We start from the raw sequence: 57,671 nt of genomic DNA on the forward strand, positions 1-57,671 counted from the left end.
GGATTTATCGGTTGTTGAGCGCATGGTTGTCAGTAGAGAAAATGAGATCAAAGCGCTTGCCTCTTTAGAGCGCCCTTCAATTCGTTTTAAAGTAAATGCACTGTTCGCACAAAAAGAGATTTTTCAAGAAGCTCGCGTCATGTTAAGACTTGCAGATGATCTTTTCTTGTATCAACTCTCTAAACGACTCTTTGCAAAAGGGGTTCATTTCCTTTTTAAAGCTTCTCCTAAAGAGTGTCAAAGTCTGTACAGCGTTGATTATGAACAAACTTTGAAAGCGCTAGAGCCATTAGTGGTAAGTGTCCTTGAAAATGGGACTATTTTAATTGTTCAAGGTAAAAGTTATGCTTCTGAGGCGCTCAAAGGAAGTTTGAAAAAATTTGATGAACCTTCCCATGCAGCATTGGCTTCTATTTTACAAGAGCATAAGCTTTTTGATACAGCGTTGAGCTGTTTTTATTTTAGTCGAACTCATAATGATCGTGTCATGCACTATTCCAAAGAAAATGGCATGCTTAATCTTGTGGAAATTTTACTGCCAAGTTCATTTGCTGAGCTTTTTGCAGAAATTGAGAGAAGTAGTCCTAGTGCTGAGCGTCTTGTTGCCAGTTATAAGGAACAGTTTCCTGAACTGTACGAAAAAATAATTCATACAGTTATTCCAAACACATTACCAAAGAGTATTTATTCCCTTTGGAAAATTGTAGCAATCGTACTAGGCATTAGTGATAATTTTGATCGCGCTGCTGAACAACTCATTGAAAATGCCGAAGATTTTGGTGGTCAAAAAGGTCCACGTATTGACTATTATTTGGAAAAAGAGGATGCACTTAGTTCTGATTTGAATTATGTTAGGTTGCTCCGCAGTGGTATGAGTTACAAACTCGCTGGAACGGACACAATAACATTGAGTTTTGGTTGTATGGAAAGTCTCTCTTTTTTCCTCTCCGATATGGCTGATTCTCACAAAGATAATCTTACTTCAAGTAAAATTGCTTTGTGTGGTTCACTGTTTGGCTATAAACGTTTTACAGAGATGCTTTCAAAAAACATCAAGCCAAATCATACGATCTGCTTGAATAAAGAATTGCCGATTGATCAGTAAATCTCGTCTGATTTATCATATAGAAGGTATTGTCCAAGGGGTTGGTTTTCGCCCCTTTGTCTATACACTTGCCTTACGCTTTCATTTAAAAGGTTTTGTGCTTAACAATTCTAAAGGTGTCATCATTGAGATAGAAGGATTTGAAGAGAGCCTTGATTCGTTTGAACAGGCTTTGTTTAAAGAACTTCCTCCACTTGCGCGCATTGATTTCTGGCAAAAAAATAGGCTTACATGTAAAAATGATACACGCTTCGAAATTCGACAAAGTGATGAAGCAAGTACAAAATCTTCTCTTGTATTACCCGATATGTCCATTTGTGATGATTGTCTGAAAGAATTGTATGATCCAAACAACAGACGCTATCACTACTTTTTCATCAACTGTACACATTGTGGACCTCGCTATTCCATTATCAAAACTGTTCCATATGATCGTCCATACACTTCAATGCAACCCTTTGTAATGTGTGAAGCGTGCCAAAGTGAATACACAAATCCTCTTGATCGCCGCTATCACGCGCAACCTATCAGCTGTCCAACATGCGGACCAACACTCTCTTTGTGTTCCATTAATGGAGAACTATTGGCGACAAATGAAGCGGCGATTGTTAAATTAGCGGATTTGATTAATGTTGGGCATATTGTAGCACTCAAAGGCATGGGAGGTTTTCATCTCATTTGTGATGCCACAAGCGACAGGGTGTTAGCGAGCTTGAGAGAGCGTAAACACAGACCTTCCAAACCGTTTGCTGTTATGTTTAAAACTATAGAAGCGATCAAAGAAGAGTGTATTTTAAGTGCTCAAGAAGAAGAGGGTATTTGCTCTCTGCTTCGCCCGATTGTTCTTGTAAAGCGCAATGTTAAGGCTTCTAAAATCAGTGGACTCATTGCCCCTCGCATCGATCGTCTTGGTGTTTTCTTACCTTATACACCTTTACATGTAATGCTTTTTGAGTACCTCAAAAACCCTATCGTGGCAACCAGTGCCAATCGCTCTGGTGAGCCCATTATTAGCGAAGTAACTGTTTTAAAACAAAAGCTTCATGACGTTGTGGAGTATTATCTGGATTATAACCGTGAAATAGTCAACTCCAGTGATGACAGTGTTTTACAATACCTTGGTGATAAAACGCTTTTGATGCGCTCTTCTCGTGGTATTGCTCCAAAGAGCTTTCGAGTTGATTCATCGGATGAGCGGAAAATCTTAGCCGTAGGCGCACATCAAAAAAACGCGATTGCTATCTATCTTAATCACCAAATTATTGTGAGTCCTTATATTGGTGATTTGGATAATATTGCCTCGAATGATCTATTTGAAAAGATGATAGAGCGTTTTTCACGATTTTATGATTTTACACCCGATCTGATCGTCGGCGATTTGCATCCAAATTATGTATCAACACAGTGGGTAAAAAGACAAAATATTCCTTTTGTTCAGGTGCAGCATCACTATGCACATATTCTCTCTGCTATGTGTGAACATAAACTGAGCGGAAAAGTGTTAGGCATCGCATGGGATGGTACGGGGTATGGTGATGATGGTACGATTTGGGGTGGTGAGTTTTTAGTGTGTGATCCTAGTGGTTATGAACGTGTATGTTTTTTTGAACCTTTTCCTCTTTTGGGTGCAGATGCGAGCATTAAAGAGATTAAACGCATTTTAGCTTCGCTTCTGTGGGATGTATTGGGTGACGAGGCTGATGCATTGTTATTAGACTATTTTGATGAAAAGGCACTCAAACGTCTCAAACAAATTTACACCAAAAAGATTAATTCACCCCTATGCTCATCAGTAGGAAGACTCTTTGATGCCGTTGCCGTTTTGTGTGGAATGGAAGGAAATGTAAGTTATGATGGAGAAAGTGGCTTGCTTATTGAAGCTCTGTATGATCCTGCCATTACAGATCGCTATACATTTGAAATAGACGATAAAATGATTCGTTATAAACCTATGTTTGCTCAAATGCTTCACGATAAAGAACCACACCTGATTGCTTCTAAATTTATCAATACATTGGTCGAAATGGCTCTTACCATAAGTCATCGTTACACTTATCCAATCGTTCTTGGAGGTGGAGTGTTTCAAAATCGCACACTCATGGAACAAATACTTCAAAATGTCACACAACCTCTCTATTTTCCGTTACAATTAGCAATCAATGATGGCGGAATTTGTGTTGGACAGATCTACAAATCACTTCAAAAGTAATATTAATATTTTTATCTTTAAATAAATAAAGAATAGTATGATTAAAATGTAGTTGAAGTATATAAAAAGGATACACCATGGATAAAATTATTCGTTTTAGTGTTTCACTTCCAGAAAAACTTTTAGAAGAGCTTGACAAAAAAGTTGATGCTCAAGGTTATGCTTCACGTAGTGAATTTACCAGAGACCTAATTCGCGAGAAAATCGTAAAAGATGATTGGCAAGACGATAACAGCGATGTTATAGGTGTTTTGACAATGATCTATACGCATCATCAAAATGAGCTCGTGCAGAAGATTTTGGAAATTCAACATGATGCAAAAATACATATTATGTGTAATACTCATGTACATGTAAGCCATGAAAATTGTCTCGAAACCATTATGGTGACGGGAAAAGTTTCTGAAGTGAAAGACTTTGCACAGAAGATTGCAGGGCTTAAAGGGGTTAAATTCTCCAAACTTGTTGAAGCATCCATTCCCGCTTCATAATCTTTACATGTAAAGATTTTTCTTCCATAGCGTCTCTAAAATGAGGCGCTGTTTTTCTTGAGTATAATTAAATTTAAACTCCGCTTCTTTTAGATAATAGATAAAATTCTCTTTACTCACACCTTTAAAGTGATCCATCCAGCTCTCTAAAAATTTCCAAAAGCGTGTTAAGACGTTGTCAAAACTCTCGTAGTGCGCAACTTTATGCTGGTTAAGATAGCGTGCATAGGTCTCTTTTTCGATGGAATTTTCATCTAAATTTTTCAGGTGTGCAAATTGATCTGGGAGTAAGAGGGTGTGAATAGAGTCGCCGTACACCATACCTAAAATACCGATAGCATCGAAAAGATATTTATTTTTTCCTCTTTTACATGTAGGAAGGTAATAGTATTCGTCATACTGTGAAAACGTCTGTGTTTGTTCTGCATAAAGAGCTTCACAGTGACTTATCAGTAAAAGACGTAGTTTTTGATATTTTTTTGCGATGGTAAGATAATTCAATCCTAAAAGTGTAGCACATTCATACGCACTGTTATTATCGATAAAACACTCCAAAATAGTCATCTCTTGTGCATATTTTACATAGCTAAATGTTCGTTTACATGTAACGCATCGGCATTGCGTTTTAGAGACGAAATAAAGTGCTTTGTTCCCGCAAAAAATGCACTGCTTTTGATCTGTTTTCATGAGTGTATTTTTCCTAAAAATAACTAAGAAACATCTTTTTTTATCTCTTGTTTAAAGACTTCTACTATAATAGAGAAAAAATAGAGACAAGGACTTAAAAATGTGTAAAGATTGCGGTTGTTCAATTACTCCTACTCAATGGTCAGCAGCACATGCGCACGAACACGATCATGATGGTCACACGCATAGTCATTCGCATGATCATGATCACCATGAGCACAAAAATCATGATGAAATTCATGCCAATCCTCAATTAAATGACAAAAAAACCATTGCTGTCATTACGAAGATTTTGGATGCGAACGACACACAAGCATCGCACAATAGAGCGCATTTTGAAGAGCATGGTGTTTTGGCGATCAATCTAATGAGCAGTCCCGGCAGTGGAAAAACAACACTTTTGGAAGCAACGATTGATACAAAAGAGATCAAACTAGCAGTTATAGAAGGCGATCTTGAGACCAATCAAGATGCCGATCGTATCACTGCAAAGGGGGCATTGGCTCATCAAATCACCACAGGTCAAGCGTGTCATTTGGATGCGTTTATGGTGCACGAAGGGCTTCATCATTTACCGATTGATGGGCTTGATGTTGTGTTTATCGAAAACGTGGGCAATTTGGTGTGTCCTGCTAGTTACGATGTCGGAAGTCACCTTAATGTCGTACTTCTTTCCGTTCCAGAAGGCGATGATAAACCAGCTAAATACCCAGTGATGTTTCGAAGTGCCGATCTGTTCTTAATCACAAAGTGCGATCTGTTGCCATATTTTGATTTTAATGTTGAAAAAGCAATTCGTGAGGCTCGAAAGCTCAATCCAAAAGTCGATGTCATCGAGATAGACAGTAAGTCTGGTAAAGGGATTGATCAGTGGATCAATTACTTAAAAATGAAAAAAGCATTGAGGTAATCATGTGTTTATCTATACCTTCTAAAGTCATCGAAATTGATGAAAATAATTATGCAACCGTCGATACCATGGGTGTTAAGCGTAAGGTAACGCTTGATTTGATCAGTGAGCCTGTTAATATTGGTGATTATGTCCTTATTCACGTAGGATTTGCCATGAATAAGATCAGTAAAGAACACGCCGAAGATAGCATTGCGGCTTATAATGAGATCGCTGAAGCGATGCGCGATGGTGAGATCAGTGATGAAGAAGGAAACAGTAATTATGTTTGAAGTGGATCTCATTGAGGGATTTCGCGACCCTGAGCATATGAAAGCCTTGGCGGCACTCATTAAAAAAGAGTGCAAATCCAAAATCAATATTATGGAAGTGTGTGGCGGTCATACACATACGATTATGAAGTTTGGACTTTCTCAAATTTTACCTGATTTGATCGAATTTGTACATGGCCCTGGATGTCCAGTGTGCATTATGCCTAAAGAGCGGATTGATCATGCCATAGCATTAGCAAGTATGCCCAATACCATTTTAGCCACGCTTGGCGATATGATACGCGTCCCAGGCAGTAAAACCTCTTTACAAAAACTTCGCGCCGAGGGTAAAGATATACGTTCACTTTATTCGCCGTTGGATGTCATTAAAATTGCGCAGGAAAATCCTGATAAAAACGTGGTTTTTTTCGCCATTGGTTTTGAAACCACAACGCCGATGAGTGCGGTTTTGATGCAACAAGCCATCGCCCATAAACTGACCAATGTCTTTTTTCACATCAACCATGTCACCGTGCCTGAAGCCGTAGAGGCGATTATGGGAGATGGAAATGCCCTTATTGATGCGTTTCTTGGACCTTCGCATGTGAGTGTCATCACAGGGTATAAAATCTATGAGCCGATCGCTGAAAAATACCACACGCCAATCGTAGTTGCAGGGTTTGAACCCACCGATGTGATGGAGTCGGTTTTGCGCATTGTGCGCCAAGTGAATGAGGGCACAAGTGTTGTTGACAATGAATATGCCAGAGCCGTTTCACGCGAAGGCAATCTCAAAGCGCAAGAGCTTATCAATACTTATTTTGAAAAACGTGATCACTTTAGATGGCGTGGTATTGGTGATATCCCCAAAAGTGCGTTGAAGCTTAAAGCAGAATATGCTGCTTTTGACGCTGAGATTGTGTTTGATGCAGTGTTGCCTAAAACAGAACTTAATGACCATAAAATGTGCATTTGCGGTGATATTCTCAAAGGTAGAGCTAAACCGTTTGACTGTAAGGTCTTTGGTAAAGCCTGTACCCCAACGAATCCAATGGGTTCATGCATGGTTTCGAGTGAAGGGGCGTGTTCGGCGTACTTTAAATATGGAAAATTAAACCTCAAAGGAGTAAGGGCGTGAGCAAAAAGATACTTCTCTCTCACGGAGGTGGCGGTGAAGAGACCCAAAACCTTATTAAAGAGCTATTTTTTAAACATTTTGATAACGAAATTTTATTGCGTATGGAAGATGCTGCAAGCCTTGTGATGAATGACCATAAAATTGCATTTACAACTGACTCTTTTGTTGTTTCACCGCTTTTTTTTAAGGGTGGAAATATTGGTAAGCTTGCGATTGCGGGAACGGTGAATGATCTTTCGATGATGGGGGCAAAGCCTCGTTATATGACCTGTTCTTTTATGATTGAAGAGGGGTTTTTATATTCTCACCTTGAAGAGATTGTTATCACGATGCGTGATGAGATGGCAAAAAGCGGTGTTAAAATTGTTGCTGGTGATACCAAAGTAGTACCAAAAGGTGGGGTTGATGGACTTTTCATTAACACAGCTGGTATTGGTGAGATCATGTATGAAAATATTTCTGCCCATAACTTAGAAGAGGGTGATTGTATCATCGTTTCTAATGAAATTGGCAATCACGGTGCCTGTATCTTAGCAACCCGCGAAGAGATAGAGCTGGAGAGTGATCTTCAAACCGATTGTGCAAGTTTATGGAAACCTGTTGAAGCGCTTATTGATGCAGGTGTGAAGATTCATGCGCTCAGGGATGCGACGAGAGGAGGGCTCAGTGCGGTTTTGAATGAATGGGCTGAAACTTCAAAGGTGTGCATCGAAGTCGATGAGGCAAAAATTCCTGTGGCGCAAGAGGTCAAAGGTGTTTGTGAGCTTCTCGGTTTTGAACCGTATGAATTTGCCAATGAAGGAACCATGGTGATTTGTTTGCCTCAAAGTGAAGCAGTAAAAGCACTTGAGATCCTCAAAAAGTTCCCTGAAACAGCAAAATGTGCCGTGATAGGAAAGGTGAGCAACACCTTTACATGTAAAGTTGTTTTACATACGCCTTGGGGGTCAGAGCGCTTTTTAGAACCACCTAAAGGTGAGTTACTTCCGAGGATTTGCTAATGCATGAGTTTTCCATCGTTAACGCCCTTTTAGAGATGTGCGAAAAAAACGCAAAAGAGCATAATGCGACAAAAATCACTAAAGTTGAAATTAAAATAGGAAAACTCAGTGGTGTTGAACCCTATTTATTGCAAACGGCATTTGATACCTTTAAAGAAGAGACCATTTGTGCTGAGGCAGAATTTATCGTTCATCTGCAAGAAATTGTCATTCATTGTGAGAATTGTCACAATGAAGTAACGCTCACACACAATGAATTTGTTTGCCCTACTTGTAACAGCACTGATTTACGCGTCATCGATGGAGAAGAGATGTACCTCATGCATCTTGAAATGGAGTAAAGAGAGGCTAAGAGTGCATAATGTATAATCAATGATACTATATTATGTTTCTACACGAAAACTTTACTAAGGATGCCAATGCTAAATGAGTTACGACATGCAACCCTTGAAGATTTGCCTGAGATCATTAAGATCTATAACGAGGCAATCAAAGATGGTATTTCTACTGCGGATAGCAAAACGGTGAGCGTAGAAGACAAGATAGAGTGGTTTAAGGCTCACGATGCCTTACACCCAATCTTAGTTAAAGAGTATCATGGTCGTATTATTGCGTGGATCAGTTTACAACCTTTTTATGCCAACTTGTTGGCTTATGCACACAGTGCTCGCATCAATATCTATATTGATAAAAATTTTCAAGGTAAAAAGCTTGGACAACAATTTTTATGTGAAGCGATTGAACAAGCTAAAAGCTATGAAATTAAAACACTTTTAGCGCTTATTTTTTCTGAAAATACACCTAGTTTGAAGCTTTTCAAAAAATTAGGGTTTAAAGAATGGGGTAATCTCAATCGTATCGCTACGATTGAAGGAATGGATAAAGACCTTTTAATACTTGGACATCGTATTCAAGAATAGTGACGATGAAAAAAGAAGTTTCGATTATCTTTGATATGGATGGTACTTTGATTGACTCTAGTGCCGCAATGACCCACAGTGTCAATTATGTGCGTAATACGCTAGGGCTTGCTCCTATTGCCAAAGAGTATTTGGAGTATTATATTAACCAACCTGATCAGCATCTACCAAAGATTTTTTACAATACAGATGAATACGATCCCGCACATCGCGCTTTGTTCAAAGAACATTACATGCACTTTTCACCCAGTATGATTTCACTCTATCCTGATGTCGAAGAGCTATTGCATGTTCTGAGTGAAAAAGCCTACTTGAGTATTGCTACGAATGCAAGTGATTTTTTTGCACGCCATATGCTTCAAGAACTCAACATCATTGATTATTTTTCGAGTATTGTGGGTGCCAATAATGTGGCTGAGCCAAAACCAAGTCCATTGATGGTGTACCATTTGATGGAGGAGTTAGGAAGTGCCCCTTCCAAGACTATTTTAGTGGGGGACAGCATCAAAGACGAACTTGCTGCCTCAAATGCTGGAATTCGTTTTATTTTTGCGCTATGGGGTTATGGTACAAGCGAAACAGCAAAGCTTCGTGCTCATACTATTCATGACCTTTTAAAACTTCTTAACACGTTTATTTAAAAAGCTCCAATGGCAATTCAAGTGTTCGTTGGAGGATATGCACAGGTGTTTTAATCGTATCCATGATTAAATGTGTTTCAATCTTCGGATCTGTTGTTTGTCCTGTCACATTGACATTGGTTGCAATTCTTTTATCTTCTCCCAATATAATACCTCCCACTAAAGGAATCATATCAATGGCAGAGCTAAAGGATTTAAGTGTCTTGATTTGTAATTGAAGATCCAATGAGCTAGTGTTTAAATCGACCGTACCTGCACCTACAATATCTGCATTCGATCCACGAAGTTGAAGCTCTTTAACGTGTAATGCCTCTTTGGTTTGATTATATTCTATATAACCATTATCCACAAAATAGCCTTCAGAATTAAAGTTTGGATCATTAAAAACAAGTAGGGAAGGGATGGCATTGATCGTAGCCATAAGATTATTGAAAAATTTAAGGTCTTTGATAAATGTTTTATGCATGATCAATGTACCTTTCATCGTGTTACTATCTTTGCCTTCAATTGTCAGTGAAAAATCACCTTGATGGAAATAAGGTTTATTTAAAAGGGCATTAGCTGCATCCGCATCCATTGCCGTCGCTTGGATACCAAAGCTTCCTTTTTGTTCCTCATATTCAAAAGAAGATTTGCCACGTTTTGAATTAAGATGAACTCGATCTTTATACAGTGTCATTGTATAGCGCTCACTCAAGACGGTTCTATTGTTATCTGTATCGATTAAGGAGGAGTTTTCACCAAAAACAGTAGTCTTGATTGGTATATTAAGAGGATCATCTCCATGGGGTAGAGAGATATTAAGATCTTTTACATGTAACGTCAAATCTTTGTCAAAATGAAGTGAAAGTTTATTGTTTGTTGTGCTGGCATCCAGTGTTTTAGTGTTTGTTTGTAATGCAATTTCATAATCACGTATAGGCTCTCGGTTTTCTAAAAGAGGTGTGGAAACATTATGAAGATTGATTTTGGCATCAAAGTTTTCAAAGTCTTTTGTTTTGAGAAGGACTGAACCTTGATTGAGCGAACCACTTTGCATAAAAGGTGAATGGTCTGCTAGTTTAGAAAGATCATTGATAATGAATTGGTTATTGTCTTTTTCAAACATAATCGTCGTATCAAGGTCAGGTAAAAGCATTTGTGTCGTGTTGTTTTCAATGACAATAGAGGCTTTTTGATTGAGAAGATTTGCAAAGGATAACAGTGTTGTACCGCTAAAATCAAGGAAGAGTGAATTAATATCAATAGACCCATCATAGCGGCTCTTTTTTGCATCAAAAATACCAGTTGCATTAATATCAAAAAGGTTTTTATAACGCATATTGGTATGATCAAGTGTAATAGTAAAATTATCCAGTTTGACTTCTCCCGCTTTAGTCGACATGGGAACGCCACTTAAAATAAAGTTGCTAGGAGAGAGTTTGAAAGTACCTGTTGCATTGATGTCATAAGGAAGAAATTTAATATCAAGTCTAACATGTGCATCTGTTTTTCCAGAAGTCTGAGTGATAGGAACATCAATTTTAAAAGCATGTAAAATTTTATGTATTGGTGCATCAAGCTTCGATGTAGCCGTAAGATCAACGACTATACCTGTCCCTTTTGCAATGAGGTTATAGATATAAACGTCTGCTTTATCAATGACTTTTTGCTCATAAGTTGGTTCTTTAATGTCAAAAAGAAGTTTATCATTTTTAAATTCAATTCCAATCTCTTTGACATGGGCTGCTGGAACGCTTGGTTCAAAGCTAACGACAGCATCTTTAACCGTTGCACTTCCATGCATGGATTGTGGAAAATAATCCAGTGTTTCAATATTGAATTGACCTTCAAAAAAATGAAGAATATACTCTTGCCCCACAATGTTTTTATCGATCCAGTCTTTTGCAATCTGATCAAGTTCAACCTGTGATACAATAAAATCCATAAGATCTTTGAGATTTTTATTGTTAAAGGGTTCACTTTGTAAATGATAGGTTAGAAGCTTATCTTTAAGATCGAGAATTGCAGTACCTTGAAGTCCAAATGTCTCAAAATCTCCTTCAAAAGAGTACTGTTTCTTTTTAAGATCTATCTTGGTGGTTCCCTTTACATGTAAAGCCAAATCTTTCAGATATGCTTCTTGAATTTCAATTTCCAAGCTCCACTTTGCAACAGGCGTAATAATAAGATTGACACTCAGATGTTGACTATCAAGAATAAACGTATTTTGTTCGTAGCGTAGTTTAATTTTTTCGTTCTCATAGATCAAATTATCGATGATGATTTGACTAAAAAATTGATCAAGGTACGGGAAATTTTTAATAATTTCAGCACTCTCATCCAAGGATGTCGTATTTTGCGTTTGTTTCTTGATTTCAAGCGTTTGGATATTCACAATCAATTTTTTATCTAGTTTAATATATAATTGATCAATTTTTAACGTTGGTAATGTTAGATTATCGATCGAAATGCCATTTACTAAGGTCCCAATTAATGCTACGACAGAAAGAACTATGAATAGTAAAAGTATCCAAATATTCCTAATAGTATGTGATGTTGCTTTAATAATCATGTATTCACTTCTCTTTCACTTGTCCAGACCTATGACTTCTAGCTCAGTTGCTTTTGTGCCACAAGGCTCAATAGGGCAAATTATATCATATATGGTCGATAAAAATTTTGACCTACATGATAAAGTGGATAAATATCTTCTGTATATTATTGGTAAACCCCAATCAGGGTGGGTGAGTATCAATCCTAGTCCCCTCACTCGGGGTGATTTTCTGTACAAACTTTCTCATGCTAAAGCGCCGTTAAAGGTTGTTACATACATTCCCGGTGAGACTAAGGAGCTTTTATTTGTACAAATTGCCCTTGCATTTGATCTCTCCTACGAAAAATTAATGCAAGAATATGCCCTTGCAACTCCTTATGTTGAGGGATTCCTTGTACCGGATACCTACTATATTCCTGTAGGTATTAATGAAAAACATCTGGTGCATTTTTTACTTGCCAATGCTAAAAAGTACCATAAAGATGTTTTCGAAAAGATCTTTGGTGAGTTTAATGAAGCAAAATGGCAAAAGTTTCTTATTATTGCTTCCATTATTCAAAAAGAGGCAGCCAATGCTGAAGAGATGCCTCTGATTTCATCGGTTATCTACAATCGTCTTAAAAAAGACATGAAGCTTCAAATGGATGGTACGCTAAACTATGGGCAATATTCTCATACAAAGATAACACCACAGCGTATTCGTGAAGATACTTCGCCGTATAATACTTATATGTATAAAGGTTTGCCACCTAATCCTGTGTGCAGTGTCAGTAAAGAGGCGATTTTCGCCGCTATTTTTCCAAAGCAGACGAATTATCTCTATTTTGTGAAAAATAAAAATAATGGTACACACACATTCTCACAGACTTATGAGGCACATTTGGAAAATATAAAAAATTAATGACGTAACTTTAATAAAGCAAAATAAAGAAACTGGTAGCATTAACAAAATCTAGTTAAAAAAAGGGGTAATTATGGTTCAACCAACAAGTAAAATCATCTATACGAAAGTCGATGAGGCTCCCGCTCTTGCGACGTACTCTTTATTGCCGATTATTCAGGCATTTACTGCAAGTTCTAACATTGAGATCGAAATCCGAGATATCTCATTGGCCGGTCGTATTTTGGCAAATTTTCCTGAAAACCTAACGGCAGCGCAAAAGGTTAATGACGATTTAACGTATTTAGGCAAGCTTGCTAATCAGCCAGAAGCCAATATTATTAAACTGCCAAATATTAGTGCCTCTTTACCACAACTTCAAGCAGCCATTAAAGAGCTTCAAGAGAAAGGTTATAATGTTCCTAATTACCCAGAAAATCCTTCCAGTGAAGCTGAAAAAGAGATCAAAGCACGTTATGCCAAAGTTCTTGGAAGTGCAGTAAATCCTGTCCTTCGTGAAGGAAACTCAGACAGACGTGCTCCATTATGTGTCAAAGAGTATGCCCGTAAAAATCCACATCGTATGGGAAAATGGACCAGTGACTCTGCTTCTCATGTTTCGTATATGACTGAGGGTGACTTTTATGGCAATGAAAAGTCAGTGACGGTACCAGAAGCAATGACTGTGCGCATTGAGCTTTTAGGGAAAGATGGCAAAACAACCGTCTTAAAAGAAAAACTCGCTCTTTTAAAAGATGAAATCATTGATGGAACGTATATGAGCAATAAAAAGCTCTCAGCATTTTTTGAAGCACAGATGGACGAAGCTAAAAAAAGTGGCATCCTTCTCTCGTTACATCTTAAAGCTACCATGATGAAAGTCAGTGATCCGATTATGTTTGGCTATGCAGTGAAAGCGTTTTTTAAAGATGTTTTTGAAAAATATGTCACACTTTTCAAAGAGATTGGTGTCAATGCCAACAATGGTCTAGGTGATCTCTATACCAAAATTGCTACGCTTCCAGAAGCTCAAAAAGCGGCGATTGAAGCAGATATTATGAATACCTATACCAAACGTCCTAAACTTGCAATGGTTAATTCTGAGAAAGGCATTACCAATTTACATGTACCAAGCGATGTGATCATTGATGCATCTATGCCAGCATGTATTCGCGAGTCTGGCAAAATGTGGGGCGAAGATGGAGCTTTACACGATACCAAAGCACTCATTCCTGATCGCTGCTATGCACGCATATATGAAGAAACCATGAATTTTTGCAAGAAAAATGGTGCACTTGACCCTAAAACAATGGGTTCAGTTCCTAATGTTGGCTTAATGGCACAAAAAGCAGAAGAGTATGGCTCTCACGATAAAACGTTTCAATGCGAAGCTGATGGTGTTGTTCGTATTGTAGATACCGCTAATGGAAATGTGTTGATGGAACACAGTGTTGAAAAAGGTGATATTTACCGTGCATGCCAAGCAAAAGATGCACCGATTCGTGATTGGGTAAAACTGGCTATCAATCGTTCACGACTCAGTAAAACACCCGCTATTTTCTGGCTCGATCCCGTTCGTGCACATGATAGAGAGATGATTAAAAAAGTTGAAAAATACCTCAAAGAATACGATCTTAAAGATCTTGACATTAAAATTATGACACCAGAAGAGGCAATTAATGTTTCCCTTGCACGTATTGTAAAAGGGTTAGACACAATTGCAGTGACAGGTAACGTTTTACGCGATTATCTCACCGATCTTTTCCCTATCTTAGAAGTAGGAACATCGGCTAAAATGCTCTCTATTGTTCCTCTCATGAGTGGCGGTGGCTTATTTGAAACGGGTGCTGGTGGTTCGGCTCCTAAACACGTGCAACAATTTATCGAAGAAGATCATTTGCGTTGGGATTCACTCGGTGAATTTATGGCATTAACCGCTTCACTTGAACACCTTGATAACGTTGTTGGCAATAAAAAAGCTTCTATTTTGGCAAAAACACTCGATGCTGCCACTGGTAAGTTTTTAGATAACAACAAATCACCATCGTCAAAAGTAGGTGAGTTAGACAATCGTGGTAGCCATTTTTATTTAGCAATGTATTGGGCAGAAGCATTGGCTGCGCAAAATGATGATAAAGAGCTTGCAGCGCAGTTTAAACCACTCGCTGAGACATTCAAAGCCAATGAGCAAAAAATTATTCATGAGCTCAATGCTGTCCAAGGTAAGCCTGTTGATATGGGTGGATACTATATCCCGAATTTTGAAAAAACGAGCCAAGCGATGCGTCCTAGTGCAACGTTAAATAAAGCTTTGGGTGAGCTCAAAGCGTAATTTTTGATTTACATGTAAAGAAGGAGTCTCATTGTCACAAGGAAAAAAAGTCTCTATTATCGGAGCAGGAAATGTTGGAGCAACGATTTGCTATTGGCTCGCGATGCGTAAAAGTTGTCGCGAAATTGTGATGATAGACCTTGTTGAGGGTGTTGCCATTGGTAAGGCCCTTGACATTTCTCAAGCGACGAGTCCTGAGGGTAGCCATACACTTATTAGTGCCTCAAGCGATTATCAGCATATTTCAAACAGTGATATTGTGGTTATTACTGCAGGCAGTCCAAGAAAGCCTGGTATGAGCAGAGATGATTTGTTAATGATTAACGCGAAAATTACCAAAGGTATCATTGAACAAGTAAAAATTTATTCGCCAGATGCCATTGTCATCACCGTTTCTAATCCATTAGATGCCATTACCTATGTTGCTATTAAAGCAGGTAACTATCCACGTGGGCGTGTTATCGGTATGGCAGGTATTTTAGACAGTTCTCGGATGGAAACATTTATTTCACGAAAACTTGGATTTGGTTACGGTCAAGTAACGGCAAGTGTTATGGGGGGACATGGTGATGATATGGTTCCACTACCTCGTTACTCTTCTGTCAACGGTGTAGCGCTTACGGATTTACTCAGTGATCTTGAAATTGATGAGATTATTGATAAAACACGTCATGGTGGAGCAGAAATTGTGGGTTATATGGGAACATCAGCTTATTATGCCCCCGCTAACTCAACTGTCAAGATGATTGAAGCTATTTTGAGTGATTCACGTGCTGTTTTCCCTTGTGCTGTCTTACTGGATGGTGAGTATGGCTACCATGATACCGTTAACGGTGTACCCGTTGTTTTGGGCTCAAATGGTGTCGAAGAAATTGTAGAATTACCACTCAATTTAAATGAACAACATCAATTTGCAAAAAGTGTGAATTCCGTTAATGTTTTATTAGAAACTTTACGTAAAAATGAGTTTTTCCCCGTCAAATAGAATTTTATAACTTAAACGAGAGACAAAAAAAAGATATAGTTGAGTTTTTTATTGATTATGATGTTCAGATAACTATAGAGTCTTGGAATCGAAAGTTTAAATTAAGTCAAGCAGGGAGGTTTTATGAATATTCATGAGTATCAGGCAAAAGAGATCTTTAAGAGATACAATGTTCCCACACCCAACGGCTATGTCGCCTTTAACGTTGAAGAGGCTGTAGAAAACGCAAAGAAACTTGGTGGTTCTATTTGGGTGGTAAAAGCTCAAATTCACGCAGGTGGACGTGGTCTTGGTGGTGGTGTAAAACTCGCCCGAAGCCTGGATGAAGTGAAAACACTTGCAAATGAAATTCTTGGTATGACTTTGGTCACACATCAGACTGGACCTGCGGGCAAACTGGTTCAAAAAGTCTACATTGAAGAAGGTGCTGAGATTGCTGATGAGCTTTATCTTGGAATTGTCTTGGATCGCGCTCGTGAAATGCCAGTGATTATGGCATCACGCGAAGGTGGTATGGAGATTGAAAAAGTTGCAGCAGCAACTCCTGAAAAAATTATTAAAGTAGCCGTTGATCCATTTATCGGTTTTCAAGCCTTTCATGGCAGAGAACTTGCTTATGGTTTAAGGCTTGCAAAAGAAGAGATCAGCAATTTTATTAAATTTGCAGCAGCACTCTACAAAGTGTATATGGAAAATGATGCAGAGATGATCGAAATTAACCCTTTGGTTAAAACAAAAAGTGGTGCATTTATCGCATTGGATGGCAAGATGGGTTTTGATGATAACTCGCTCTTCCGACATCCTGACATTGAAGCAATGCGCGATCCAAGTGAAGAAAATCCCATAGAGCGTGAAGCTTCAGGGTATGGATTGAGCTACGTTAAACTCGATGGTAATGTTGGTTGTATGGTCAATGGTGCTGGTCTTGCGATGGGTACGATGGATACAATTAACTACGTGGGAGGCACTCCTGCAAACTTCCTCGACGTGGGCGGCGGAGCGAATGCTCAAACCGTTGCTAAAGGCTTTGAAATCATTCTTAAAGATCCAAACGTCAAATCAATCTTTGTCAATATCTTTGGTGGTATTGTACGCTGTGACCGTATTGCCAATGGTATCTTGGAAGCAACGAAACTGGTCGATGTTCACGTTCCTGTGATCGTTAGATTGGATGGTACAAATGCAAAAGAAGCCGCTGAAATTCTTAAAAATGCCAACATCAAAAATATTATTACGGCAACTGATCTTAACGATGGCGCAATTAAAGCCGTTGCGTGTGCTAAAGGAAACTAATTATGAGCATATTGATTGATAAAAATACAAAAGTAATTGTTCAAGGTTTTACGGGTAAAGAGGGTAGCTTTCATGCTGAACAGTGTTTGGCGTATGGTACGAAAATCGTTGGCGGTGTAACACCGGGCAAAGGTGGCACAGAACATTTGGGTCAACCTGTGTTTAATACAGTACGTGAAGCTGTTTTAGCAACTGGTGCAACTGTTAGTATGGTATTTGTTCCACCTGCCTTTGTTGGGGACGCAGTTTTAGAAGCGGCCGATGCAGGTATTGAACTCTCTGTCATTATTACAGAAGGTTCACCTGTTCGTGATATGCAAAGAGCCAAAGCGTATGCCGTTAAAAAAGGGATGAAAACCATTGGACCAAACTGTCCAGGAATTATCACGGCTGAAGAGTGTAAAATCGGCATTATGCCAGGTTCTATTTTCAAAAAAGGGAATATTGGCTTGATTAGTAAATCAGGTACATTGACTTATGAAGGTGCAAACCAAGTGTGTAATGAAGGCTTTGGTATTACTACCGCTGTAGGTATTGGCGGTGATCCTATTATTGGACTTTCCTACTTGCAACTTCTTCCACTGTTTGAAGCAGATCCTGAGACGGAAGCGATCGTTATGATCGGTGAGATCGGAGGCGATCTTGAAATTCAAGCAGCAAAATTTATTAAAGAGCACATTAAAAAGCCTGTCGTTGCTTTTATTGCGGGTCAAACTGCACCAAAAGGTAAACGTATGGGACATGCCGGTGCGATTGTAAGCGGTAGTGCTGGAACAGCAGCAGAAAAAATGGATGCGCTTACAAAAGCAGGAGTTCATGTCGTCAAATCACCTGCTGAGATCGGGAAAAAGATCGCAGAGGTTTTGAAAAAATAATACATTAAGTCTGCTAGATGTTACACTATTGTACAATCTAGTAAAGTCTTTTACTAAGCATTTGATATTTAGAGTTAAGATAAAGGAGAATGAAGAATGGGTTTAATTACTGCACCCAGTAATACACCAGTATGGGTTAATGTCTCTAGGTGTAAAGCGTGTGATATTTGTGTCAGTATGTGTCCAGCAGGTGTTTTGGGAATGATTCAAGCACCTAACTCGACATTGGGATCAATGATAGAGGTTGTAGCTCCAGATTCCTGTATTGGATGTAAAGATTGTGAATTACATTGTCCAGATTTTGCTATCTATGTAGCAGATAAAAGTGAATTTAAGTTTGCGAAGCTTTCAGAAGCCTCTAAAGAGAGAGCTGAAAAAGTGAAACAAAATAAATTTAGAAAACTTAGCGCATAAGGATCATTGATGGCAAGAGAAGTAATATCAAGCGGCAATGCCTTAGTAGCAAAAGCTGCAGTAGAATGTGGATGTAAATTTTTTGGAGGCTATCCAATTACGCCTTCGAGTGAAATTGCTGAGGATTTGAGTAAACTGCTTCCAAAATTTGGTGGAAAATTTATCCAAATGGAAGATGAGATAGCTGGTATCTGTGTAGCACTTGGTGCTTCAATGAGTGGAACCAAGTCAATGACTGCTTCATCAGGCCCAGGAATTTCCCTCAAATCAGAGCAAATTGGTTACAGTTTTATCACGGAAGTTCCTTTGGTAATCGTTAATGTTATGCGTGGTGGTCCTTCAACGGGTCTTCCAACGCGTGTTTCTCAAGCGGATATTGGTCAAGCAAAATACCCAACACATGGTGATTTTGCTTCTATTTCACTTTGCCCTGGTAGTTTAGAGGAAGCCTATACTGAAACGATTAGAGCATTTAACATTGCTGAAAAATACATGACACCTGTTTTTGTTCTTTTGGATGAAACGCTCGGACATATGCATGGAAAAGCAATTCTTCCTGATCTTGCAGAAATTGAGAAAAGTGTGGTTAAACGTGCCGAATTTACAGGTGATCCAAAAGATTATAAACCTTATGCAGCTGCTCCAACAGAGCCTGCGGTTTTAAATCCTTTCTTTAAAGGGTACCATTACCATGTTACAGGTTTACATCATGGGGAAATGGGTTTTCCAACGGAAGATGGTACGATTTGTGAGTATAATATTGAGCGTTTAGTCAATAAAATCAAGACTAAAACAGATGATCTTGTTCATTATGAAGAGTTTATGCTTGAAGATGCGGATGTCTGTATTATTGCGTATGGTAGTATCTCTCGAGGGGCAAAAGAAGCGGTGATGAAACTTCGTCAAGATGGCATCAAAGCAGGTCTTTTTAGACCGATTACACTTTGGCCAAGCCCGGTTGCAAAACTACAAGAAATTGGTAAAAAATTCAAAAAAATTATGGTAACCGAACTCAACATGGGACAATATTTAGAAGAGATTGAGCGTGTTATGAAACGAGATGATTTTGCGACATTGCATAAAGCAAACGGTCGTCCAATCGCTCCCCTTGAAATGGTTGCTAAAGTTAAGGAGATGATGTAATGGCATTTAATTACGATAAATATCTACGTGTAGATAAAATGCCAACCTTATGGTGTTGGGGTTGTGGTGATGGTGTTATTCTAAAATCTGTTATTCGTGCAATCGATACAATGGGTTGGGATATGAATGATGTCTGTATTGTTTCAGGTATTGGTTGTAGTGGACGTTTTAGTTCTTACATTGATTGTAATACCGTTCATACAACGCATGGTCGTGCCATTGCGTATGCAACGGGTATTAAACTTGCCAATCCTGAAAAACATGTCATTGTTGTTACGGGTGACGGCGATGGTCTCGCCATTGGTGGTAACCATACGATTCATGGCTGTCGAAGAAATATTGATCTTAACCATGTTTTAATTAACAACTTTATTTACGGTTTGACCAATTCTCAAACGAGTCCAACCACACCACAAGGTATGTGGACAGCCACAGCAAACTATGGTAATGTTGACCCAACGTTTGATGCAGCACGCCTTGCCGATGCAGCAGGCGCTACATTTGTTGCTCGTGAATCCGTTCTTGATCCACAAAAATTGGAAAAAGTTTTGGTCGCAGGTTTTTCTCATAAAGGTTACTCTTTCTTTGATATATTCTCTAACTGTCACATCAACCTTGGACGTAAAAACAAAATGGGTGAAGCAGTCCAAAATCTTAAATGGATTGAAGGTCGCATTGTGGGTAAGAAAAAGTTTGACCTTTTAAGCGATGAAGAGCGTGTGGATAAATTCCCAACAGGTATCCTCAAACAAGAAGAGGGCAAACTCGAATACTGTGCTGCATATGACAAAGTCATTTATGCAGCACAAAATAAAACCACAGTACAGCTATAAGGAGCCCCTGATGAGAAGACAATTACGTTTCGTTGGCGTTGGTGGTCAGGGTGTTATCTTGGCGGGTGAGATTTTAGCAGTTGCAAAGATTAAAGAGGGCGGTTATGGTGTCAAAGCATCAACGTATACCTCTCAAGTGCGTGGCGGACCAACAAAAGTTGATATCTTGCTTGACGAGAGTGAAATCCTTTTTCCGTATGCCAATGAGGGTGAGATTGAGTTTATGATCGCTACAGCGCAAGTCAGCTTCAATCACTTTAAAAGTGGTGTAAAACCAGGTGCTATTATCGTTGTAGAACCAAACTTGGTGACTGTCAATGAGGAAGATCGTAAAAAATGGAAGATCGTTGAAATTCCTATTATTACGATTGCAAAAGAAGAGGTTGGCAATGTTATCACCCAATCGGTTGTGGCACTTTCCATTACCGTTGAAATGACAAAAGTGTTAGCCCATGATTTAGTCCGTGATGTAATGCTTTCTAAAGTACCAGAAAAAGTTCATGCTGATAATATTAAAGCGTATGAACTTGGTATTAAATACGCCAAAGAAGCGCTTGCGACACTTTAAAACTTTAAGCTCTTCGGGATAAAACCGAAGGGCTAATTTTATTTATTATTTATTGGGTAAAAATTGTAAAATTGTTTGTATTATAGTTATTATTGCAGTAATAACTGTAAATATTGCACCAACTTCATTAATTCCTAGCTTCTTTTGCTCCTTGTTATATGTATTTATTTTGATATATGGAAATATCTTTTGCTTTAATATTAATGTAAATATGATTATAAAAGCTAAAAAAGTTAATACTGACAAAAACATCGAATTGTATTGTTGTTTTGTATAAAAATTGATTGTATATATAATAGATACAGCTAGATTTATACCAAATATTATTGCAATAGATAAATGTTGCATAAACGAATACCATGGTTTTTTATTTTTAAAAAAATTAAAAATTTGATGTTTTTTACCATAAAACCATGTATCATCATGTGAACTGAGCTGACATTGCCCAAAATTATTATGTAATGTAATGCTAATACTACCTTCAATTTCATGATCGATGCGTCGATACATTCTTAATGATAAATAAGAAGAAAATTTTGCTAAATCGTTATGCAAAAACAATTCATTAAAACTACTAGCAGAAATAGTTGTATCGTTATAAGTGAATTCAATTGAGAGCTGATCTGTTTGGTTATTCTGAACAAGAATGCTTTCTAACTCCAGTAAATCTTTTTTGAATAAATTTACAGGAGGTAATTGAAATAGTTCGCGGTATTCTTTTTTCTTCGGCATCTTTATCCCTAGATTATTATGTTTTTATTTCTGCTGGTATTATATATTAATAATTTAGAGTAAGATAACAAAAGAGGATAGATTGCTCATTACTAGTAAAGCTATTTTAAAAAAATAACCACACCAGTAAAACTACTCCGAAACCAAGATTGAACCAGCTTATGCCATCTTCAAAGAGTTTGATCAATATTTCATAGTCAAATTTTTCAAGGGATGAGGGCTGCATTGCTAAACCATTTTGCGCAAAATGCACAATCTCCGTTGCGTAAAAATAAGCGATGATTTCAGGAGCAATAAAAAAGAGAATAATTCCTAAAGCACTCCAAAGAGTTTTTTTGGGTTTCATATCGCTCAGGGCTTTTCGTGTGGCAGGGTGGCGCGCTATTTTTTGGAGTTTATCTCTCACGAAAGACCTTTGGGAAGTTTTGAATGTGGAGCGGGTGACGGGAATCGGACGCGTCATTTTTAATTTTTAGAATAATCTTTCTTTTGAAATTATATAAGAATAGATAAACAATGTCAAGATCCCTATTTAATGGTATTTTATTTACTATTATTTATCTTTTTATATAATTATTTTTAATAAATCAAAATTGTGTTATCTAAAAAAACACAACCTGAAAACACAACCTATTTGTCCTGAGTTGTCTCATTGTTATCTTCTTTTTTGATGACATCACTAACAGTAATCTTCGTTTCATACGGAACAAATGTCTTATTATTGTCAACAGATGATGAAACAACATACGAAGATTTATTAACATCAATATTTTTATTATTAGTATCTTCTTCAGCAGAAGAACCTGCTAAAAACACAAGACCACCAGCAGCAAAGAAAAGAGGAGCGGCAAGACCACCGCTTCCTGCAGCTGACATCATATTGCCGCCAGCTGTTTTTGTATCTTTTGCGGAACAACCTAAAAAAACAAGAGAGATGAAAATAAGAAGTAATGTTTTTTTCATAAAGCTACTTTGTATGAGAATGTATTAAAATTTATATTACTTGAAATTGTATAATATGTGTCTTAGAAATGAATATAAATAATACTCAATTAGTAATTTTATATTTAAAATAATATAAATACACTCGTTTTACCATATATGAAGTAGCAGTGAGATACGATTATTTGATTGAATTATCATAAAAAGGGGCTATATATGAAGCGTTTGTGTTTGATATTTGTTATGTTACTTGGTACTTCACTTTTTGGGAGTGATCTGGAAGAAGGGTTAAAGCTTTATGATCAAAATGATTTTGCAAAAGCTTTTTCTCTATTTGAAAAATCTTGTAATGACGTAAATGCAAGAGGATGTTATATGCTTGGCAAAATGTATGGTTATGGTCAAGGTGTTAAGACAGATTTTTTAAAAGCATCACAATTTTATGAAAAAGCCTGTAATGGGGGAGATGCAGAAGGGTGTCTTACTCTTGGGAATATGTATAACGTAGGAGACGGTGTTCAACAAAATTCTTCTAAAGCAGTGTCATTGTATGAAAAAGCGTGCAATGGTGGAAATGTATATGGATGTTTTAATTTTGGAAATATGTATAATAATGGTCAAGGTATCAAACAAGATTATTCTAAGGCTATACAATTTTATGAAAAAGCCTGCAATGGTGGCTTTGCAGCAGGTTGCTATAATTTTGGAGTGATGTCCGCGAATGGTCAAGGTATCAAAAAAGATTATTCTAAGGCTATACAATTTTATGAAAAAGCCTGCAAGGGTGATGATATGTTAGGATGCAATAATCTTGGAAATATGTATAGTGCTGGTCGAGGCGTCAAACAAGATTTTTCTAAAGCGATACCACTCTACGAAAAAGCATGTAATAGTGGTGAGGCATTAGGATGTAACAACCTTGGATTAAGGTATGATAAGGGGGAAGGCATCAAACAAGATTCTTTTAAAGCGTTTCAATTATATGAAAAAGCGTGTAAGGGCGATAATGCCTCAGGATGTAGTAACCTTGGCGCAATGTATTTTAATGGTCAAGGTGTTAAACAAAATTCAACCAAAGCTCTTGATTTTTTTGGGAAAGCATGTGATTTGAAAAATGAACAAGGGTGTCAAAATTATGCTAAATTGAAAAAACAATTAGGTAAATAATTCCTGCTGACACTTTCTATAAAATAAATCAAGTGAAGTGAGCCACCGCCCTATGTGCGGATGGCTTCACTTCGATTCTGATAGCTTAAAAAATTCAATCATCATATTTTGCACACTTTCCCTAATATACGGCACTTGAATCAGGTTTTTATCACTCGTTAACCCATCTTTTAAAATAGCTCTACCTTTATTAAAATCTGCAACTTTCGTCTTGGTAATCAATTGAATATCTTCCTGTGTACCTATTGTGTTGTTCATATTAAAATCACTATCTGTTTTCATAAGCACTTTTGATTGAATATTAGTAAGCACATTCGTGGGAATATTCGTACTATCGATTTTTTGCGCAAATAACAGCAAAATGATTTTTGCGGCTCTTCCTTTTTGAAAAATATCTATCATATTCGCAAAAATTGAATCTTTGATTTTTTTATCATGATATGTGCCAATAGTGCCTACTTCATCTATAATCACAAAGATAGGCTTACCATCGTAAACTAATAAATTTTTTTGCTTCATGTGTTGAAATCGGTTATTCATAAGCTCTTTTAGCTCATGAAATATTGTATCAACTTCTTCAACATTATCAATAAATTTGATATAAGAAAGCCCGTTATATCGAGAAAGTTCAGGAGCTTTAAGGTCAATCATAATGATAAAATCAAGAAGTTTTTCATTATATAGAAGTGAAAATATGAGTAAATTCATAAAGTTGGATTTTCCACTTCCGCTTTCACCCACCGTTATCATATGTGTTTGGGCTTGTATTGGCAAATAGTATTTCCCATCTTTGAAAAACCCATAAAATATATGCTCTTTTTTGAGGTGAAATAATGGTGATTCTGTCTCAATATTCTTATGAAGTGTGTAAAATTTTAGAACCACATATTTATGTTTATACGGCTTTATATCCACTTCTACTGGTTTATCATGTATCCCTAAATAATGCACAATTTCATTTAATCTATTGATTTGATACTCTTCACAGTTGATAGCACTTCTATTATAAAAATAGGCTGTTTTCGTTTTTTTATCAAACTTTACAAACTGATCTAAAAATACTTTATTATTTCTTGCATCATTTGTTGATCTTGAGATTAATTTAAGTGCATATGGCATAGTGATAAATTGCCAGTATTTCGTATAAAAATAGATTCGCTCAGCTAATAAAAAACAGCCTATTGTAATTGTTAAAGAATCTAATGATGCAAAATTAAAGACACTGTTTTGAATTGACACATACAATAGGAGGAGCAAAAAGCCCCTCCATAAAGTATCATAGATAAATAATCTCATGCCCTCGATCATTTTCTAATCTCATTTTTTTTCATCGCATCGCATTGTGTAAAATAGATTGTGTTATTGACACACGCAATTACAATAGGAACAGAGACAAATTCATCTTTTTTGAGCTGAATAATGTCTGCTTCTTGTGTGATTTTTACTTTGATAATTTCCATTCCTTTCGCTTCACTTTCCATTAAAAATTGAGCATATACTGTTTTTTTACCCTCGTATGTTTTTTCGGTAATTGCCATTAATTTGCCATTAATTAAAATTTTAGTTTGCATTGTTTTGTCCTTATTTTTATTATTTACACTGCTGATACAGTGACATATAGGCTCTTTGAATAGAGCAACTTATTTCTATACTTAATGGTGAGTTCTCTTACCCGATAAGAGAGATTTTGAGTGGATGGGGAGCGGATTCGATTGATTTTAAGTTCAATTTTAAACAGTGAATTCGCATCACCAAAAGTTTCTCGGTTGATAGATGTTCTTTTGAGATCAAGACGTTTTATTTGTTTTTTAATAAAGGTATTTTCTTGCAAATAAATGTAATACGGAATGTTTTTTTCTTTGATTATCGGGTCAATAATTGCCTTAATGTCAGGGGTAATTGAGTAGTAAATTTTTTTGTATAAGAACTGTGTTAACCCTAAATTACTGCTGGTAACGATACGAATTTTGTGATGTTTTTTCCATCCATCTAGTGATCGTATCGCAAAGTAATCTTTTGAATCACTCAAATTTTTAGTGATATATTTTAAAAGGTAACGAGTAGCACTATTCACATTATCGCGAAATCTACACTCTTCAAAATCCACTTGATTTAATGCGTACTCTGCAATAACTCTTTGATATACCGCTTTTACATCATCTATATACTTCACAGGAAAGAAACAAAGATAGTGCAAGTGTGGAATCATTGTTGAATGTGGTTCAAAAACCTTGACATATAAGAATTCATCTTTAACATAATTTTTAATTCTCTTGTAAAATGTTCGAATCAAATTATTTAAAAATACACACCCATCATCTATTGCATCATGTAAAGTATTAAATATAAATTGTTCATTTGTGGCGACATATAATCGTTCGCCATTTTTTCCTTTACGTGATTTGAAAGGATGAAATGGAGAGGGTAACGTGAATGTAAGGAAAACACTTGCATATTCTAATTCTTGCGCTGTATGTTCAATGGCTAAGGATTTTTGTTCGATTAGTTTGCAGTATTTTTTATATTCTGCTTCGAAATCATAATTCAATTTTAACAATTCGCCTGTTTTTGTATTACAAAGATTGAGACGAGATAGATATGATTTTTGTTTCTTCTCTTTTACCGTGCTTATCTCATAATAATTTTTAAGATTGCCCTGCAACTCTTTATAAAGTTCTGTATTTTGTAGCTTCTTTGTTGCATGAATTGATTTCATTTTTTCCTCGTGGTTTTGGTTTGCAAAACCTAAAAGGAGATATTTCTATATTAGTTATAGGAACCAAATTCAAAAAAAGTTTGTTAAATTGTGTATTTCAATGAAATATCAAAAATAAAGTGATGTTTTCATATAATTTTGAGTTTTTATAATAGACATCTTGCAAAACTCAAATAAAAGGCACTAAAAATGCTTGGCAAGAGGCATGAAAAAATATGAACAAATGCAAAAGCATAAACCCAAAGATTTTAAGCGCCATATTGGCGTTAATGAAGAGACATTTAACGCAATGATAGAGGTGTTTAGGCAATACGATGAGAATCGTAAAAAAGGATTAGGTGTAGGAGGGAGGAGATCTCTTTCACCAGAAAATAAAGTACTTTTGATGCTTGGCTATTATCGTGAGTATCGCACCCTTGAACATATTGGATTTGATTATGGTGTGAGTGAATCAACGGCTTCAAGGATTGTATGTGAAGTAGAAGAAGTTTGATTAAGTCTGGTAGATTTTCATTGCCAAGCAAGAGAGAACTCTATAAAAGTGATGTTGCCCTCTCTTTTGTTGTCATTGATGCGACAGAAACGCCTTGTCAAAGACCCAAAAAAAGCAAAGAGAGTACTACTCAGGTAAGCAAAAGCGTCATACCCTTAAAGGACAGATTGTGATTGATAAAGAGGAGAGGATTATGTGTGTGCATACCGCTAAAGGTACGACACATGATTTTAGACTGTTTCAAGAATCTAATCTCCCCTTGATGCCCAAGACCTGTGTTTATGTTGATTTGGGATATCTGGGTATTGCCAAAGAACATAGCCATTGTCAAATTCCCCATAAAGCCTCCAAACTTCATCCTTTGAGTGAGGAGCAAAAAGAGGAAAACAGACAAAAAGCAAGTGCTAGAATATGTGTTGAACATGTGAATGCTAAAATCAAAACATTTCAGATACTCACCCAAAAATACAGAAACAGAAGAAAACGATTCAATCTACGCTTTAATTTGATATGTGGATTAATCAACTTTGACCGTGGTTTTGCTGTGGAATACAAATGAGTTTTGCAAGATGTCTAATAAATAAAACCAATTCAAAGGGAAAAAATGAGGGGCTTACTGTCGTTTTTGGTTTTTGCAAGTAGCTTATGTGCTACTGAGATTGTGGTAGATGGAAAATATTCATCACTATTGGGAAATCCATATAAGGCTAAATTAGAAGTAAAATCTTCAGATATGAGCATTATCAGTGGTTCTTCAAAAGTTATCAATGCTGTTGTTAATACAGGTAAAACAGATTTTGGTTCAATGTATCGCCAACCAGAATTTACAATCGATGCTTCTGCTTGTAATAAAGTGTTAAAAAGCTTTTTATCAGAAGATTACAAAATTGTTGATGGTGTTCAAAATACCGCTTCTCTTGTGAACTAGAATCTGTAAAAGTAAATCTAACGTATGCGTTCAATAATGATTCGCATTTAAACGTTATTTCTAATGTTGAAGTTGAAACTGGTATTGTTGTTAAAATCATCAAAGATGGTGTTGTAAAAGAGATGAGAGCAAGTGATAAACTTGACCAAGCTCTAGGACGAGATGGCAAAAATTACATGAACTCAATTAGATCAGATGCAAAATTAGACAGTAAATCCGCAGAAGAAAATGTTCAAATGATTTTAGAAAATTCTATTTACAGAATGTTAAACAATATGAAAGGTCAAAAATGAAAAACGTAGTTATTTTTTTATTGGCTTTTCTGCCAATTATATTTAGTGGCTGTGCAAAACATTATGCTTTTAACGAAGAAAATATTGGGTTGCAAAAAAATGATTTTTATTCCAAAGTTGAGAATCAAAATGTTTGTGTTGTTGAAAGTAGTAAGGTAATTACAAGAACTCCTAGAGATATGGCTTTACTCGCATCACAAACTATGGATTTAGATGTGAATAATGTGGCTTCGGGTGTTGCTAAAAAGAATTTTGAGCAATATTTCAAAACTGTGAAAATGATTAAAAATCAAAATGAATGTAGCAATGGATTAGTTGTTTACCCAGATGTAAAAGATTATCATTTTTTATTTGAAGCTGGTACTGGAGCAGGATTTATAAAATATGATATGACAATTAATGTTTATTTAAATAATAAATTAATTTTAAATAAACAGTATCAAGTTGAAGATACTGATCATATAGTTTTTCGTCTTGGTGCTGGATTTAAAAAACATAGTGATTGGATAGATGAGTTATATCACAAATCTCTATTCAATCTTTTTGAAACTCAAATCAAACAAGACATTATTAACGCTTTATAAGAAGTTCCTTGCAAGAGCTTCTTGAGTTTTTTTGAAGATACTTTTAATTTTTCATCATCTTGAAGATCAACATATGGAGTAAATGCAGATGCTGCAATGTTCGCAGCATCTAGAACAAGAGGTTTTTTCAAACAAGAATTGACACAATCAATGATTTCAAAAGAGGTAAATGGAATTCAAGATGAACATTTGGAAAACTTCAATCAGATCTCAATTCTTACTTGTTGGTATATTTATTTTATTTTAAGCTATTTTGCGCTATGTTTTCATCCTTGAAATGAAAATTTCAAGAGATTTTTTTATGAAGGAGCATTAAAATGATTTTAACTGTTAATTTTAATGCATCTTTCTATGCTGCTTATACACATCATAAAGCGGCTCATCATGGTAAAAAAAACGTTAACTTGAAGGATCTTTTTAAATAAAGAGATTTTAAAGTAAACCCTTTTTATCAGGTACGTAATGGCAGACATTATATACCTATGATGAGTTGAAGAACACAGTTCTTCCTATTTTTTTCATAAAAATAGAAAAGGATTTATGATGAGCTATTTTGAACTACTATACGCCAAATACAACAAAATGATTTTAACAAAAGATGAAATTGCCCTAGAATTAGGCATTTCAATAAAAACACTAGAAAGACGTTTGTTTGACAACGAACCTATAAAATTCTTCAAAACCTCTCAAAAACTACAATTCCCTTTAAAAGCATTTGCTGAATATTTGGAGGCTGTAGATGAATTATGTGCATAATTTAAAAACTCACTCTTATAAAACAAAATATAGGAGCGTGACCAATGGCTAAAAAACCAATTATTAATTTCTCAAAGTTAAACATCAGTATAAATGATGATAAAGCTTTTAAAAATCTCGAAAAGTTAACAAAAGGATTAAGCAAATTTATATTAATGACAGAAAAATTTCAAGGATCTGCTTATACATTTAAACCAGATTTTTTTAAAAATGAGAGCTTCAATTTTTCAGATATTGAAATTTCTGAAAGCTTTAAAATTAAAATCTTTTTTATTATTGATGGTTTCCCAAAAGTTTGGATTAATGGTAGAAATATGTATGTTCCATCCATCAACAAAGGTCTTGTTTTAAAAATACTTAACAAAAAAACTGGTGAATGGAAAGAAAAAAACAGCAATATCACAACAGCAAGAAGATTAGAAGAAGAAGTTTTAACCTTTTTAAAAAATACAGCAGAACCAAGAGCAGAAATAAAAGAACAAAAAGAAATTCTAGAAGCTTACAAAAAAGCTGAAAAAGCGTATAAAAAATCTGAATTAGAAGCAAGGAAAGCTGAAAAAGAAGAAATTCTAAGACAAAATAAAATGAAAAAATTGTCTCGATCTGCTCTCAAATCTGCTGAAACTATTCCGCTCAATTTTTTCTAAAAACAGCCCCTTTTTATAGGGGCTCAAATCAATTTTCTCACTAAAAAATAAAATAACCACTCTCAATCAATCTTAAAGCCATTGTGAAGAGATCCTAGAGCTCCTTTTGATAAAGCATCAATATAATTAGCTGATTTTTCAAGATCATGAGTTACATAAATTGAGGAAGTAGTGTTGACAGAAGAGTGATTTAAACATCTTGAAACTTCATAAATCGGCATTTTGAATTCATTTATATTTATCGAAGCAAAAGAGTGTCTCAAGGTATAAGGAACAACAGAACGTTCTCTTTGAATCTTATTACCGTATTGATCAAAATTGAAAAGTTGATTTAAAACCCTAGAAATCGAAGCTGGAAATTTTGAAAGCGCTTTATCTGTTGTCTCATGGAAAAATAGATAATCATTTTGATTTCTGATTCGACCGTCCAGATATTCGTTCACTGCTCGTTGACACTCTTCATTAAAAATGCTTTCATAATACATTTTTCTTTTGAAATCAAAAAGATTAATGCGATTGGTAGAAAAATAAAGATCTTTTATCCTTAATTTGATAACAGAATCAGGTCTTGCGCCTGTTAAAAGACAAATGAGGCAAATAACATAATCTCTTTTATTCTTCTTTTGTTTCAACACTTCAAAAAGTGTATTACATTCGTGAAGAGTTAAATATCGTGTTCTCGGTTTAAATTCCTTTTTCAAAGGAATCAGCTTCTTATCTATTTTAAGAAAAGGGTTTTCACTCTTTGGATAATTAAAATGTTTAGTAACTGTCAGCATAATGTCAATGTTTAGTTTCATTGATTTGGGCATATAAGCTTCACCATTATTCTTTTTTGCGGTCAAGATTACTTTATCAATAACTTCAGGAGTAATTCGAGAGAGTGGAAAGTTAATATACTTCTTAAAATTTTCATTGTTGAGCCAGAAATTTAGCCTGTTCCTATCTTTTCTTAAATTTATAGCTGTTTTATATCTTTTGTTCTTAACATCAACATCTTTTTCCTTAGAAACTTCGACATCTTTATCTGCAAGATATTTTTCACACATAACTTTTAAAGATGTTATCTTGTTTTTTCTTGCGATTTCAAGTTCGTCTTTAGAGGTTGCACTTCTGAAATTACGGGCTATGTCATATTTAATATTTCTTAAAATTTCAGCTGCTTTTGATTCGGTCATTCCACTTGATTTTCGACCAACATTTTCTTGCTTAACATTTTTACCAAGCTTGTATTTTATGATGTAAGAAATATCATCATTTTTTAGTTTTTGGTAATAAACACTAGGCGTCTTTGTTTTGATAAGTTCAGCCATTTGAAAACTCCTTTAAAAAAAAGAAAGTATATCAAAAAAAAGCACAACTAAAAGCACAACCTTTTTGTCTAAAGATGTCTTTAAGTGTCGTTGTTTTGATGAATTCTTAATTGAAAGATTATTCCAAGATGCGTTAAAAAACCCTAAAATAGGGATCTCCATTCAATAAAGGACACTTTAAGAATGGAGCGGGTGACGGGAATCGGACCCGCTACTTTCAGCTTGGGAAGCTAACACTCTACCAATGAGTTACACCCGCATTTTAGAGGTGACATTATAGCATATCAAACTGATGTATACTTTTACATGTAAAAATTTTAGTTTGAAAGTGGAGTATAATGTTTGAGCATTAAATGGCAAAGGAGCTAAAATGACACACGGTATAAACGTTAAAAAGGCATTGAAGCAGCAACAAAATGAACTCGATGATTTTACAATTTACAGTATGCTCTCCAAGTCTGATAAAAATGGAGCCAATCAAACCATTTTTCACAAAATTGCTGAAGAAGAGAAAAGACATTACCTCTATCTCAAAACCTATACGAATCAAGAACAACGACCTCGTCCTCACGTTGTTTTCTTTTATCTTTTACTTTCCAAAATTGTGGGTATCTCTTTTACGCTCAAATTTTTAGAGAAACGTGAAGAGGGTGCTAAAGCATTTTATCAAGAGCTTATCGCCATCGATCCTAAAGCAGAAGGTATTTTTGAACAGGAAATGCACCATGAAATAGAGCTCATTGACATGTTGCATGACAAAAAGCTCCTCTATGCCGGTGCTATTGTTTTAGGAATGAACGATGCCTTGGTTGAGTTAACAGGAACACTCAGTGGTATTGCTTTGGCATTTGATCGAAGTATTGTGGTAGGTGTTACGGGGCTTATTATGGGTATTGCAGCAGCACTGTCGATGGCAGGTTCTGCCTATTTGGAATCCAAAGAAAATATAGGGGATGAAGTCAAACCCTTGACGTATGCTCTTTATACAGGCATTTCGTATATTTTGACAACAGCACTGCTTGTTGCGCCTTTTTTTATCATAAATCAGATATCTGTAGCGATTATTTGGATGTTTATTGGAGCAATATTAACCATTTTTTTATACAATTTTTATATTTCGGTCGCAAAAGACTTGTCGTTTTGGCTACGTGTGCGTGAAATGTCTTATATTACCTTTGGTGTTGCGCTGATCTCATTTGGTATTGGTTATGTGGTTAAACACTATTTTGGCATTGAAATATAAGATGAATGATAGAATTTTGATGTAATTTTAAAAGAGAGATTTTTTTAAAACTTGCCTGTGCCATAATGACTCATATGAGATAAAGGAGTTACTATGGATTATAGAATTGAAAAAGATACTATGGGTGAGATCAAAGTTCCTAATGAGCGTTACTGGGGAGCTCAAACTGAGAGAAGTTTGGAAAATTTTAAAATAGGTACAGAAAAGATGCCAAAAGAGCTTATCCGAGCCTTTGCTCTTTTAAAACGCTCTTTAGCAACGGTTAATCAAAAACTGAAAAAACTGGATGGCACAAAAGCAGAGGCGATCGTTCAAGCGTGTGATGAAATTCTTGCTGGCAAATTTGATGGTGAATTTCCTCTTGCCATCTAGCAAACAGGTAGTGGTACACAGACCAATATGAACCTAAACGAAGTTATCGCTAACCGTGCAACTGAGATTTTAGGAGGAGATTTCCGAAAAGAAAAACTCATCCATCCTAATGATCATGTCAATATGTCTCAAAGCTCAAACGATACGTTTCCAACAGCCATGCACATTGCCAGTGTTATTGAAATAGAAGAGCAACTGCTTCCTTCACTTGAAAAGCTCAAGGAAGCACTACAGGCGAAAGAAAATGAGTTTGCTGGCATCATTAAGATTGGTCGAACACATTTACAAGATGCAACACCCCTGACGCTTGGACAAGAGTTTAGCGGGTATCGAAGTATGTTAGAACACTCTTCTTCGCACATTTTACAAGCACTGGAATCTTTACGTGAACTTGCGATTGGAGGCACAGCTGTAGGAACAGGTATTAATGCGCACCCCAAACTCAGCGAATTTGTCAGTGAAGAGCTGAGCAAACTGACAGGGAAACATTTTGTCTCAGCTCCCAATAAATTTCATGCTTTAACATCCCATGATGCCCTTGTCTTTGCAAGTGGTGCCAATAAAGGCTTAGCAGCAAACTTGATGAAAATTGCCAATGACATTAGGTGGTTGGCTTCAGGTCCAAGATGTGGCATCGGTGAACTCTCTATTCCTGAAAATGAACCAGGAAGTTCCATTATGCCCGGTAAAGTCAATCCGACTCAAGCCGAAGCGGTAACGATGGTCGCCTGTCAAGTATTTGGTGCTGACACTGCTATTGCCTTTGGTGCAAGTCAAGGAAACTTTGAACTCAATGTCTTTAAACCAGTTATTATCCTCAATTTTTTGCAACAAGTCAGGCTTTTGAGCGATGTGATGGAGTCATTTAGAATACATTGTGTGGAAGGTATTGAAGCCAATAGCGAAAAGATTGCGTTCAATCTTCACAATTCATTAATGCTCGTCACGGCACTTAATCCCTATATCGGCTACGAAAATGCAGCAAAAGTCGCCAAATTAGCGCATAAAGAGCATTCAAGTCTTAAAGAGGCATGTGTGAAACTTTCACTTTTGACACCAGAAGAGTTTGATCGTTATGTCATTCCTTCTGAAATGATCCATCCTAAAGCGTAAAAAATGTAGAGCGTAGTAACTTCTTTTTGCTACTACGCTTTACATGTAATAGTTTTGTGACTACGGTATGCCTTTTGCATAAACTCCTTTAAATTTTTAAGGAGTGATTATGGAAACAATCATCAAAGGTGTCAGCAAACCATTATTGAAAAATGAGCGGAAAATAGGCTCAGAGGCTCCTGCAATCATTTTAGAAATGCTCAATGGTGAGATGAAAGTCATCGGTATGATGGCAACCAAAGTGCAAGTGATGATCACCTTACCTTTTCAAAATTCATTGAGTAAAGAGCTTTTAAACATCATTGAGAAATACCAAGAACAAGCATTTATTTATCTTATCTGTAGTACCAAATTAGAAGAAGAGGTCAATATAGAAAATTCATCTGTTGATTTTGTAGAATTTTCAAAGAAATTTGGGGTTTATATTGATGAAACACTCTGTGCAAAATCTCTTTTTATCATCAACAAAGATGGTCAATTTGTCTATAAAGAGATCACCAAGGATGTTGAAGATGCATTTGATCTTGAGATGTTTGAGACAAAGCTTGATGAAGCGATTCATTTCAAGAAAAAAGGGCACGTACATGAGACTTGGATGGGCGCATGAGTGAGCAAACTTTACTTTGGCTTTCAGCTAATGGCTATGATGCCAATGATTTAAATTTCGTTGGTAAGTATGGTAACTCTGCACTGATGAAAGCAGTGCGGGAAGCCAATATTTCCGTTACCAAAGAGCTCATCGAAGCGGGAGTGGATCTGGAACTTAAAAATATTGATGGCAATACCGCCATTTGGAATGCCTGTTTTGGTGGGGACTTCACCTGTGTGGAACTTTTGGTAAAAGCGGGTATCCAACTGGATAATCAAAATGACAATGGTGTAACGGCATTGATGTACTGTGCCAGTTCAGGGAAAGAGGAAATGACAAAGCTTTTGTTGGCATCTCATGCTGATACAACCATCGCGAATTTAGATGGCTTTAAAGCAATTGATCTCGCGAGCACACCGACTATTTATAAGATGCTAAAAGCAAGTATTCACTAAAAAATATCTTTACATGTAAAGATGGTTGGCTCACTGTTGAGTGAGGACTTTTTTTTCAAAAATGCCCCAACCACACTCAAGCCAGAGACGTGCACTTTGATTAAATAGTTCACTTTGTAGGGTTGCTACTTTAGCTTTTGTACTTGCCAAGTTGGCAATAGCACGGCTAAGTTCATCGGCACTGATGAGTTGGTTATCAAAACGTCCTTGTGTAAGGTTGGTATAGGATTCACTGGCTTTTTCTTCGAGTTTTGCGCTTTGAAGCTCGGCATTAAGTGTTTTAATCTCAAGCTCTGTATTTTCCACTTCAAGGGCGACTTGTTGCTTGTATTCTTCTAAATTGAAAAAAGCAGACATCTTAGAAGCGCGTGCTGCATCAATGGTATGTGTATCACTAAAGCCATTAAATAGATTCCATGAAGCACTCAATCCTACATAACTTTTATCAGCATTGGTATAGCCATCACCATTGAGCTCGAGTGAGTCACCTTGCCCCTTCAAAACACCCACCATCGCAATGGTGGGATAATTTTTACTTTTGGCAAGCTCAACACTGCTTTGTGCGACGTCAATCGCTTTTGCCATGACATGTAAATCTTCACGTTCATTTAAGGCGATCTCTTTTGCTCCATCACCATTGGGTATTTCAAAGGTTTGAAGGGTATTTGCTTGAAGCGTTTCTATTTTGGTATTGACGATCAGTGAGAGTTGGTTGAGAAGCTGTTTTTTTTGATTTTGATGGTGAAGCAGTTGCGCTTCAATATCATATTTTTTAGCTTCGATCGCGTAGAGTTCGCTTTGAGCCAAAAGTCCATTGGTGTAAAATCCTTTGGCTTTTTGATATGCTTGATTAATGGCAAGCTCTGAGCTTTTTAAAGCGTCAATAACTCTCTCTTCAGCGATAATAGCGCTAAAAAGTTGCGTGACATGCATGGCAAGATTTCGCTTCAGATTGGTCAGTTTAAGCATTGCTTGCTCATTTTCTAAGCGGGCTTTATCAATGGTTGCTGAAATAGCAAAACCCGTAAAAAGTGGATAACTTAAAATGAGTGCACCCTCAAGATGTCTACGTGTCCCCACATCGGCTTTGGTAACAGGAAAAGAGGGAAGATGGAGCGTCATGTTAGGAATTTCATTAAACTCAATGGCGCTCAGTGTAGCATCCAAGGCTGGAAGGTTTTTCCCTAGTGCTGCTTGATAGAGTGATTCTGAAGCACTTTCAAGTTCTTTAGCACTTTTATAGCTATTACTTTTCTCCAACAAATTTAAAAGTTCCGTGTATGTTTGTGCACAAAGACACAAAGGAAATAAAAGTAGCAGTAAACGTCGCATGAACCGTCCTTGCGAAACATCATGATTATAGTGTTAATAGTATTGCTAATAGCGTTAAATTGCTCTTAATTTAGGTAAAAATATACCAAAGAAGTTATATAATAGTTTACTCTTCAACCAAGGAGCGTGAATGTTAGAAAAACTCAAACAGTATCGTTTAGGTGTGGCTATTTTAGCTTTGGTCTTAATTGCTTCGGGACTTATTATCCATAAACTCATTGCTCCAACGCTTGCAGCCAATTTAGTTCAAGGTTCTGGACGTATGGATGGTGATTTGATAAATTTAAATGCCAAGTATGCAGGGCGTATTTCTACTTTAAACATTCAAGAAGGGCAACACGTTGAGCTAGGTCAAAACATAGCCGTCCTTGCAAGCGAGGAATATGAAGCGCAAAAGGCACAAATAGAAGCCCAAATAAGTGCACGAACACAAGAGTTAAACGCCAAAGAGACAGAGCTTGAAATTGCTTCCAAAACCATTCCTGAAACACTCTCAAAAGCCAAAGACAATCTCTCTATTAAACAACATCAACGCACAGAACTTGATAAAAATATCGCCTCACAAACCAGTATTTTAGCGCAAGACAAGCACGATCTTGAGCGTATGAAAAATTTGTTTGAACACAATCTCATCGAAAAGCGTCAGGTAGAAACCGCAGTGCTCAAATTCCAAACCAGTGGCGATTTACTGGCAGGATTACAACAAAAAAGAGAGCAACTCAGTCTTGCAATCAATGTTGCCAACAGCGAGCTCATCGAAGCAACAGCGCATCAAAAAACATTACGTGCCTTGGAACAAGGTATCGAGGCACTCAAGTCATCCCTGAAAGCGTTAGAAGCGTCTAAAACTCAAATCGAAGCGATCTTACATGAGATGATATTGCGTTCTTCTGTGAATGGCGTTGTCGTGGAAAAAATTGCCAATCAAGGTGAAGTCATCGGGGCTGGAAGTGTGGTTGCTACCTTGCTTGATCCAAACTCCCTTTATCTAAAAATATTTGTCGATACCAAACAAAATGGAAACCTTCAGGTTGGCAATGATGCCGTCATCTTTTTAGATGGAAAACCCAATGAACCCATCCAAGCTAAAGTCGTGCGCATTGAGCAAAAAGCGGAGTTTACTCCCAAAGAGGTCAGTGTTCCGAGTGATCGCATTCAAAGGGTTTTTGCTTTACATGTAAAACCCCTTTCACCACAACCAACGCTCAAACTGGGCATTCCTGCTGTTGGTGTTGTCTCCATGGATGGCAAAGGGTTACCAAAGAGTTTAAACAACGTTCCTGAATGAGTCTAGTATGGAATTAAACGTTCATAACGTCAGTGTCCATCATAAAAAACGTTTAGGCATTGCTGGGGCAAATTTATCTGCACAAGAGGGTGAGATCATCGGCTTTATTGGTGCGGATGGTGCTGGTAAAAGTTCTCTTATTCATGCTATAGCAGGGGTTATTCCATTTGAAGGTGATGTCACATTTAACGGAGTGACATACCATTCACCTAAAGAGGCTGAACCGCTTAAAGCCTCCATCGGACTGATGCCTCAGGGTATTGGGTTGGTGCTGTATGAACTTTTAACCATTGATGAGCATCTTCGTTTTTTTGCCAATATTCACAATATCTATCAAGACAGTGTCTTTGAAGCCTACAAGCTACGTCTTTTAAAAATGGCTGGTCTGGATGCCTTTCAAGATCGTCAAGCAGGAAAACTGAGTGGTGGTATGATGCAAAAGCTCTCACTGATCTGTACACTCTTACACCGTCCCAAACTACTCCTTTTGGATGAGCCGACCACAGGTGTTGATCCATTGAGCCGTATTGAGCTCTGGGAAATTCTTGATGAGATACGCAAGTCTGAAGGAACAATCTCTATCATCAGCACTGCGTACATGCAAGAAGCTGCTAAGATGGATAGAATCTTACTCTTTGACGAGCAAGAGATCATTGCGCAAGGTACTTCAAGTGAATTGATAGATTCTGTTCGATCAATGAGTTATGTTGAGGGTATCACAACAGAAGAACCTTGCATTCATACCTTACATGCGACTTATTGTCTGAGTGCTTTAGAGGAAAGACATATCGAACCGAGTCTTGAAGCGCTCTTTTTTGTTAATGCCCTTCAAAAAGGCAGAAAAATGCCCCTCATTGAGATTACCAATAAAGAAAAAACCATTGATTTACCCGATATTGTTATGGAAGCCAAAGGACTCACCAAAATTTTTGGTAGTTTTATTGCCAATGAAAATGTCGATATGACACTTCATAAAGGTGAAATTTTAGGACTTTTGGGTGCAAATGGTGCAGGAAAAACGACATTTATCAAAATGCTTTTAGGACTTTACCCGATTGATGGAGGAGAGTTAACGCTTCTTGGAAAATCCATTCAAACGCAAGAAGATAGACAAGCACTGAAAGCGAGCATTGGTTATGTGAGTCAACATTTTGCACTTTACAATGATATGAGTGTTGAGGAAAATCTACTGTATGCTGCATCGATGCGGGGTATTACAAACGATGTTGCCAAAAGCCGTATTGCACGTTATGCGTTAGAACTTGGATTTGATGAATTTCTAAACTCGATGCCTCAAGAACTGCCTCTAGGTATCAATCAGCGCTTTTCGATCGCTTCCGCACTCTTGCATGAACCAGTTATTTTATTTTTAGATGAACCTACTTCTGGGGTTGATTCCATTGCAAGAGCAAAATTTTGGGAGCTATTAAAGCTTCTTAAAGAGCGCTGGGAAATCGCTATTTTGATCACCACCCATTATATGAGTGAAGCCGAATTTTGTGATCGTGTCGTATTGTTGCGTCAAGGCAAAAAGATCGCCGATCATACGATTGCGGAGTTTTACGCCAAACACCCTAATGCGCAAAGTTTTGAGGAGATTTTCTTGGAGTATTACCGATGAAATTGGGTGTCATCAAGGCCTATGTGCTCAAAGAGCTTACGGAGATTGTACGATCTCGCCTGATTATTATGGTTTATTTGTTACCTACGATGGTATTGGTGCTCTTTGGGTATGGTATTCGAATGGAAGTAACGGGTGCACGTACACTTATTATTGACAACGATCAGAGTCATTATTCACAGCTACTTGTGAGTAAGTTTGAACACTCTAAATACTTTGATTCCACTATTGAAAAACGAGGTGAAGCCAAGGCACTTGATGAAATTCATAAAGCTAAAAGTGACATTCTCATCATCATCCCTGAGAGCTTTGAGAAGCGGCTTTTACATGGGCAATCTACCCAAATCGGTGTCTTTGTGGATGCCGCTTTCCCGATGCGAGGCTCAACAATGGAGAGTTATGTCAAAGGTGTTGTCCTAGATGCTGCCAGTCAGATGTTGGAGCGCTTAGGAGGCAATGCTCCAACGATTAGCATTAACCAGAGGACACTCTTTAACCAAGCAATGCGTGATGAAGATGCTATCGTTCCAGGACTTATTGGGCTTGTTTTACTCATTGCTCCAGCTATTTTGGCTGCCCTTTTGATCGTTAAAGAGAAAGAGCGAGGGACTATTTTTAATTTTTATGCATCACCACTTTCGAAAGGGGAGTTTATTGCGGCTAAGCTGATTCCTGTTTTTTTACTGCATTCGATCAATATTTTTATCCTTTTTCTTTGGGCAACATATCTGTTTGAAGTGCCGTTTCGAGGTAGTTTCTTGCTCTATTGGCTCACGTCTGAGCTCTATTTGATGATTAGTCTCTCCATTGGGATGCTGATTTCTATCGTAACCAGTACGCAAATTGTAGCGGTGGTTTTAACGGTCATTGTGACCATCATTCCTGGATTTTTGTATTCAGGTATTTTGATGCCGATCTCTTCAATGATTGGTGTTTCACGCTATGAAGCGCACATTTTTCCGGTGATGTACTACAACCATATTCTTTACGATGTCTTTTTAGTGGGAGAAGGGCTGGCTTCGTCTAAAACTGTAATGTACATTGTTATTTTGGCCTTTTATGCTTTTTTTATGCTGACTCTTGGAAGTTTTTTACTTAAAAAGGAGCTCAAATGAAAATATTTTGGGCTGTTGTTGGGAAAGAGTTACTGAGCTTTATACGTTCATGGCAGTTGGTTTTTGTTGTGCTTTACGCCTTTAGTTTTGAAGTTTACATTGCTGGCAGTGGCATTGAACTTAAACCTCGTAATATTGCCGTTGGGTATATAGACAGTAGCGGAGGAGGACTCAGTCAGAAGTTTTTGAGTTACTTCCATGCGCCTGAATTTTTAGAACCCGTTTTATTTGAGTCACAAGAAAAACTCTCTCAAGCGGTATTTGATAAAGAGATCATGGTAGGCTTAGTATTTGATGATACGTTTGAGCAAAATTTTCGTAAAAAACATGCGACTACTTTGAATGTTTTACTTGATGCCACAGCAGCATCACAAGCCTTTACAGCTCTAAGTTATTTGCAAAATATCGCGATTAATTTCACAGCACGTTCCTTTCCTGTGGAACTTGTGACCCACAAACTCTTTAATGAAAACGCCGATAACCACACTTTTATGGCGCTGACAGAACTGCTCTCGATCACAACGCTTTTATCGGTCATTTTAACCGCCGTCGTGTTTGTGAAAGAGAAAGAGGAGGGGACATGGGACATTATGCTTTTGATGCCAGTGAATGCAAAAATTATCATTTTAGCAAAGTCTTTTTCACAGGTGATTATTGTGATGGTGGGCATTGTTATCTCGGTGGGCTTTGTGATTTTTGGAGTGTTTAATACGCCAATTAATGGTTCGTTTTTTGCCTTTTTACTGCTCAGTTTTCTCTATGCTTTTACAGGCGCTGGTATTGGACTTTTCATTGCAGCGATTGCTAAAGATGTCATGCAAGTCGCACAACTTGCCATCGTCATCATGCTTCCTCTCATTTTTCTCAGCGGTGCGTGGACGCCCATTTATGCGATGCATCCGTTGTTGCAGAAGTTCTCACTCATCTCGCCACTGCGGTATTACATCGAAGGAACGGAGAGTATTTTCTTTCGTGGAACACCTGTTTTGGAGCTTTACCCGTATTTCTTGGGGGTAACAGTAGTCGGGAGCGTGCTTTATTTTATTGGTTTTCGTAAGATTGGGCGATTGTTTTGATGTTACTGAAACTTGTCGATTACCATTGGCAGAATCTTTTTACATGTAAAGATTAATGTAAGAAATTTTTGATACCTGTAAAAATGAGCTGAGCTGAGAGTGCAGAAAGAACCAGTCCTGTTACTTTACTAAAGACAACAAGTCCCGTGCGCCCAATGAGCCTTTCGATATGCCCTGAGAGATACAATAATAACCCAATGCTAAAAATAGCCACTAAAAGTGCGCTTGAGCCTAAGATAAGATCTTCAAAACCATCCATATCGGCTCCCATAACCATTAAAGCACCCACGGTTCCAGGTCCTACGGTAACTGGTATTGCCAAAGGCACAACGGCATGTTTTAAGATATCGGCTTTACATGTTGGTTCTGCATTAATGTCTTTTTGAACCAAATCAACAGCGGTTAAAAAAAGTAGAGCACCAGCTCCAATACGAAATGCATCAAGGGTAATGCCAAAGAGTTCAAAAATATATTTTCCGAAAAAAAGAATAATAAGACATGTAATAGAAATAGCCAATGTCACTTTAACTGCAAGGCGCTTTTTATCGCTCTCATCAATTCCTTTTGTCATCGACAAAAAGATGGTCGTAACAAAAAATGGTGTCATAATAAAAAAGAATTTGACATAAATTGCAAAAAAAGTTGAGAGGTGAATCATGTATGCTCCTTAAAAAGAGTTGGCATTATAGCACTTTTTCAGTTCCTCTTTGGCAGAATAGGGGCATGAAAAAAGAGATCCTTTACCTAACCGAATACTTAGCTAAAAGTGAAAGCGAGCAAGAGCGAACTTTTTATGCACTATTGATTCAAAACCTTGCCGACTTAGAGGTGTACTCACCGACTAAATTGACACAAGCGCAGATTGCCTCTTTGATGTCACGACAAGGATTGAGCGTTCCTTCTAGTTTTAAAGAGGGAATTCAAGCACTCGATACTTTATTTGAATCATTCATTCCAAAGCCACTTCAAGAGGCAAAAAAAACTCTTTTTATGACTCTTCTTCATGCAAACTTTCCTAAAAAGAAAGGTTTTTTGAGTGTCTCTTTAGAGCTTTTTCTCTCACAACTAGAACCTGTTGAAATGAGCATCTATGAGAGCCTATTAGCCTATGTTGCTGGACTCAACCGTGCTCTTGCTCTTTTCTTTATCTTAGGTAAAGAAGATACTCAAAACTTTACACCTGAGCGTTTAGTTGCTTTTGGAGAATCTTTACATGGTAAACTTTTAGCATTTCTTTTTAATGAAGAAGAGACGGCACTTTTGAATCAAGGTCTTAAAGAATTACTGGGTGTTTACCTCAGTTTATATGGCAAATATCTTTACATGTAAATCGAAAACAGTCAATTTTAGTCTTTTGCTTACGTTATAATTGTCATTATAAATTCTAAAGGTTTAGAAAATGAATGAAGAAGAAAAAGAACTCAGTTGCGCTGAATGTGGAACACTGAATTGCCATAAACATGATAGTAGATATCCTAAATTTTGTTTAACAACCAATGTTGATGAGCAGATGCTAGAAGAATCTCTTGCCTGTTATAAAGAAGAAGAGGGAATGGATCGCAAAATTGCACTGGCCGCTGCTGATATTGAAGGTAAATACTATGGACAATTAACACGTGTTGAAGAAATATTAGCCTTTGCAAGACGCATTGGTGCAAAGAAAATTGGTATTGCATCCTGTGTTGGCTTAGCTGCCGAGTCCAAAATTTTTGCTGAGATTCTTAAAGTCAATGGATTTGATGTTTTTATGGCAATTTGTAAAGTAGGTTCTCGTGATAAATGCGATATTGGGCTTGAAGAAGAGCAAAAAATTCGCCCAAACACGTTTGAGCCGATGTGTAATCCTATTCTTCAAGCCAAATACCTCAATAAAGCAAAGACAGATCTGAATGTGATTATGGGGTTGTGTGTTGGACATGACTCATTGTTTATCAAATATGCGAAAGCAACCACAACGTATCTTGTAGTCAAAGATCGTGTTTTGGGGCACAATCCTATTGCCGCATTGCATTTAACACAGACGTACTATAAAAAACTTTTAACACCTAAAGCGTATTAATTGGTTATACTCTATCAATAAAGAGAATTGAAAGGCGGAAAATACAAAATGTATTTTTGGATAATGATGATATTTTTCGTACCATTTTCTCTTTTTGGTGTTGAACTATCGTTAGATGAAAATACTTATCTTAAAAAACTAGGCACTGTTAACGTCTGTGTTGATCCCGATTGGGAACCTTTTGAGATGATAGATCAAAAAGGGAATTATACAGGTATTGGTGCTGATCTTTTGCATCTGGTTGCCCAACGCATTGGGCTTAAGATTACTGTTTTGCCGACAAAAGATTGGGACGAGAGTATTGCGTATTCCAAAGCAGGTAAATGTCAAATCATTAGCTTTCTCAATCAATCTCCTTACCGAGATACATGGCTTTTGTTTACAAAACCACATTTTAGTGATCCCAATGTTTTTATTACTCGAGAAGAGCACTCTTTCATTGGTGATCCTCATGATTTGGTCAATGAAAGCATTGTTTTTCCCACAGGAACAGCGATGGAAGAGCTTGTTCGCACAGAGTATCCAAATCTCAACATTATAACCACGCACTCTGAAATGGATGCTTTCCAACTGGTCTCCAATAAAAAAGCAGACATCGCAATGCGCTCACTCATTGTGGCAGCGTATACACTGAAAAAAGAAGGAATGTTTAATCTCAAAATTGCAGGGCAATTACCCGATTATATCAATAAAATGCACATGGGAGTCATACAAAGTGAACCGATGCTTCGGGACATTTTAGACAAAGGTATTGCAACCATTAGTGCTGAAGATCGAGCGAATATTGTCAATAAATATGTGGCAATTAAAGCTCAAACCGTTTACGATTATAGCTTACTCTTGAAAATTGTTTTTGGGTTTATGATTTTGGGTCTATTGTTTCTATGGCGTTATTATGAGCTCAAAAAATATACTAAAGAGTTATTGTACCTTTCAGAAACAGACATTCTTACCAAAATGTACAATCGAATGAAGATCGAAAAAGAGTTGGTTATGCAAGTTGAGCGTGCTAAAGCCATGAAATATTCTTTTTCTATATTATTGATTGATTTTGATTTTTTTAAGATCATCAATGACACCTTTGGTCATCCTATTGGTGACAAAGTCTTGATTGAAATGGCAGACCTTATTAAGCGAAGTATTCGCTCTGATGATAGGATTGGACGTTGGGGTGGAGAAGAGTTTTTAGTGCTTTGTCCACAGAGTAATGAAGATGAAGCACTAAATATTGCCAGACGTATTCAAATGGCAATTCATACAGGTGTTTTTTCGACCCATAAACATCATACGGTTAGTATTGGTATACGAACATTAACAGATGAAGACACACCTTATACGCTAATATCACATGCTGATGACGCACTGTATAAAGCAAAAAATACAGGTCGCGATACAATTTGTTGTTCTTCTTCTAGCACATCTATTTAAATAAAATACTTCCCAAACGAATCATGTTAGAACCACAGGCAATTGCTAATTCAAAATCTCCACTCATACCCATTGAACAATATTTCGCACCATAATTTTGGAGTGATTCAAAGATTTTATGCGTGGTTTCAAAGCTCTTTTGAATAACAGCGCACTCTTCGGTATGTGCACCAATACTCATGACACCTTTAAGCTGAAGGTGTTTACATGTAAGCACGATTTGTTCATACACTTCGATTGCTTGCTCAGGCAGAACACCCGCTTTTTGTTCTTCATAGGCACTGTTGATTTGAAGCAGAACGTTCATGGTTTTATTCTTTACATGTAAACGTTTGTCGATCTCTTGGGCAAGCTCTAAAGAGCTTAGAGAGTGCATCAATGATGGCTCTAAATCGATGAGTTGGTTGATTTTGTTGGTTTGTAATCGTCCTATAAAATGCCATTCAAGTGGGAGGCGTGAAAGTGCATGAACTTTGTCACTCATATCTTGAATTTTATTTTCACCAAAACAACGTTGACCTGCATGGTACATCGCTTCAATCATAGAAGGATCAGCGCTTTTACTTGCTGCAACAATCTTAACAATCAAGTGTTGATCGACACTCAAACGCGCTTTTTCAACGCGTGTGAGAATATCATCCAAAGTATTTACAAAATTTTTAGTTTCCATTGGTTAGCCTGTAAATATCATTAAAAATACTCAAAGCCATAAGGCTGAGTAAAAATATCCATCCCATTGACGTCATAGCCGTAAGTACACGCTCACTGGGTGCTTTTTTGGTCAACATTTCGTAGGCATTAAACATAATGTGTCCACCATCAAGGGCAGGAATTGGTAAAAGATTGAGAACGCCAAGGTTAACAGAAATAAGTGCCGTCAATGCAAAAAGCGCCACAAGACCAGCAGCGCTCGCCTCTGAAGTGACTTGAACAATCGAGATGATACCCCCTAACTCTTTAGGTGAAACAACCCCTTCAATGAGTTTTTGAAGACTGGTTAAAATAAGTGTGGTTGCCTTTATGGTTTGTTCATAAGCAAATCCTGGAAGTTCACTGATGCTATAAACCATTTCAATCGTTTTACCGCTTGGGAGAACACCAATCATTTTTTTCTGTTTTGTCTCTCCAAACATATTTTTGTATTCACTAATTTTTGGTGACAAAACAATCGTTTGTACGCTTCCTGCTCGCTCAACTTTCATTTGCATTGAACCACTATTTTTTTGAATGAGTATACTCACTTCATCCCAAGTTTCAATGAGTTCGTTATTAATCATTACAATGCGGTCATTCTCTTGGAGACCTGCTTCTAAAGCAGGGGAGTTTGGACTAATTTTACCAATAATTGGAGCAAATTTTGTTACTCCCATCGTCCCTACAGCAAGAAAAAGCAAGAAAGCAAGTAAGAAGTTCGCAAAGGGACCTGCAAAAAGGATAATAATACGTTTCCATGGTGCTTTGGTTGTATAACTGTCAGCATCATAACTGACTTTTGTTGGATCACGATCGTCTTGTCCCTTCATCTGCACATAGCCACCTAACGGAATGAGACTTAGACAATACTCTGTATGACCAACGATTTTTGAAAAGATCTTTTTTCCAAATCCAATGCTGAAAACTTCAACGTGAACACCAAAAAATCGAGCGGCAAGAAAATGTCCTAATTCATGAAAAAAAATGAGAAACGAGAGAACCAATATTGAGGTCAGTGTACCCATCAGTTGCTCTCTATTTTTGTGTAGCCAATGATATATTCATAACCAGAGTACAATGTAAGTCCAACAGCAACCCATAAAAGTAACTCAGCATAAGGCCAGTTCATCATTAAAAAGCCAATGGCAATCATCTGAAAAACAGTTTTGACTTTACCCGCCATACTCGCAGCAATATTCTTACCTTCACCCATTGCCGCTACACGAAGTCCTGTAATAAAAAATTCACGTGTTAGGATAAGAAAAATGGCCCAAGGGTTAGCCCGATCAATCATCATCAGTCCCAAAAATGCCGCTAAGGTAAGCATTTTATCAGCAAGTGGATCAAGAATAGCACCCAGTTGTGTTTTCTGATTCCAATTACGTGCAATATAGCCATCAAAAAAATCTGTTGCGCTCGCAATAACAAAAATAAGTGCAGCAAAGTAATCTAACCAACTTACATGTAAGCCCTTAAACAAGGGTAAATCACGATTGACTAAAAGAATAAACATAAGGGGTGCTAAGCCAATACGCATAGAGGCTAGAAGGTTTGGAAGATTCATCATTTAAACGTTGTACCACCATCAATCAGCATGGTGTGCCCTGTAATCCATGATGCCTTATCTGAACAAAGGAATAAACAAGCTCCAGCTAAGTCTTGTGGTTGCCCCATACGACCTAAAGGTGAAAGTTTAGCGGTGATATCACGAACCTCTTCATAGTTAGTAAAAGCTCTTAAAGCATCGGTTTCGATAGGCCCACCACTCACAGCATTGACACGAATACCTTTACAACCAAGTTCCGCTGCAGCATAACGAACCATTGTCTCAACAGCCGCTTTTGCGGTACCATGACCTGCATAATTTTCAATATAAACGAGATTTCCAGTAGATGAAAGAGAGATAATACTTCCCCCTCCAATTTTTTCCATACGTTTAGCCGCTTCTTGTGCACCCACGACAAAAGCATTGACCGTTGCTGTAAAGATGTTGTTAATACCACGAGGTTTAAGTTTCATAAACTTGGTATATCCACCCACAACTGGTCGACCAGAAATGATCGCGTTAGAGATAAAAAAGTCTACACGATCAAAATCTTTGTCAATTTCCAAGAAAAGATCTTTATAGGTCTCTGGTTCTAAAATATTGAGAGGATATGCTTTGGCTTTAATGCCAAATTTTTCTTCTAAATCTTTCACTTGCTCTTGTGCTAACGCTTCATTTGAATTGTACGTAAATGCAATATTCACACCTGCTTGGGCAAATTCATGAACAATGGCTTGACCGATACCTCTGGTACCGCCGCTAATGACAAGTGTTTTTCCCTTCATTAAAATCCTTTAATCGTATATTTTTTAAGTGTATTTTCAATGCGTTTCATATTGTCGTTGCTTGGAGCACACAGAGGCAAACGATATTCCAGTGTTTCAAGCAAACCAGCAATATACATTGCCGCTTTTATAGGAATAGGATTACTTTCGCAGAAAAGTGTTTTATTGATCTCATACAGTGAATCATTAATGGCTTTTGCCCCATGAAAATCACCTTTAAGCGCTAAGTGTGTAAGCTCTGCAATTTGGTCAGGTAGAATATTTGATGTGACGGAAATTACACCTGAGCCTCCATTGGAAAGAATAGGGTAATTGATCGCATCTTCACCGCTAAAGACAGAGAGTTGCGGCTGATGTGCGAGTAAATCTACACAACGATCAATCGAGCCTGTTGCCTCTTTGACACCAAAAATATTAGGACAAGCACCAAAAAGTCTAAAGATGGTATCGGGGAGTAAATCACATCCTGTACGTCCTGGGACATTGTACAACAACACAGGAATATCAACAGAACCTGCAATCGCTTTATAATGTTGAAAAAGACCTTCTTGTGTTGGTTTGTTATAGTATGGTGTTACAGAAAGAATAGCATGCGCTCCATGTGCTTGTGCAAATTTAGCCAATCCAATGGCTTCATGGGTTGCATTACTTCCAGCGCCTGCAAGAACTTTGACAGCACTATGTGAGCAAACATCGACTGCTATTTCAATACAACGGCGGTGTTCATCATGATCTAGTGTTGCACTTTCACCTGTTGTTCCAACAGGGACAACAACATCTATGCCATTTTTAATCTGTCTTTCTATGAGTTTTGCATATTGAACTTCATCGAGTTTTCCATTTTTAAAGGGTGTGATAAGAGCGGTCATCGCTCCTTGTAACGCCTGTTGCATTTTAATAATCCTTTCTTAATATAACTGTGGTAGATGATTGTGGAACTAAATATTTATTGACAACTTTAATTATATCTTCTTTTTTGAGCTTGTTAATCCCCTCTTCATAGTTCAAAAGAGGTGTAATGTCACCTTTTGCAAAATAGGAACCAAAAAGGGTTGCAAGATCGCTAGAACTTTCTAAATTATGAATAAAATCAGCTTTTGTATTGATCTTAATCTTTTCAATATCTTTATCACTGACATCGTCTTTTTTAAGGCTATCAATAATTTTGAGTATTTCAGTTTCAACACTTTCTGCTTTTACACCTGGATTACAGACCGCTAAAAATAAAAAGACAGAGGGATCTTTTGCTTCCATTGCATAGCCATAGATTTGATTGACCAGTTTCTTTTCATCTACTAAAATACGGTGTAGCTTGCTACTTTTTCCACTGCTTAAAAGCTCACTTAAAGCAGAAAGTGCCACTTGGTCTTCGTGTAGAAAATTTGGAATTTTATAGGCAATAGCCACCATTTCAACTTCACTCTCTTTTTTAATAAAAAGACGTTTTGCACCATCTTGTTGTGGTTCAACTTGATGATGTACCTTTGGAAGAGGCGTAGAATTTTTAATGTCACCAAAATATTTTGTAACATTTTTGAAAACATCTTCGGGTTCAATGTCACCCGCAACCACAACAATGGCATTTGAAGGTTGATAGTATTTTGAGTGAAAACTACGAATATCTTCAATGCTCCAATTTTTTATATCATCTATAAAACCAATGGGTGTCCAATGGTATGGATGGTAGGTAAAGGCATTATTGAAAAGTCTAAAGTAGAGATAACCAATGGGTGAATTATCCGTTCTCCATAGCCTCTCTTCTAGAACAACATTACGTTCTGGTTGAAATTCTTCATCAGTGAGTTTAAGATTTTGCATCAGTTCTGCAAAAAGCTCCAATGATTTTGGTAAATTTTTGGATGAACTTTTGATGAAGTAATGCGTGTAATCAAAACCTGTTGATGCGTTATTCACGCCACCAAAGCCTTTAACAATTTCATCAAATTCACCGGTCTTAAGGTTCTTAGTCGATTTAAAATTAAGGTGTTCAAGCATGTGGGCTATACCACTTTTACCCATAATCTCATTGCCGCTACCGACTTTATAAAAAATATCTGTCGTAATAACATCGCTTTTATTATGCATGGGAATGACAACAATTTGAAGTCCATTCTCCAATGTTTTAGTAAAGTGCTCAGGTAGAGAGTTAGCCATTAATGCTCCTAAAAATAGTAAAAATAGTAGTATCTGTTTCATTGTTTATCATCTCCTATCGCTTCCTATAACTTCACTAATATGATTAAATCCATCTTTTTCCATGCGCTCCAAAATACCAAGATTGATTGCACGGTTAAGAGAAGGTCCTTTAAAAATGAATGCCGAATAAATTTGAATCAAACTTGCTCCCGCTTTCAGTCTTCGGTAGGCTTCATCCGCTGAATCAATACCCCCAACTGAAATGAGTGTCGTTTTGCCAAAAAACTCTTTCGCGAGAGCTTCAAACATGACAAAACTTTTTTCTGTTAGCACTTTGCCGCTCAGACCACCAAAGTCTCTTGCATTGGGAATCAAAGAATAGTCAACGGTTGTGTTGGTTGCTACGATTCCCGCAGCTCCATTTTCAAGGGCCGTTGAGCTTACATGTAAAGCATCATTGATCTCAAGATCGGGTGCAATTTTAAGAAGTACCGGTTTTAAGGTTAACTCTTTTGCCATCACAAAAAGATCTTTAATAAATTGCTCATTCTGCAAATCTCGAAGACCTGGAGTATTCGGAGAAGAGATATTGATGACCAAATAATCGCTTAAATCTTTAAAGCGTTTAATTAACTTTTCGTAGTCTTTGAGTGCATTTTCAACCGTAGTCGTTTTGTTTTTTCCTATATTGGCACCTAAAGGTGTTGCAAAGGGGTAAAGTGACTCTAAGCGCGTGCCGACTTTATACATACCTTCATTGTTAAATCCCATTGCATTTTGAATGGATTCTTGTTCTACGTAGCGAAATAACCTTGGTTTTGCATTGCCATTTTGTGGCTCAGGCGTAATCGTTCCATACTCAATATGACCAAATCCAAGAGCGGTAAGCATTTGAATCATCGTTGCATTTTTATCAAAACCTGCACCAAGACCCAGAGGATTTAAAAATGTTTTACCAAAAATAGTTTGTTCCAAACGTTTATCATGAATAAAAAAATGCTCAGCCAATGGTGAAAGAATAAAAGGAGCATAGGTGGCACCATTCTTAAAGAAAAATTCTGCAATATGGTGGGCATTCTCAGGAGAGAAGTTAAACATGAATTTTTTCATCAGGCCATAATAATCAAACATCTTCTATTTCCTTCAATATAAAGTACGCGATTATACTCCACTAAAGATAAAAGATGGTTGATTTTAGCCCTTTTCTAGTGCTGTAAACCTTTGAGCTTAAGATACTCTTGGGAGTTAGCCAATAGCTCCTCGTCACTTCCAATGGCACAAATTTTACCATGTTTAAGAAGCGCAATTTTATCTGCTTTTTTGATGGTACTCAGGCGATGGGCAATGACAAAAGTAATTTTATCTTTGATGAGATTTTCAATCGCCTCCGTAATTTTTTGCTCACTTTGAGAATCAAGTGCCGAGGTTGCTTCATCTAAAATAAGCACTTGAGGATTGGTATAAATGGCACGGGCTATGGCAATACGTTGCCTCTGTCCTCCTGAAAGGTTCGTTCCAAATTCATCCAAATGCGTATGAATACCTTCAGGAAGGTTTTGAATAAATTCGTAAGCATTTGCTTTTTTCAGAGCATCAATCACGTTATTTTCATTGATTTCTTTACCATAAGCAACATTGGCAGCAACACTATCATGAAAAATATAAACACGCTGTGTTACCATGGCAATATTGTGACGTAAATCGTGAAGATCAAAAGATTTAAGATCAATGCCATTGATACAAACACTTCCTGATGTTGGATCATAAAAACGCATCAGCATATTCATTAAGGAGCTTTTCCCTCCACCACTATCACCAATGAGAGCTATCATTTCGCCCGATTTTGCTTCAAGACTCACATTCTGTAAAGCTTCTTTTTCGCCATAACAGAGAGAGACATTATGAAAAGAAATCGTATCGATTTTAGAAGGTAACATTTTTGTTCCAACGGGGATAGATGAGCGTTGATCTAGTAAAAAGAAAATACGTTCACTGGCAACTAATGCATCTTGCATTTTGTTATAAAGTCCTGATATTCTCTTAATAGGTGTGTAAAGCATAAAAAGAGCTGTTAAAAAAGAGAAAAATGCTCCAACACTCATACCTCCTTCAATAACCTCTTTACCACCTACGAGAATCACTACGGCAACACCAATAGAACCTAATGTTTCCATTACAGGACTGACAAGTTCATTGACTTTAACCGATTTCATCGTCAGTTTGAAGTAACGCTCATTGTCTTTTTTGAAAAGTTCGTGCTCGTATGTTTGTGCATTATTGGCTTGAATAATCTCAATATTGTTAAAAATTTCACTGAGTTTTGCTGTGATATCCGAAACTTTTTCTTGCGATTGACGTGAGACTTTTTTCATTTTTTTAGAAAGCACACTCAAAGGGTAGATTGCTAAAGGCATAATAATGAGTGCATAAAAAGCAAGTTCAGGACTTTGGTAGATGACAACACCAATCAAGCCAAAAATAGTCAGCGTTTGGCTTAGAAATTCAGGAATGAGATTGGAGACAACGGTTCTAACACGCTCTACATCATTCGTATTACGACTGATCAGCTCGCCCGTTCGGTACTCATGAAAAAAGGAGAGGTCAAGTTTTAAAAGATTTTCCAAAATCATGTCACGAAAGCGTTTGATAATATCCTGGCCAATATAGGCGGTATAGTACGCTTGTGTATAACGACCTGCTTCTTTGAGTGCATAAACAGCGATAATCGCATAGGGCAAAAGTTCAAGCATCTCTTTATCTTTGGCAATGAAAATTTCATCCAAAAGAGGCTTTACAAGATACGCTGAATAGGCAGTTCCTCCACTGGAGAGAAGCATTCCAAAAATCGCTAAGAGAAAATAGGGGATATAGTCCTTAAAAAAAGGAGAAAAACGGGCTAATACACCTTTAATACCGAGCATTTAGTTCACCTTTTCCCACTGTGTCCCCATCGCTGTATCCATGAGTTGTATCTGCTTGGACTCTAGTAGTGTGCGAATTTCATCTGCTTTTGCAAAATCTTTGGCTTTTTTGGCAACTATTCGGTTTTCAATCAATGCTTCAATCTCCGCTTTTTCAGCGTCACTAACACCGATTTGAAAGTACATGTAAGGATTGTAAAGTCCAATGCCTAGGAGCAATTCAATCCATTGTAAATTGGCATGTGTGGTTGCTTTGAGTGCTTTATCTTTAGGATTAAGATCGAGCATTTCATTCGCTGAAGTGATCATCTCATCCAAACTTGCAAGGGCTTTGGAAATATTAAGATCATCACTGAGTGCTTCCAGCATTGCCTCTTTAAAAGGAGCCGAGACTTCACTTGGTATGTTTTCAAAAACTCTCTTTTTCAATCGATAGAGTTTATCAAGGCGTTTTTTGGTGTTTAATAGATCTTCTTCGGAAAAATTGAAATTCGCACGATAATGTGTTGCAAGCAAGTAAAAGCGAAGCACTTCGCCACTGTAAATGGCAAGTGCATCTTTTAAAAAGAAACTATTTCCTAGTGATTTACTCATTTTTTCGCCGCTAATGGTGACAAAGCCATTGTGCATCCAGTATTTGGCGAGTTCTTGATGACTTTTACATCTGGTTTGTGCCGCTTCATTTTCGTGGTGTGGGAAGAGAAGATCGGCACCTCCTGCATGAATATCGATCTGAAAATTGCCACTGCTCGCAAGATGTTTTTCAATCATCGCAGAACACTCAATATGCCATCCCGGGCGTCCTACACCAAATGGGGCAGAGTAGCTAGGTTCATTGGCTTTTGAGAATTTCCACAATGCAAAATCTTTTTGATCTTTTTTCTCTTCTTTTTGCTCGACGCGTGATTGACTCGCATCTTCTTCAATGTTGCGGTGACTGAGGCTAAGGTATTTGGCATCTTTTGAGGTATCAAAATAGATCCCATCACTGGTTGCATAAGCGACTTTTTTGCGAAGCATTTCATCCACAAACGAAATGATTTCCGACACCGTCTCCGTCGCCTTTGGTTCAATGTCCGCATCCTTTACATGTAAAGCATGCATTTCATTTTTGTAGCGCTCAATGTAAAAAGAGGTAATCTCCTCAAGTGACTTTCCACTCTCTTTCATTTTGTTAATAATTTTATCATCAATATCAGTGAAGTTCTTAACAAACGTTACGTGATAACCAAGAGCAATAAATACACGACGTAAAAGATCAAAAGCAATAGCACTTCTTGCGTGTCCTAAATGAGCATCATCATATACAGTTGGACCGCAGACATAAATTTTAACTTCATTCTCTTGAATAGGAATAAACGATACTTTTTTCTTCTGTACTGAATCATAAATAAACATGCATAAGTTCCTTTACATAGAGTAATACACCCCATTCTACAACAAGGAGTATGACTAAAATAGCTAATTTTTTAGTATATAGTATAGCAAAAAACTTTCCTAGCCCAAATGATCGGAGCGTAAAAAAGAGTAGAACAAACGCTGAAAGCGATCCAGCAAGAGCAAGGCCTGCAGCGCCCATAGGCTTGATAAGGCTAAAGGAAAAGATTAGGTTGGCAATGAGTGAATACATTGCGATAATGGCCGCTTCTTTTTGTCTCATCCCTGCATAAAGCCAAAGGGAGAAGAGTTTTGCTAAACCAAAAGGGATCAGTCCTATCATATACATTGCTAAAACAAAACCTGTATTAGCTGTATCTTGAGTCGAAAAAGAACCATGTTGAAACAGTAATTTAACAATTTCTTCACTGAGGATAAAACCACCCAATGTTGATGTTGTGAGTAAAAACGCTAAAATCCAAAAGCCTTGAGAAAGTAAATTGGAAGCTTCTTCCTCTTTATTGGCTTTGAGGAGTCGGCTAATTTTTGGAAAAATTCCTGTGGTGAGTGCTATCGCAAAAAGAGCCAATGGAAGTTGAAAAATACGGTTCCCATAGTAGAGATAACTAATACTACCTGTCACTAAAAAGCTTGCCAGTGTTGTATCGACAAAAGAGACGATTTGTGGTGTTGAATTTCCAATAACAGAGTGCCAAAAAGAGCGATTAAAGTTTTTGTTGCTCTCTTCTAATGCCGCATCTCTCTTATGACGATACTTAAAACCCAGCGCTAAAAATTTAAAAAAACGCTCTTTCTTAAGTGCAAAAAGATGGGCAATCACTTGCAATACGCCACCCACTAAAACACCATAGCTTAAAGCATAAACGATCGTTTTACGATCATACCCTTGAAAAAGAAGGAGGGCACCTATCATACCGATGTTAAGGAGTGCTGTTGAAAATGCTGAAACGGCAAAATGGTGCTTGTATTGAAGCAATGACCCAAAAAGGGTGACACAGAAAATAAGAGGTAAATAGTAAAAGTTAATAGCAACAAAAGGTGCTGAGAGTGCTACCGTTTCATCATCAAAGCCAAAGGCAATTATTTTGGCAAAAGATTCGCTAAAAAGTGTAACAATCAATGAGAAAATAATAAGAAAAAGTAAAAAGCGTGAGAAAATAGTATAGGTAAAAAGTGCCTTACGTGATGTTTTAATAAAACTCGGGATAAAGCTCTGTGTAAAAGCGCCTTCTGCAAAAATACGGCGAAAAAGATTAGGAAATTTAAACGCCACGAAAAAAATATCGCTATAGATATTTGCTCCTAAAATTGAAGCACTCAGTATATCGCGAATAAAGCCAAATATACGAGAAACAAGGGTTCCAATACTGTTTGTGAAAAATGATTTAATAAGCATTGCGTATCTTATCAAAAAATGGTTTAAACAATATTTTTATCTATTTTTCGCTAAGATTTCCTAACATTATAAGCAACATTTGTCGATATTAGAGCAAAATTGAGAGTTTATTCAAAAAACAGAGGTGCACATTGGGGCTATTTGATAAGATTAAAGGTCATAATACGGATACGGGTACACAAAATGATGGTGACGTGTCTGAATTTAAATCTATTGTTATAGACACTATTAACGTCATCAAAGAACTAAAAAATGTTGCTATTGCAAGTCATCTGAAGCCTTCTGAACTCTCTTTTAAGCTTCTACGTACAACAACGTACTACAGTGATGAAAAGAGTGAAAATAATGAGATGAATGAAGAAGAGTTAAAGCTTTTATCGGATGATAACTTTTTACTCAATCCCAATCTCAAACTAACACAGCATTATCGTGTTGAAATTTACAAAATTGCCGATCAAGAAGAAGATCATACGATTCTTCCTGATATAACACTCAGTGGAAATAAAACTTTAACCAAGATTATTGCAATGGTTGCAAAAAACCATGATGTCAAATATACCTCAAAACTTGAAGAAAAAATAATCGAAGATATTCAGATCAAAAAGATTAAAGCAGGTATTTTAGTAGGTATTCGCGATCAGAATATGTACAAAGAAGTCAAAAAAATTGTAGCTAATATTCGGGTGAATGGAATCATCGATCAAAATCAGACCTTTGTTGTCTGTCAAGGCGTGGATGAGATACCTTCCATCAATGATGATCTTATTTATCATTATAAGAAGAAAATCAATGCTAAAAGTACCGATGGCAAAATTGACTATGCTAAACGAGGATACGTATTAGCTGTCGATAAAGATGAATGTATTATTGAATATATTAAACCGCAGCTTGGGACTCCTGGACGTAACTGTAGAGGAGCATTTTTGCCAGTGAAAGAGCCTCGCAAGTCAAATGATACACCCATTGCCATTACGGCTAATCTCGTTAAAAAAGAGAGCGAAACCAGTATCAAATATATTGCAAATCGCGGTGGATATGTCAATTTTGACAAAGGCACTTATGATATACAAGATCAAATGGAGATCAACGAAATCAGCTTTAGATCCACGGGTTCTATCGATGCAAGTTTGGGATCAAACATCAAAATTAATATCAAAGAAAGTGATATTCTTAAAGATGCCATAGGTGCTGGTATGAGTGTTGAAACTTCCGAAGTGCATGTTCAAGGCAACATTGGAAGTGGTGCTAAAATTAAAGCAAAGATTGCTGAAATTGGTGGACAAACACATCAGAGTGCCTATATTGAGGCGGATAAAATTATT

59 protein-coding genes, 1 tRNA gene and 1 pseudogene (2 of these 61 only partly in view) are annotated in these 57,671 nt (G+C 37.0%); 39 read left to right on the plus strand and 22 right to left on the minus strand.

Annotated elements, in window-relative coordinates; translation table 11 throughout:
* The 3 genes from FA584_RS06170 to nikR form a co-directional block, all read left to right on the plus strand.
* Positions 1-1,105: the 3' portion of a hypothetical protein gene (locus tag FA584_RS06170; RefSeq protein WP_167750544.1), read on the plus strand. It extends 569 nt beyond the left edge of the window; the window shows 1,105 of its 1,674 coding nt (coding positions 570-1,674); the start codon falls outside the window, past its left edge; it ends in the stop codon at positions 1,103-1,105.
* Positions 1,095-3,314: a carbamoyltransferase HypF gene (hypF, locus tag FA584_RS06175; RefSeq protein WP_167750545.1), complete on the plus strand. Its 2,220-nt coding sequence runs from the start codon at positions 1,095-1,097 to the stop codon at positions 3,312-3,314. The genes FA584_RS06170 and hypF overlap by 11 nt, the downstream gene beginning before the upstream one ends.
* Before the next feature lie 77 nt (positions 3,315-3,391).
* Positions 3,392-3,805 (plus strand): nickel-responsive transcriptional regulator NikR, encoded by a 414-nt coding sequence (nikR, locus tag FA584_RS06180; protein ID WP_087438571.1) that lies wholly within the window; start codon positions 3,392-3,394, stop codon positions 3,803-3,805.
* 3 nt (positions 3,806-3,808) lie between these two features.
* Here the strand turns inward: nikR and FA584_RS06185 are convergent, their stop codons facing one another.
* Positions 3,809-4,492: a transposase gene (locus FA584_RS06185; RefSeq protein WP_167750546.1), complete on the minus strand. Its 684-nt coding sequence runs from the start codon at positions 4,490-4,492 to the stop codon at positions 3,809-3,811.
* A 100-nt stretch (positions 4,493-4,592) separates the two neighbouring features.
* Between FA584_RS06185 and hypB the strand changes: the two genes are divergently transcribed.
* The 7 genes from hypB to FA584_RS06220 all read left to right on the plus strand — a co-directional run bounded on the left by hypB (position 4,593) and on the right by FA584_RS06220 (position 9,353).
* Entirely contained in the window at positions 4,593-5,402 is an 810-nt protein-coding gene (gene hypB, locus FA584_RS06190) for a hydrogenase nickel incorporation protein HypB (RefSeq protein ID WP_167750547.1), read from the plus strand.
* Positions 5,403-5,404: 2 nt separating this feature from the next.
* A complete protein-coding gene (locus FA584_RS06195; protein WP_167750548.1) occupies positions 5,405-5,674 on the plus strand; it encodes a HypC/HybG/HupF family hydrogenase formation chaperone in 270 nt (89 codons plus the stop codon).
* A 1-nt stretch (position 5,675) separates the two neighbouring features.
* The gene (gene hypD, locus FA584_RS06200) at positions 5,676-6,791 is read left to right on the plus strand and encodes a hydrogenase formation protein HypD (RefSeq protein WP_167750714.1); all 1,116 of its coding nucleotides are present in this window, start codon (positions 5,676-5,678) and stop codon (positions 6,789-6,791) included.
* Complete coding sequence (hypE, locus tag FA584_RS06205) at positions 6,788-7,792, plus strand: hydrogenase expression/formation protein HypE (RefSeq protein ID WP_167750549.1); 1,005 nt, start codon at positions 6,788-6,790, stop codon at positions 7,790-7,792. The genes hypD and hypE overlap by 4 nt, the downstream gene beginning before the upstream one ends.
* Complete coding sequence (hypA, locus tag FA584_RS06210; protein ID WP_167750550.1) at positions 7,792-8,133, plus strand: hydrogenase maturation nickel metallochaperone HypA; 342 nt, start codon at positions 7,792-7,794, stop codon at positions 8,131-8,133. The genes hypE and hypA overlap by 1 nt, the downstream gene beginning before the upstream one ends.
* 78 nt (positions 8,134-8,211) lie before the next feature.
* A complete protein-coding gene (locus FA584_RS06215; protein WP_087438577.1) occupies positions 8,212-8,712 on the plus strand; it encodes a GNAT family N-acetyltransferase in 501 nt (166 codons plus the stop codon).
* A gap of 5 nt (positions 8,713-8,717) precedes the next feature.
* Positions 8,718-9,353, plus strand: a complete 636-nt coding sequence (locus FA584_RS06220) for an HAD family hydrolase (protein ID WP_087438578.1) — start codon at positions 8,718-8,720, stop codon at positions 9,351-9,353.
* On the opposite strand, the gene FA584_RS06225 is transcribed toward FA584_RS06220, so the two are convergent.
* Positions 9,346-11,907 (minus strand): YhdP family protein, encoded by a 2,562-nt coding sequence (locus FA584_RS06225; protein ID WP_167750551.1) that lies wholly within the window; start codon positions 11,905-11,907, stop codon positions 9,346-9,348. The genes FA584_RS06220 and FA584_RS06225 overlap by 8 nt on opposite strands.
* 91 nt (positions 11,908-11,998) lie before the next feature.
* Between FA584_RS06225 and mltG the strand changes: the two genes are divergently transcribed.
* The 9 genes from mltG (at position 11,999) to FA584_RS06270 (ending at position 21,212) form a co-directional block, all read left to right on the plus strand.
* Positions 11,999-12,790 (plus strand): endolytic transglycosylase MltG, encoded by a 792-nt coding sequence (gene mltG, locus FA584_RS06230; RefSeq protein ID WP_245394679.1) that lies wholly within the window; start codon positions 11,999-12,001, stop codon positions 12,788-12,790.
* Positions 12,791-12,863: 73 nt separating this feature from the next.
* Positions 12,864-15,101 (plus strand): NADP-dependent isocitrate dehydrogenase, encoded by a 2,238-nt coding sequence (locus FA584_RS06235; RefSeq protein WP_167750553.1) that lies wholly within the window; start codon positions 12,864-12,866, stop codon positions 15,099-15,101.
* A gap of 31 nt (positions 15,102-15,132) precedes the next feature.
* A complete protein-coding gene (gene mdh / locus FA584_RS06240; RefSeq protein WP_087438580.1) occupies positions 15,133-16,086 on the plus strand; it encodes a malate dehydrogenase in 954 nt (317 codons plus the stop codon).
* 123 nt (positions 16,087-16,209) lie between these two features.
* Complete coding sequence (sucC, locus tag FA584_RS06245; RefSeq protein WP_167750554.1) at positions 16,210-17,379, plus strand: ADP-forming succinate--CoA ligase subunit beta; 1,170 nt, start codon at positions 16,210-16,212, stop codon at positions 17,377-17,379.
* Between the two features lie 2 nt (positions 17,380-17,381).
* Positions 17,382-18,254, plus strand: coding sequence for a succinate--CoA ligase subunit alpha (gene sucD / locus FA584_RS06250; protein WP_087438581.1), 873 nt, complete (start codon positions 17,382-17,384; stop codon positions 18,252-18,254).
* A 96-nt stretch (positions 18,255-18,350) separates the two neighbouring features.
* The gene (locus FA584_RS06255; protein WP_088437339.1) at positions 18,351-18,668 is read left to right on the plus strand and encodes a 4Fe-4S dicluster domain-containing protein; all 318 of its coding nucleotides are present in this window, start codon (positions 18,351-18,353) and stop codon (positions 18,666-18,668) included.
* A gap of 9 nt (positions 18,669-18,677) precedes the next feature.
* The gene (locus FA584_RS06260; RefSeq protein WP_096046594.1) at positions 18,678-19,811 is read left to right on the plus strand and encodes a 2-oxoglutarate synthase subunit alpha; all 1,134 of its coding nucleotides are present in this window, start codon (positions 18,678-18,680) and stop codon (positions 19,809-19,811) included.
* Entirely contained in the window at positions 19,811-20,644 is an 834-nt protein-coding gene (locus FA584_RS06265; protein ID WP_096046595.1) for a 2-oxoglutarate ferredoxin oxidoreductase subunit beta, read from the plus strand. The genes FA584_RS06260 and FA584_RS06265 overlap by 1 nt, the downstream gene beginning before the upstream one ends.
* A 10-nt stretch (positions 20,645-20,654) precedes the next feature.
* The gene (locus FA584_RS06270) at positions 20,655-21,212 is read left to right on the plus strand and encodes a 2-oxoglutarate:acceptor oxidoreductase subunit OorC (RefSeq protein ID WP_167750555.1); all 558 of its coding nucleotides are present in this window, start codon (positions 20,655-20,657) and stop codon (positions 21,210-21,212) included.
* A gap of 45 nt (positions 21,213-21,257) precedes the next feature.
* Here the strand turns inward: FA584_RS06270 and FA584_RS06275 are convergent, their stop codons facing one another.
* The 3 genes from FA584_RS06275 to FA584_RS06285 form a co-directional block, all read right to left on the minus strand.
* Positions 21,258-21,944, minus strand: a complete 687-nt coding sequence (locus FA584_RS06275) for a hypothetical protein (protein ID WP_167750556.1) — start codon at positions 21,942-21,944, stop codon at positions 21,258-21,260.
* 106 nt (positions 21,945-22,050) lie between these two features.
* Positions 22,051-22,350: a hypothetical protein gene (locus tag FA584_RS06280; RefSeq protein WP_167750557.1), complete on the minus strand. Its 300-nt coding sequence runs from the start codon at positions 22,348-22,350 to the stop codon at positions 22,051-22,053.
* A 224-nt stretch (positions 22,351-22,574) separates the two neighbouring features.
* Positions 22,575-22,907 carry a hypothetical protein gene (locus FA584_RS06285; RefSeq protein WP_167750558.1) on the minus strand — a complete coding sequence of 111 codons (333 nt, stop codon included), beginning with the start codon at positions 22,905-22,907 and terminating at the stop codon, positions 22,575-22,577.
* Positions 22,908-23,102: 195 nt separating this feature from the next.
* Here FA584_RS06285 and FA584_RS06290 point away from each other — a divergent pair, with 195 nt between their 5' ends.
* Positions 23,103-24,053, plus strand: coding sequence for an SEL1-like repeat protein (locus tag FA584_RS06290; RefSeq protein ID WP_167750559.1), 951 nt, complete (start codon positions 23,103-23,105; stop codon positions 24,051-24,053).
* Between the two features lie 66 nt (positions 24,054-24,119).
* Here FA584_RS06290 and FA584_RS06295 read toward each other — a convergent pair whose 3' ends face one another.
* From FA584_RS06295 to FA584_RS06305, 3 genes are read right to left on the minus strand one after another with little or no spacing between them, the layout of a single operon-like run.
* Positions 24,120-25,349, minus strand: a complete 1,230-nt coding sequence (locus FA584_RS06295) for an FtsK/SpoIIIE domain-containing protein (RefSeq protein WP_167750560.1) — start codon at positions 25,347-25,349, stop codon at positions 24,120-24,122.
* A gap of 8 nt (positions 25,350-25,357) precedes the next feature.
* Entirely contained in the window at positions 25,358-25,624 is a 267-nt protein-coding gene (locus FA584_RS06300) for a hypothetical protein (protein WP_167750561.1), read from the minus strand.
* A gap of 23 nt (positions 25,625-25,647) precedes the next feature.
* Positions 25,648-26,769, minus strand: coding sequence for a replication endonuclease (locus FA584_RS06305; RefSeq protein ID WP_167750562.1), 1,122 nt, complete (start codon positions 26,767-26,769; stop codon positions 25,648-25,650).
* Between the two features lie 205 nt (positions 26,770-26,974).
* On the opposite strand from FA584_RS06305, the gene FA584_RS06310 reads away from it, so the two are divergent.
* The 7 genes from FA584_RS06310 to FA584_RS06340 all read left to right on the plus strand — a co-directional run bounded on the left by FA584_RS06310 (position 26,975) and on the right by FA584_RS06340 (position 30,470).
* Positions 26,975-27,262 (plus strand): helix-turn-helix domain-containing protein, encoded by a 288-nt coding sequence (locus tag FA584_RS06310; protein ID WP_167750563.1) that lies wholly within the window; start codon positions 26,975-26,977, stop codon positions 27,260-27,262.
* A gap of 94 nt (positions 27,263-27,356) precedes the next feature.
* Positions 27,357-27,821: a transposase family protein gene (locus FA584_RS06315; RefSeq protein ID WP_084613060.1), complete on the plus strand. Its 465-nt coding sequence runs from the start codon at positions 27,357-27,359 to the stop codon at positions 27,819-27,821.
* A gap of 45 nt (positions 27,822-27,866) precedes the next feature.
* Entirely contained in the window at positions 27,867-28,190 is a 324-nt protein-coding gene (locus FA584_RS06320) for a hypothetical protein (RefSeq protein ID WP_167750564.1), read from the plus strand.
* 122 nt (positions 28,191-28,312) lie between these two features.
* Complete coding sequence (locus FA584_RS06325; protein ID WP_167750565.1) at positions 28,313-28,483, plus strand: hypothetical protein; 171 nt, start codon at positions 28,313-28,315, stop codon at positions 28,481-28,483.
* On the plus strand, positions 28,480-29,067 hold the full coding sequence (locus FA584_RS06330; RefSeq protein ID WP_167750566.1) for a hypothetical protein: 588 nt from the start codon (positions 28,480-28,482) through the stop codon (positions 29,065-29,067). The genes FA584_RS06325 and FA584_RS06330 overlap by 4 nt, the downstream gene beginning before the upstream one ends.
* 543 nt (positions 29,068-29,610) lie before the next feature.
* Entirely contained in the window at positions 29,611-29,823 is a 213-nt protein-coding gene (locus tag FA584_RS06335; protein WP_167750567.1) for a helix-turn-helix domain-containing protein, read from the plus strand.
* Between the two features lie 44 nt (positions 29,824-29,867).
* Positions 29,868-30,470 (plus strand): hypothetical protein, encoded by a 603-nt coding sequence (locus FA584_RS06340; protein WP_167750568.1) that lies wholly within the window; start codon positions 29,868-29,870, stop codon positions 30,468-30,470.
* A 62-nt stretch (positions 30,471-30,532) separates the two neighbouring features.
* Here the strand turns inward: FA584_RS06340 and FA584_RS06345 are convergent, their stop codons facing one another.
* Both FA584_RS06345 and FA584_RS06350 read right to left on the minus strand, forming a co-directional pair.
* Entirely contained in the window at positions 30,533-31,783 is a 1,251-nt protein-coding gene (locus tag FA584_RS06345) for a tyrosine-type recombinase/integrase (RefSeq protein ID WP_167750569.1), read from the minus strand.
* Between the two features lie 184 nt (positions 31,784-31,967).
* Positions 31,968-32,042, minus strand: a tRNA-Gly gene (locus FA584_RS06350).
* A 111-nt stretch (positions 32,043-32,153) separates the two neighbouring features.
* On the opposite strand from FA584_RS06350, the gene FA584_RS06355 reads away from it, so the two are divergent.
* The 4 genes and pseudogenes from FA584_RS06355 to FA584_RS06370 all read left to right on the plus strand — a co-directional run bounded on the left by FA584_RS06355 (position 32,154) and on the right by FA584_RS06370 (position 35,555).
* Positions 32,154-33,026, plus strand: a complete 873-nt coding sequence (locus tag FA584_RS06355) for a VIT1/CCC1 transporter family protein (protein ID WP_087438591.1) — start codon at positions 32,154-32,156, stop codon at positions 33,024-33,026.
* 93 nt (positions 33,027-33,119) lie between these two features.
* Positions 33,120-34,511 (plus strand): annotated as a pseudogene (fumC, locus tag FA584_RS06360) (class II fumarate hydratase).
* A gap of 109 nt (positions 34,512-34,620) precedes the next feature.
* Entirely contained in the window at positions 34,621-35,118 is a 498-nt protein-coding gene (locus FA584_RS06365; RefSeq protein WP_087438593.1) for a thioredoxin domain-containing protein, read from the plus strand.
* Complete coding sequence (locus FA584_RS06370; protein WP_087438594.1) at positions 35,115-35,555, plus strand: ankyrin repeat domain-containing protein; 441 nt, start codon at positions 35,115-35,117, stop codon at positions 35,553-35,555. The genes FA584_RS06365 and FA584_RS06370 overlap by 4 nt, the downstream gene beginning before the upstream one ends.
* 30 nt (positions 35,556-35,585) lie before the next feature.
* Here FA584_RS06370 and FA584_RS06375 read toward each other — a convergent pair whose 3' ends face one another.
* On the minus strand, positions 35,586-36,887 hold the full coding sequence (locus FA584_RS06375) for a TolC family protein (RefSeq protein ID WP_087438595.1): 1,302 nt from the start codon (positions 36,885-36,887) through the stop codon (positions 35,586-35,588).
* Between the two features lie 130 nt (positions 36,888-37,017).
* Here FA584_RS06375 and FA584_RS06380 point away from each other — a divergent pair, with 130 nt between their 5' ends.
* From FA584_RS06380 to FA584_RS06395, 4 genes are read left to right on the plus strand one after another with little or no spacing between them, the layout of a single operon-like run.
* A complete protein-coding gene (locus tag FA584_RS06380; RefSeq protein ID WP_167750570.1) occupies positions 37,018-38,175 on the plus strand; it encodes an HlyD family secretion protein in 1,158 nt (385 codons plus the stop codon).
* Between the two features lie 7 nt (positions 38,176-38,182).
* The gene (locus tag FA584_RS06385; RefSeq protein WP_167750571.1) at positions 38,183-39,796 is read left to right on the plus strand and encodes an ATP-binding cassette domain-containing protein; all 1,614 of its coding nucleotides are present in this window, start codon (positions 38,183-38,185) and stop codon (positions 39,794-39,796) included.
* The gene (locus tag FA584_RS06390; RefSeq protein ID WP_167750572.1) at positions 39,793-40,911 is read left to right on the plus strand and encodes an ABC transporter permease; all 1,119 of its coding nucleotides are present in this window, start codon (positions 39,793-39,795) and stop codon (positions 40,909-40,911) included. The genes FA584_RS06385 and FA584_RS06390 overlap by 4 nt, the downstream gene beginning before the upstream one ends.
* On the plus strand, positions 40,908-41,987 hold the full coding sequence (locus tag FA584_RS06395; RefSeq protein WP_167750573.1) for an ABC transporter permease: 1,080 nt from the start codon (positions 40,908-40,910) through the stop codon (positions 41,985-41,987). Before FA584_RS06390 ends, FA584_RS06395 begins: the two co-directional genes overlap by 4 nt.
* A gap of 52 nt (positions 41,988-42,039) precedes the next feature.
* Here FA584_RS06395 and FA584_RS06400 read toward each other — a convergent pair whose 3' ends face one another.
* Positions 42,040-42,645 (minus strand): MarC family protein, encoded by a 606-nt coding sequence (locus tag FA584_RS06400; protein ID WP_088437344.1) that lies wholly within the window; start codon positions 42,643-42,645, stop codon positions 42,040-42,042.
* A 65-nt stretch (positions 42,646-42,710) separates the two neighbouring features.
* Between FA584_RS06400 and FA584_RS06405 the strand changes: the two genes are divergently transcribed.
* The 3 genes from FA584_RS06405 (at position 42,711) to FA584_RS06415 (ending at position 45,474) form a co-directional block, all read left to right on the plus strand.
* A complete protein-coding gene (locus FA584_RS06405) occupies positions 42,711-43,316 on the plus strand; it encodes a hypothetical protein (RefSeq protein ID WP_087439857.1) in 606 nt (201 codons plus the stop codon).
* Positions 43,317-43,386: 70 nt separating this feature from the next.
* A complete protein-coding gene (locus FA584_RS06410) occupies positions 43,387-44,046 on the plus strand; it encodes a DUF1847 domain-containing protein (protein ID WP_088437345.1) in 660 nt (219 codons plus the stop codon).
* 48 nt (positions 44,047-44,094) lie between these two features.
* Entirely contained in the window at positions 44,095-45,474 is a 1,380-nt protein-coding gene (locus FA584_RS06415) for a diguanylate cyclase (protein WP_191342092.1), read from the plus strand.
* On the opposite strand, the gene FA584_RS06420 is transcribed toward FA584_RS06415, so the two are convergent.
* From FA584_RS06420 to murJ, 10 genes are all read right to left on the minus strand, one after another.
* The gene (locus tag FA584_RS06420) at positions 45,467-46,144 is read right to left on the minus strand and encodes a YggS family pyridoxal phosphate-dependent enzyme (RefSeq protein WP_087438600.1); all 678 of its coding nucleotides are present in this window, start codon (positions 46,142-46,144) and stop codon (positions 45,467-45,469) included. The genes FA584_RS06415 and FA584_RS06420 overlap by 8 nt on opposite strands.
* A complete protein-coding gene (rseP, locus tag FA584_RS06425) occupies positions 46,134-47,192 on the minus strand; it encodes an RIP metalloprotease RseP (RefSeq protein WP_087438601.1) in 1,059 nt (352 codons plus the stop codon). Before rseP ends, FA584_RS06420 begins: the two co-directional genes overlap by 11 nt.
* Positions 47,192-47,734, minus strand: a complete 543-nt coding sequence (pgsA, locus tag FA584_RS06430; protein WP_167750575.1) for a CDP-diacylglycerol--glycerol-3-phosphate 3-phosphatidyltransferase — start codon at positions 47,732-47,734, stop codon at positions 47,192-47,194. The genes rseP and pgsA overlap by 1 nt, the downstream gene beginning before the upstream one ends.
* Positions 47,731-48,498, minus strand: coding sequence for an enoyl-ACP reductase (locus FA584_RS06435; protein ID WP_087438603.1), 768 nt, complete (start codon positions 48,496-48,498; stop codon positions 47,731-47,733). Before FA584_RS06435 ends, pgsA begins: the two co-directional genes overlap by 4 nt.
* Positions 48,498-49,391: a 4-hydroxy-tetrahydrodipicolinate synthase gene (dapA, locus tag FA584_RS06440; RefSeq protein WP_087438604.1), complete on the minus strand. Its 894-nt coding sequence runs from the start codon at positions 49,389-49,391 to the stop codon at positions 48,498-48,500. Before dapA ends, FA584_RS06435 begins: the two co-directional genes overlap by 1 nt.
* A gap of 1 nt (position 49,392) precedes the next feature.
* Positions 49,393-50,652: a M16 family metallopeptidase gene (locus FA584_RS06445; protein ID WP_226372268.1), complete on the minus strand. Its 1,260-nt coding sequence runs from the start codon at positions 50,650-50,652 to the stop codon at positions 49,393-49,395.
* A gap of 48 nt (positions 50,653-50,700) precedes the next feature.
* Positions 50,701-51,765, minus strand: a complete 1,065-nt coding sequence (locus FA584_RS06450) for a quinone-dependent dihydroorotate dehydrogenase (RefSeq protein ID WP_167750576.1) — start codon at positions 51,763-51,765, stop codon at positions 50,701-50,703.
* A gap of 74 nt (positions 51,766-51,839) precedes the next feature.
* Positions 51,840-53,555, minus strand: a complete 1,716-nt coding sequence (locus FA584_RS06455) for an ABC transporter ATP-binding protein (RefSeq protein WP_088437347.1) — start codon at positions 53,553-53,555, stop codon at positions 51,840-51,842.
* Entirely contained in the window at positions 53,556-54,953 is a 1,398-nt protein-coding gene (cysS, locus tag FA584_RS06460) for a cysteine--tRNA ligase (protein WP_088437348.1), read from the minus strand.
* Positions 54,940-56,349, minus strand: a complete 1,410-nt coding sequence (gene murJ / locus FA584_RS06465) for a murein biosynthesis integral membrane protein MurJ (RefSeq protein ID WP_088437349.1) — start codon at positions 56,347-56,349, stop codon at positions 54,940-54,942. The genes cysS and murJ overlap by 14 nt, the downstream gene beginning before the upstream one ends.
* Positions 56,350-56,480: 131 nt before the next feature.
* On the opposite strand from murJ, the gene FA584_RS06470 reads away from it, so the two are divergent.
* Positions 56,481-57,671: the 5' portion of a flagellar assembly protein A gene (locus FA584_RS06470; protein WP_167750577.1), read on the plus strand. Its footprint extends 741 nt past the window's final position; 1,191 of the gene's 1,932 nt are visible here — the first part of the coding sequence; its start codon is at positions 56,481-56,483; its stop codon lies beyond the right edge, outside the window.

The sequence above is a fragment of the Sulfurospirillum diekertiae genome, from assembly GCF_011769985.2.
GTDB lineage: Bacteria > Campylobacterota > Campylobacteria > Campylobacterales > Sulfurospirillaceae > Sulfurospirillum > Sulfurospirillum diekertiae.

What these genes read in the sequence shown, in the direction of transcription:
- FA584_RS06235 (WP_167750553.1), top strand. Translation starts at nt 12,864, where the DNA reads ATGGTTCAACCAACAAGTAAAATCATCTATACGAAAGTCGATGAGGCT.
- FA584_RS06340 (WP_167750568.1), top strand. Translation starts at nt 29,868, where the DNA reads ATGGCTAAAAAACCAATTATTAATTTCTCAAAGTTAAACATCAGTATA.
- sucD (WP_087438581.1), top strand. Translation starts at nt 17,382, where the DNA reads ATGAGCATATTGATTGATAAAAATACAAAAGTAATTGTTCAAGGTTTT.
- FA584_RS06435 (WP_087438603.1), bottom strand. Translation starts at nt 48,498, where the DNA reads ATGAAGGGAAAAACACTTGTCATTAGCGGCGGTACCAGAGGTATCGGT.
- pgsA (WP_167750575.1), bottom strand. Translation starts at nt 47,734, where the DNA reads ATGATGAATCTTCCAAACCTTCTAGCCTCTATGCGTATTGGCTTAGCA.
- FA584_RS06365 (WP_087438593.1), top strand. Translation starts at nt 34,621, where the DNA reads ATGGAAACAATCATCAAAGGTGTCAGCAAACCATTATTGAAAAATGAG.
- FA584_RS06355 (WP_087438591.1), top strand. Translation starts at nt 32,154, where the DNA reads ATGACACACGGTATAAACGTTAAAAAGGCATTGAAGCAGCAACAAAAT.
- FA584_RS06415 (WP_191342092.1), top strand. Translation starts at nt 44,095, where the DNA reads ATGTATTTTTGGATAATGATGATATTTTTCGTACCATTTTCTCTTTTT.
- FA584_RS06275 (WP_167750556.1), bottom strand. Translation starts at nt 21,944, where the DNA reads ATGCCGAAGAAAAAAGAATACCGCGAACTATTTCAATTACCTCCTGTA.
- FA584_RS06385 (WP_167750571.1), top strand. Translation starts at nt 38,183, where the DNA reads ATGGAATTAAACGTTCATAACGTCAGTGTCCATCATAAAAAACGTTTA.
- murJ (WP_088437349.1), bottom strand. Translation starts at nt 56,349, where the DNA reads ATGCTTATTAAATCATTTTTCACAAACAGTATTGGAACCCTTGTTTCT.
- hypA (WP_167750550.1), top strand. Translation starts at nt 7,792, where the DNA reads ATGCATGAGTTTTCCATCGTTAACGCCCTTTTAGAGATGTGCGAAAAA.
- FA584_RS06295 (WP_167750560.1), bottom strand. Translation starts at nt 25,349, where the DNA reads ATGAGATTATTTATCTATGATACTTTATGGAGGGGCTTTTTGCTCCTC.
- FA584_RS06305 (WP_167750562.1), bottom strand. Translation starts at nt 26,769, where the DNA reads ATGAAATCAATTCATGCAACAAAGAAGCTACAAAATACAGAACTTTAT.
- FA584_RS06325 (WP_167750565.1), top strand. Translation starts at nt 28,313, where the DNA reads ATGAGAGCAAGTGATAAACTTGACCAAGCTCTAGGACGAGATGGCAAA.
- nikR (WP_087438571.1), top strand. Translation starts at nt 3,392, where the DNA reads ATGGATAAAATTATTCGTTTTAGTGTTTCACTTCCAGAAAAACTTTTA.
- rseP (WP_087438601.1), bottom strand. Translation starts at nt 47,192, where the DNA reads ATGGGTACACTGACCTCAATATTGGTTCTCTCGTTTCTCATTTTTTTT.
- hypB (WP_167750547.1), top strand. Translation starts at nt 4,593, where the DNA reads ATGTGTAAAGATTGCGGTTGTTCAATTACTCCTACTCAATGGTCAGCA.
- FA584_RS06260 (WP_096046594.1), top strand. Translation starts at nt 18,678, where the DNA reads ATGGCAAGAGAAGTAATATCAAGCGGCAATGCCTTAGTAGCAAAAGCT.
- FA584_RS06185 (WP_167750546.1), bottom strand. Translation starts at nt 4,492, where the DNA reads ATGAAAACAGATCAAAAGCAGTGCATTTTTTGCGGGAACAAAGCACTT.
- FA584_RS06450 (WP_167750576.1), bottom strand. Translation starts at nt 51,765, where the DNA reads ATGTTTGATTATTATGGCCTGATGAAAAAATTCATGTTTAACTTCTCT.
- dapA (WP_087438604.1), bottom strand. Translation starts at nt 49,391, where the DNA reads ATGCAACAGGCGTTACAAGGAGCGATGACCGCTCTTATCACACCCTTT.
- FA584_RS06335 (WP_167750567.1), top strand. Translation starts at nt 29,611, where the DNA reads ATGAGCTATTTTGAACTACTATACGCCAAATACAACAAAATGATTTTA.
- FA584_RS06225 (WP_167750551.1), bottom strand. Translation starts at nt 11,907, where the DNA reads ATGATTATTAAAGCAACATCACATACTATTAGGAATATTTGGATACTT.
- FA584_RS06445 (WP_226372268.1), bottom strand. Translation starts at nt 50,652, where the DNA reads ATGGCTAACTCTCTACCTGAGCACTTTACTAAAACATTGGAGAATGGA.
- FA584_RS06390 (WP_167750572.1), top strand. Translation starts at nt 39,793, where the DNA reads ATGAAATTGGGTGTCATCAAGGCCTATGTGCTCAAAGAGCTTACGGAG.
- FA584_RS06310 (WP_167750563.1), top strand. Translation starts at nt 26,975, where the DNA reads ATGAAAAAATATGAACAAATGCAAAAGCATAAACCCAAAGATTTTAAG.
- FA584_RS06220 (WP_087438578.1), top strand. Translation starts at nt 8,718, where the DNA reads ATGAAAAAAGAAGTTTCGATTATCTTTGATATGGATGGTACTTTGATT.
- FA584_RS06380 (WP_167750570.1), top strand. Translation starts at nt 37,018, where the DNA reads ATGTTAGAAAAACTCAAACAGTATCGTTTAGGTGTGGCTATTTTAGCT.
- FA584_RS06290 (WP_167750559.1), top strand. Translation starts at nt 23,103, where the DNA reads ATGAAGCGTTTGTGTTTGATATTTGTTATGTTACTTGGTACTTCACTT.
- FA584_RS06405 (WP_087439857.1), top strand. Translation starts at nt 42,711, where the DNA reads ATGAAAAAAGAGATCCTTTACCTAACCGAATACTTAGCTAAAAGTGAA.
- FA584_RS06320 (WP_167750564.1), top strand. Translation starts at nt 27,867, where the DNA reads ATGAGGGGCTTACTGTCGTTTTTGGTTTTTGCAAGTAGCTTATGTGCT.
- FA584_RS06420 (WP_087438600.1), bottom strand. Translation starts at nt 46,144, where the DNA reads ATGGAAACTAAAAATTTTGTAAATACTTTGGATGATATTCTCACACGC.
- FA584_RS06395 (WP_167750573.1), top strand. Translation starts at nt 40,908, where the DNA reads ATGAAAATATTTTGGGCTGTTGTTGGGAAAGAGTTACTGAGCTTTATA.
- FA584_RS06195 (WP_167750548.1), top strand. Translation starts at nt 5,405, where the DNA reads ATGTGTTTATCTATACCTTCTAAAGTCATCGAAATTGATGAAAATAAT.
- FA584_RS06455 (WP_088437347.1), bottom strand. Translation starts at nt 53,555, where the DNA reads ATGCTCGGTATTAAAGGTGTATTAGCCCGTTTTTCTCCTTTTTTTAAG.
- mltG (WP_245394679.1), top strand. Translation starts at nt 11,999, where the DNA reads ATGGTCGATAAAAATTTTGACCTACATGATAAAGTGGATAAATATCTT.
- FA584_RS06345 (WP_167750569.1), bottom strand. Translation starts at nt 31,783, where the DNA reads ATGGCTGAACTTATCAAAACAAAGACGCCTAGTGTTTATTACCAAAAA.
- FA584_RS06215 (WP_087438577.1), top strand. Translation starts at nt 8,212, where the DNA reads ATGCTAAATGAGTTACGACATGCAACCCTTGAAGATTTGCCTGAGATC.
- FA584_RS06375 (WP_087438595.1), bottom strand. Translation starts at nt 36,887, where the DNA reads ATGCGACGTTTACTGCTACTTTTATTTCCTTTGTGTCTTTGTGCACAA.
- cysS (WP_088437348.1), bottom strand. Translation starts at nt 54,953, where the DNA reads ATGTTTATTTATGATTCAGTACAGAAGAAAAAAGTATCGTTTATTCCT.
- FA584_RS06410 (WP_088437345.1), top strand. Translation starts at nt 43,387, where the DNA reads ATGAATGAAGAAGAAAAAGAACTCAGTTGCGCTGAATGTGGAACACTG.
- FA584_RS06270 (WP_167750555.1), top strand. Translation starts at nt 20,655, where the DNA reads ATGAGAAGACAATTACGTTTCGTTGGCGTTGGTGGTCAGGGTGTTATC.
- FA584_RS06300 (WP_167750561.1), bottom strand. Translation starts at nt 25,624, where the DNA reads ATGCAAACTAAAATTTTAATTAATGGCAAATTAATGGCAATTACCGAA.
- FA584_RS06265 (WP_096046595.1), top strand. Translation starts at nt 19,811, where the DNA reads ATGGCATTTAATTACGATAAATATCTACGTGTAGATAAAATGCCAACC.
- FA584_RS06330 (WP_167750566.1), top strand. Translation starts at nt 28,480, where the DNA reads ATGAAAAACGTAGTTATTTTTTTATTGGCTTTTCTGCCAATTATATTT.
- FA584_RS06370 (WP_087438594.1), top strand. Translation starts at nt 35,115, where the DNA reads ATGAGTGAGCAAACTTTACTTTGGCTTTCAGCTAATGGCTATGATGCC.
- sucC (WP_167750554.1), top strand. Translation starts at nt 16,210, where the DNA reads ATGAATATTCATGAGTATCAGGCAAAAGAGATCTTTAAGAGATACAAT.
- FA584_RS06285 (WP_167750558.1), bottom strand. Translation starts at nt 22,907, where the DNA reads ATGAAAAAAACATTACTTCTTATTTTCATCTCTCTTGTTTTTTTAGGT.
- FA584_RS06400 (WP_088437344.1), bottom strand. Translation starts at nt 42,645, where the DNA reads ATGATTCACCTCTCAACTTTTTTTGCAATTTATGTCAAATTCTTTTTT.
- FA584_RS06255 (WP_088437339.1), top strand. Translation starts at nt 18,351, where the DNA reads ATGGGTTTAATTACTGCACCCAGTAATACACCAGTATGGGTTAATGTC.